At 60.7% G+C, this 55,451-nt stretch carries 56 protein-coding genes and 2 pseudogenes (2 of these 58 cut by a window edge); 34 read left to right on the top strand and 24 right to left on the bottom strand.

Features of this window, described 5'->3' with window-relative positions:
* The 5 genes from F2S13_RS22725 to F2S13_RS22705 all read left to right on the top strand — a co-directional run.
* On the top strand, positions 1–243 hold the 3' portion of the coding sequence (locus tag F2S13_RS22725) for an SRPBCC domain-containing protein (protein ID WP_166365027.1). Its footprint begins 225 nt before the window's first position; only the last 243 of its 468 coding nucleotides appear in the window; its start codon lies off the left edge, out of view; it ends in the stop codon at positions 241–243.
* The gene (cysD, locus tag F2S13_RS22720) at positions 185–1,261 is read left to right on the top strand and encodes a sulfate adenylyltransferase subunit CysD (RefSeq protein WP_166365025.1); all 1,077 of its coding nucleotides are present in this window, start codon (positions 185–187) and stop codon (positions 1,259–1,261) included. The genes F2S13_RS22725 and cysD overlap by 59 nt, the downstream gene beginning before the upstream one ends.
* Entirely contained in the window at positions 1,261–3,165 is a 1,905-nt protein-coding gene (gene cysN / locus F2S13_RS22715; RefSeq protein WP_166365023.1) for a sulfate adenylyltransferase subunit CysN, read from the top strand. The genes cysD and cysN overlap by 1 nt, the downstream gene beginning before the upstream one ends.
* Before the next feature lie 237 nt (positions 3,166–3,402).
* Positions 3,403–4,563 carry a helix-turn-helix transcriptional regulator gene (locus F2S13_RS22710; RefSeq protein WP_166365021.1) on the top strand — a complete coding sequence of 387 codons (1,161 nt, stop codon included), beginning with the start codon at positions 3,403–3,405 and terminating at the stop codon, positions 4,561–4,563.
* Between the two features lie 119 nt (positions 4,564–4,682).
* Positions 4,683–5,471, top strand: a complete 789-nt coding sequence (locus F2S13_RS22705; protein ID WP_166365019.1) for an SDR family NAD(P)-dependent oxidoreductase — start codon at positions 4,683–4,685, stop codon at positions 5,469–5,471.
* Positions 5,472–5,601: 130 nt separating this feature from the next.
* Here F2S13_RS22705 and F2S13_RS29505 read toward each other — a convergent pair whose 3' ends face one another.
* Positions 5,602–5,706, bottom strand: coding sequence for a helix-turn-helix domain-containing protein (locus tag F2S13_RS29505; RefSeq protein ID WP_246237973.1), 105 nt, complete (start codon positions 5,704–5,706; stop codon positions 5,602–5,604).
* 81 nt (positions 5,707–5,787) lie between these two features.
* Here F2S13_RS29505 and F2S13_RS22695 point away from each other — a divergent pair.
* From F2S13_RS22695 to F2S13_RS22685, 3 genes and pseudogenes are all read left to right on the top strand, one after another.
* A pseudogene (locus tag F2S13_RS22695) lies at positions 5,788–6,372 on the top strand (SphA family protein); the annotation flags it as partial.
* 357 nt (positions 6,373–6,729) lie between these two features.
* Positions 6,730–7,404: a lipopolysaccharide core heptose(II)-phosphate phosphatase PmrG gene (pmrG, locus tag F2S13_RS22690; RefSeq protein ID WP_166365017.1), complete on the top strand. Its 675-nt coding sequence runs from the start codon at positions 6,730–6,732 to the stop codon at positions 7,402–7,404.
* Between the two features lie 110 nt (positions 7,405–7,514).
* A complete protein-coding gene (locus F2S13_RS22685; RefSeq protein WP_166365015.1) occupies positions 7,515–7,763 on the top strand; it encodes a hypothetical protein in 249 nt (82 codons plus the stop codon).
* A gap of 403 nt (positions 7,764–8,166) precedes the next feature.
* Here the strand turns inward: F2S13_RS22685 and F2S13_RS22680 are convergent, their stop codons facing one another.
* Positions 8,167–8,643 (bottom strand): MarR family winged helix-turn-helix transcriptional regulator, encoded by a 477-nt coding sequence (locus tag F2S13_RS22680; protein ID WP_166365013.1) that lies wholly within the window; start codon positions 8,641–8,643, stop codon positions 8,167–8,169.
* A gap of 405 nt (positions 8,644–9,048) precedes the next feature.
* On the opposite strand from F2S13_RS22680, the gene F2S13_RS22675 reads away from it, so the two are divergent.
* The 11 genes from F2S13_RS22675 (at position 9,049) to F2S13_RS22625 (ending at position 17,554) form a co-directional block, all read left to right on the top strand.
* Entirely contained in the window at positions 9,049–10,182 is a 1,134-nt protein-coding gene (locus tag F2S13_RS22675; RefSeq protein ID WP_166365011.1) for an amidase, read from the top strand.
* On the top strand, positions 10,179–11,354 hold the full coding sequence (locus F2S13_RS22670; protein ID WP_166365009.1) for an acyl-CoA dehydrogenase family protein: 1,176 nt from the start codon (positions 10,179–10,181) through the stop codon (positions 11,352–11,354). Before F2S13_RS22675 ends, F2S13_RS22670 begins: the two co-directional genes overlap by 4 nt.
* A 33-nt stretch (positions 11,355–11,387) precedes the next feature.
* Entirely contained in the window at positions 11,388–11,747 is a 360-nt protein-coding gene (locus F2S13_RS22665; protein WP_166365007.1) for an IacB protein, read from the top strand.
* A gap of 14 nt (positions 11,748–11,761) precedes the next feature.
* Positions 11,762–12,283, top strand: a complete 522-nt coding sequence (locus tag F2S13_RS22660) for a nuclear transport factor 2 family protein (protein ID WP_166365005.1) — start codon at positions 11,762–11,764, stop codon at positions 12,281–12,283.
* Between the two features lie 50 nt (positions 12,284–12,333).
* Positions 12,334–13,629 carry a Rieske 2Fe-2S domain-containing protein gene (locus tag F2S13_RS22655; protein ID WP_166365003.1) on the top strand — a complete coding sequence of 432 codons (1,296 nt, stop codon included), beginning with the start codon at positions 12,334–12,336 and terminating at the stop codon, positions 13,627–13,629.
* 2 nt (positions 13,630–13,631) lie between these two features.
* Complete coding sequence (locus tag F2S13_RS22650; protein ID WP_166365001.1) at positions 13,632–14,111, top strand: aromatic-ring-hydroxylating dioxygenase subunit beta; 480 nt, start codon at positions 13,632–13,634, stop codon at positions 14,109–14,111.
* Between the two features lie 10 nt (positions 14,112–14,121).
* A complete protein-coding gene (locus tag F2S13_RS22645) occupies positions 14,122–14,862 on the top strand; it encodes an SDR family NAD(P)-dependent oxidoreductase (protein ID WP_166364999.1) in 741 nt (246 codons plus the stop codon).
* A gap of 56 nt (positions 14,863–14,918) precedes the next feature.
* Positions 14,919–15,878: a PDR/VanB family oxidoreductase gene (locus F2S13_RS22640; RefSeq protein ID WP_166364997.1), complete on the top strand. Its 960-nt coding sequence runs from the start codon at positions 14,919–14,921 to the stop codon at positions 15,876–15,878.
* 20 nt (positions 15,879–15,898) lie between these two features.
* Positions 15,899–16,387 (top strand): flavin reductase, encoded by a 489-nt coding sequence (locus F2S13_RS22635; RefSeq protein WP_166364995.1) that lies wholly within the window; start codon positions 15,899–15,901, stop codon positions 16,385–16,387.
* A gap of 104 nt (positions 16,388–16,491) precedes the next feature.
* Positions 16,492–17,115 carry an NIPSNAP family protein gene (locus F2S13_RS22630; RefSeq protein WP_166364993.1) on the top strand — a complete coding sequence of 208 codons (624 nt, stop codon included), beginning with the start codon at positions 16,492–16,494 and terminating at the stop codon, positions 17,113–17,115.
* Positions 17,116–17,257: 142 nt separating this feature from the next.
* Complete coding sequence (locus F2S13_RS22625; protein ID WP_166364991.1) at positions 17,258–17,554, top strand: hypothetical protein; 297 nt, start codon at positions 17,258–17,260, stop codon at positions 17,552–17,554.
* Between the two features lie 44 nt (positions 17,555–17,598).
* On the opposite strand, the gene F2S13_RS22620 is transcribed toward F2S13_RS22625, so the two are convergent.
* From F2S13_RS22620 to alkB, 8 genes are all read right to left on the bottom strand, one after another.
* The gene (locus F2S13_RS22620) at positions 17,599–18,000 is read right to left on the bottom strand and encodes a heme-binding protein (RefSeq protein ID WP_166364989.1); all 402 of its coding nucleotides are present in this window, start codon (positions 17,998–18,000) and stop codon (positions 17,599–17,601) included.
* Positions 17,997–19,229: a glycolate oxidase subunit GlcF gene (glcF, locus tag F2S13_RS22615; RefSeq protein ID WP_166364987.1), complete on the bottom strand. Its 1,233-nt coding sequence runs from the start codon at positions 19,227–19,229 to the stop codon at positions 17,997–17,999. The genes F2S13_RS22620 and glcF overlap by 4 nt, the downstream gene beginning before the upstream one ends.
* Before the next feature lie 2 nt (positions 19,230–19,231).
* Entirely contained in the window at positions 19,232–20,290 is a 1,059-nt protein-coding gene (gene glcE / locus F2S13_RS22610) for a glycolate oxidase subunit GlcE (protein WP_166364985.1), read from the bottom strand.
* The gene (gene glcD, locus F2S13_RS22605) at positions 20,290–21,789 is read right to left on the bottom strand and encodes a glycolate oxidase subunit GlcD (RefSeq protein WP_166364983.1); all 1,500 of its coding nucleotides are present in this window, start codon (positions 21,787–21,789) and stop codon (positions 20,290–20,292) included. The genes glcE and glcD overlap by 1 nt, the downstream gene beginning before the upstream one ends.
* Before the next feature lie 218 nt (positions 21,790–22,007).
* Entirely contained in the window at positions 22,008–22,802 is a 795-nt protein-coding gene (locus F2S13_RS22600; protein WP_166364981.1) for an exodeoxyribonuclease III, read from the bottom strand.
* A 285-nt stretch (positions 22,803–23,087) separates the two neighbouring features.
* Complete coding sequence (gene ada / locus F2S13_RS22595; RefSeq protein WP_166364979.1) at positions 23,088–24,164, bottom strand: bifunctional DNA-binding transcriptional regulator/O6-methylguanine-DNA methyltransferase Ada; 1,077 nt, start codon at positions 24,162–24,164, stop codon at positions 23,088–23,090.
* A gap of 77 nt (positions 24,165–24,241) precedes the next feature.
* The gene (locus F2S13_RS22590) at positions 24,242–24,868 is read right to left on the bottom strand and encodes a DNA-3-methyladenine glycosylase family protein (RefSeq protein ID WP_166364977.1); all 627 of its coding nucleotides are present in this window, start codon (positions 24,866–24,868) and stop codon (positions 24,242–24,244) included.
* Position 24,869: 1 nt separating this feature from the next.
* Positions 24,870–25,529, bottom strand: a complete 660-nt coding sequence (alkB, locus tag F2S13_RS22585; protein ID WP_166364975.1) for a DNA oxidative demethylase AlkB — start codon at positions 25,527–25,529, stop codon at positions 24,870–24,872.
* Positions 25,530–26,155: 626 nt separating this feature from the next.
* Between alkB and F2S13_RS22580 the strand changes: the two genes are divergently transcribed.
* The 4 genes and pseudogenes from F2S13_RS22580 to F2S13_RS29500 all read left to right on the top strand — a co-directional run.
* Complete coding sequence (locus F2S13_RS22580; RefSeq protein ID WP_178119044.1) at positions 26,156–28,801, top strand: hypothetical protein; 2,646 nt, start codon at positions 26,156–26,158, stop codon at positions 28,799–28,801.
* A gap of 540 nt (positions 28,802–29,341) precedes the next feature.
* Positions 29,342–29,596, top strand: a complete 255-nt coding sequence (locus tag F2S13_RS29270) for a hypothetical protein (protein WP_218584057.1) — start codon at positions 29,342–29,344, stop codon at positions 29,594–29,596.
* Positions 29,597–29,800: 204 nt separating this feature from the next.
* Positions 29,801–30,952 carry a hypothetical protein gene (locus tag F2S13_RS22575; RefSeq protein WP_343047582.1) on the top strand — a complete coding sequence of 384 codons (1,152 nt, stop codon included), beginning with the start codon at positions 29,801–29,803 and terminating at the stop codon, positions 30,950–30,952.
* Positions 30,953–30,996: 44 nt separating this feature from the next.
* Positions 30,997–31,320: pseudogene (locus F2S13_RS29500) on the top strand (hypothetical protein); the annotation flags it as partial.
* On the opposite strand, the gene F2S13_RS22570 reads toward F2S13_RS29500, so the two are convergent.
* Complete coding sequence (locus F2S13_RS22570; RefSeq protein ID WP_166364971.1) at positions 31,277–31,714, bottom strand: Lrp/AsnC family transcriptional regulator; 438 nt, start codon at positions 31,712–31,714, stop codon at positions 31,277–31,279. The pseudogene F2S13_RS29500 and the gene F2S13_RS22570 sit on opposite strands and share 44 nt — an antisense overlap.
* A 132-nt stretch (positions 31,715–31,846) precedes the next feature.
* Here F2S13_RS22570 and F2S13_RS22565 point away from each other — a divergent pair, with 132 nt between their 5' ends.
* Both F2S13_RS22565 and F2S13_RS22560 read left to right on the top strand, forming a co-directional pair.
* Positions 31,847–32,755 (top strand): DMT family transporter, encoded by a 909-nt coding sequence (locus tag F2S13_RS22565; RefSeq protein WP_166364969.1) that lies wholly within the window; start codon positions 31,847–31,849, stop codon positions 32,753–32,755.
* 327 nt (positions 32,756–33,082) lie between these two features.
* Complete coding sequence (locus F2S13_RS22560; RefSeq protein WP_166364967.1) at positions 33,083–34,549, top strand: high affinity choline transporter 1; 1,467 nt, start codon at positions 33,083–33,085, stop codon at positions 34,547–34,549.
* Between the two features lie 51 nt (positions 34,550–34,600).
* On the opposite strand, the gene F2S13_RS22555 is transcribed toward F2S13_RS22560, so the two are convergent.
* A complete protein-coding gene (locus F2S13_RS22555; protein ID WP_166364965.1) occupies positions 34,601–35,206 on the bottom strand; it encodes a DJ-1/PfpI family protein in 606 nt (201 codons plus the stop codon).
* 108 nt (positions 35,207–35,314) lie between these two features.
* Here F2S13_RS22555 and F2S13_RS22550 point away from each other — a divergent pair, with 108 nt between their 5' ends.
* Positions 35,315–36,649: an aminotransferase-like domain-containing protein gene (locus tag F2S13_RS22550; protein WP_166364963.1), complete on the top strand. Its 1,335-nt coding sequence runs from the start codon at positions 35,315–35,317 to the stop codon at positions 36,647–36,649.
* Between the two features lie 8 nt (positions 36,650–36,657).
* Here F2S13_RS22550 and yddG read toward each other — a convergent pair whose 3' ends face one another.
* The 4 genes from yddG to F2S13_RS22530 form a co-directional block, all read right to left on the bottom strand.
* Positions 36,658–37,560 (bottom strand): aromatic amino acid exporter YddG, encoded by a 903-nt coding sequence (yddG, locus tag F2S13_RS22545; RefSeq protein ID WP_425500241.1) that lies wholly within the window; start codon positions 37,558–37,560, stop codon positions 36,658–36,660.
* A gap of 87 nt (positions 37,561–37,647) precedes the next feature.
* Positions 37,648–38,397, bottom strand: a complete 750-nt coding sequence (locus F2S13_RS22540; RefSeq protein WP_166364961.1) for an AraC family transcriptional regulator — start codon at positions 38,395–38,397, stop codon at positions 37,648–37,650.
* Positions 38,398–38,464: 67 nt separating this feature from the next.
* Positions 38,465–38,809, bottom strand: coding sequence for a hypothetical protein (locus tag F2S13_RS22535; protein WP_166364959.1), 345 nt, complete (start codon positions 38,807–38,809; stop codon positions 38,465–38,467).
* Between the two features lie 53 nt (positions 38,810–38,862).
* On the bottom strand, positions 38,863–39,450 hold the full coding sequence (locus tag F2S13_RS22530) for an eCIS core domain-containing protein (protein ID WP_166364957.1): 588 nt from the start codon (positions 39,448–39,450) through the stop codon (positions 38,863–38,865).
* Between the two features lie 369 nt (positions 39,451–39,819).
* Here F2S13_RS22530 and F2S13_RS22525 point away from each other — a divergent pair, with 369 nt between their 5' ends.
* On the top strand, positions 39,820–40,875 hold the full coding sequence (locus tag F2S13_RS22525; RefSeq protein ID WP_166365081.1) for a DUF1615 domain-containing protein: 1,056 nt from the start codon (positions 39,820–39,822) through the stop codon (positions 40,873–40,875).
* Positions 40,876–40,892: 17 nt separating this feature from the next.
* Here F2S13_RS22525 and F2S13_RS22520 read toward each other — a convergent pair whose 3' ends face one another.
* Positions 40,893–42,434, bottom strand: coding sequence for an FAD-dependent monooxygenase (locus F2S13_RS22520; RefSeq protein WP_166364955.1), 1,542 nt, complete (start codon positions 42,432–42,434; stop codon positions 40,893–40,895).
* 63 nt (positions 42,435–42,497) lie between these two features.
* Between F2S13_RS22520 and F2S13_RS22515 the strand changes: the two genes are divergently transcribed.
* Positions 42,498–43,070 carry an antibiotic biosynthesis monooxygenase gene (locus F2S13_RS22515; protein ID WP_178119043.1) on the top strand — a complete coding sequence of 191 codons (573 nt, stop codon included), beginning with the start codon at positions 42,498–42,500 and terminating at the stop codon, positions 43,068–43,070.
* A 158-nt stretch (positions 43,071–43,228) separates the two neighbouring features.
* On the opposite strand, the gene F2S13_RS22510 is transcribed toward F2S13_RS22515, so the two are convergent.
* The 7 genes from F2S13_RS22510 to F2S13_RS22480 all read right to left on the bottom strand — a co-directional run bounded on the left by F2S13_RS22510 (position 43,229) and on the right by F2S13_RS22480 (position 49,425).
* Positions 43,229–43,843, bottom strand: a complete 615-nt coding sequence (locus F2S13_RS22510) for a LysE family translocator (protein ID WP_166364953.1) — start codon at positions 43,841–43,843, stop codon at positions 43,229–43,231.
* A 157-nt stretch (positions 43,844–44,000) separates the two neighbouring features.
* Positions 44,001–44,330: a hypothetical protein gene (locus F2S13_RS22505; RefSeq protein ID WP_166364951.1), complete on the bottom strand. Its 330-nt coding sequence runs from the start codon at positions 44,328–44,330 to the stop codon at positions 44,001–44,003.
* Between the two features lie 577 nt (positions 44,331–44,907).
* Positions 44,908–46,005, bottom strand: a complete 1,098-nt coding sequence (locus tag F2S13_RS22500) for a polyamine ABC transporter substrate-binding protein (protein WP_166364949.1) — start codon at positions 46,003–46,005, stop codon at positions 44,908–44,910.
* Between the two features lie 94 nt (positions 46,006–46,099).
* On the bottom strand, positions 46,100–46,984 hold the full coding sequence (locus tag F2S13_RS22495; RefSeq protein ID WP_166364947.1) for an ABC transporter permease subunit: 885 nt from the start codon (positions 46,982–46,984) through the stop codon (positions 46,100–46,102).
* A complete protein-coding gene (locus tag F2S13_RS22490) occupies positions 46,981–47,862 on the bottom strand; it encodes an ABC transporter permease subunit (protein ID WP_166365077.1) in 882 nt (293 codons plus the stop codon). Before F2S13_RS22490 ends, F2S13_RS22495 begins: the two co-directional genes overlap by 4 nt.
* Positions 47,863–47,891: 29 nt before the next feature.
* On the bottom strand, positions 47,892–49,034 hold the full coding sequence (gene potA, locus F2S13_RS22485; RefSeq protein WP_166364945.1) for a polyamine ABC transporter ATP-binding protein: 1,143 nt from the start codon (positions 49,032–49,034) through the stop codon (positions 47,892–47,894).
* A 214-nt stretch (positions 49,035–49,248) separates the two neighbouring features.
* Entirely contained in the window at positions 49,249–49,425 is a 177-nt protein-coding gene (locus F2S13_RS22480; protein WP_166364943.1) for a hypothetical protein, read from the bottom strand.
* Positions 49,426–49,705: 280 nt separating this feature from the next.
* Here F2S13_RS22480 and F2S13_RS22475 point away from each other — a divergent pair, with 280 nt between their 5' ends.
* The 6 genes from F2S13_RS22475 to F2S13_RS22450 form a co-directional block, all read left to right on the top strand.
* Positions 49,706–51,082, top strand: coding sequence for a glutamine synthetase family protein (locus F2S13_RS22475; RefSeq protein WP_166364941.1), 1,377 nt, complete (start codon positions 49,706–49,708; stop codon positions 51,080–51,082).
* 34 nt (positions 51,083–51,116) lie between these two features.
* The gene (locus F2S13_RS22470) at positions 51,117–52,607 is read left to right on the top strand and encodes an aldehyde dehydrogenase (protein WP_166364939.1); all 1,491 of its coding nucleotides are present in this window, start codon (positions 51,117–51,119) and stop codon (positions 52,605–52,607) included.
* 206 nt (positions 52,608–52,813) lie between these two features.
* Entirely contained in the window at positions 52,814–53,362 is a 549-nt protein-coding gene (locus F2S13_RS22465; RefSeq protein WP_166364937.1) for a cupin domain-containing protein, read from the top strand.
* Positions 53,363–53,611: 249 nt separating this feature from the next.
* Positions 53,612–54,388 (top strand): ABC transporter substrate-binding protein, encoded by a 777-nt coding sequence (locus F2S13_RS22460; RefSeq protein WP_166364934.1) that lies wholly within the window; start codon positions 53,612–53,614, stop codon positions 54,386–54,388.
* Positions 54,389–54,445: 57 nt separating this feature from the next.
* On the top strand, positions 54,446–55,135 hold the full coding sequence (locus tag F2S13_RS22455; protein ID WP_166364932.1) for an ABC transporter permease: 690 nt from the start codon (positions 54,446–54,448) through the stop codon (positions 55,133–55,135).
* Between the two features lie 14 nt (positions 55,136–55,149).
* Positions 55,150–55,451, top strand: partial view of an ABC transporter permease gene (locus F2S13_RS22450; protein WP_166364930.1) — the 5' portion only. Its footprint extends 397 nt past the window's final position; only the first 302 of its 699 coding nucleotides appear in the window; it begins with the start codon at positions 55,150–55,152; its stop codon lies beyond the right edge, outside the window.

Genomic DNA, 55,451 nt, shown 5'->3' with positions numbered 1-55,451 from the left:
CGGCCGAAACAGCTGTCCTGGGAGATGTACGCCACGGCCGACAAACCGGATGCGGCACGTCGCGACCAATACATCGAAGCGACCGGCGAGGCGAGCTGTCGCTATCACACCACCGACCTGTTCCTGGGCCCGACCGCGCAGACGGTGATGGAAAATCACGGTCCGTGGGTCAAGCAGGGCTTCGATGCGATCGCCCATAGCCTCAAGGCACGAGCAGAACAGCTATACCGCGAAGGCAGGTAAACCGCCCTGGAAAATTCTTAGTCTGGTTAGACGAAGAGCCGCGATCCTCGCTTTCAATACTGTGATCTCCAGCAGGGCCCGACCACTCCGGACGGGCCCGGCAACCTTGAGGAGATCAGAGATGTTGACTCATTTGCAATGGCTGGAGGCGCAGAGCATCCACATCATGCGCGAGGTGGTGGCCGAGTGTGAAAACCCGGTGATGCTCTATTCGGTGGGCAAGGACAGCGCCGTCATGCTGCACCTGGCGATGAAGGCGTTCTACCCGGCCAAGCCACCTTTTTCCCTGCTGCACGTGGATACCACCTGGAAGTTTCGCGAGATGATCAGCTTCCGCGATCAGACCGTCGAACGCCTGGGCCTGGATCTGAAAGTGCACATCAACCCCGAAGGGCTGGAGCGAAATATCAACCCCTTCACCCACGGTTCGGCGGTGCACACCGATATCTGGAAAACCCAGGGTCTCAAGCAGGCGCTGGACCTGTACGGCTTCGATGCGGCCTTTGGTGGCGCACGGCGCGACGAGGAGAAATCCCGGGCCAAGGAGCGGATCTTTTCCATTCGCTCCGAACAGCATCGCTGGGATCCGAAGATGCAGCGCCCTGAGTTGTGGCGCCTGTACAACACCCGCAAGCGCAAGGGCGAAAGCCTGCGGGTGTTCCCTATCTCGAACTGGACCGAACTGGACATCTGGGAATACATCCACCTGAACAATATCCCCATCGTGCCTTTGTACTTTGCCAAGGAGCGCCCGGTGGTCGAGCGCGACGGCACCCTGATCATGGTCGACGACGACCGCATGCAACTGCGACCCGGCGAGGTGCCGCAAATGCGCCAGGTGCGTTTCCGCACGCTCGGCTGCTACCCGCTCACCGGCGCCATCGAAAGCTCGGCCCGGAACCTCCCGCAGATCATCGACGAAATGCTGCTGAGCAAGACCTCGGAACGGCAGGGGCGGCTGATCGACAGCGATTCGGCCGGCTCCATGGAAAAGAAAAAACAAGAGGGGTACTTCTGATGAACCAGGTTACTGACCCGATCGCCGAGGACGTCCAGCATTATCTGCAATCGCAACAGTCCAAGGGGCTGCTGCGCTTCATCACCTGCGGCAGTGTCGACGATGGCAAGAGCACGCTGATCGGCCGGCTGTTGTATGAATCGAAAATGCTCTTCGAGGATCAACTCGGCCAGCTCGAAATCGACTCGAAAAAGATGGGCACCCAGGGCGGCGAGCTCGACTTCGCCTTGCTCGTCGATGGCCTGGCCGCCGAGCGCGAGCAGGGTATTACCATTGACGTGGCGTACCGCTTCTTTGCCACCGAAAAACGCAAGTTCATCGTCGCCGACACCCCGGGGCACGAGCAGTACACCCGCAACATGGTCACAGGGGCGTCAACCGCCGATGTGGCGGTGCTGTTGATCGATGCCCGCAAGGGCTTGCTGACCCAGACCCGTCGGCACAGCTACCTGGTGTCGCTGATCGGAATTCGCCAGGTTGTGGTGGCGGTGAACAAGCTGGACATGGTCGGCTATTCCCGCGAAGTGTTCGAGCAGATCGAGCGCGATTACCGTGCCTTCGCCGCGCAGCTCGGCCTGCAGAACATCGTCTGCATCCCCATGTCGGCGCTGGCGGGCGACAATGTCATCGAGCCCAGTGCCAACACGCCCTGGTACCAGGGCCCGACACTCATGCAGTATCTGGAGAGCGTCGAAGTGGAAGGCGAAGCCCTGGCTCAAGCGCCATTTCGCATGCCCGTGCAATGGGTCAACCGGCCCAACCTGCACTTCCGTGGCTACGCCGGCAGCGTGGTCGCCGGCTCCATTCGTTGCGGCGAGCGCATTCGCGTGCTGCCGTCGGGCAAGGAAAGTCGCATTGCCAGCATCATCACGCCGGCTGGCGAACAGGATCAGGCAATCTGTGGCCAGGCGATTACCCTGACCCTGGAAGATGAAATCGACATCAGCCGTGGCGACATCATTGCCCCGGTCGCGGCGCCCCTCGCGGTCGCCGATCAGTTCGAGGCGACCCTGGTGTGGATGGGCGAGGAGCCGATGTTGCCGGGGCGGCCTTACCTGTTGAAAATTGGCAGCCGCACCCTGGGCATGACCTGTGCGACGCTCAAGTACAAGGTCAACGTCAACACCCTCGAACAACTGGCGGCCAGGACGCTGGAACTGAACGAGATCGGCGTCGGCAATCTGAGCCTGGACGCGGCCATCCCCTTCGATGCCTACGGCGACAATCGCGATACCGGCGGCTTTATCGTGATCGATCGGCTGAGCAACAACACCGTCGGCGCCGGCATGCTGCATTTTGCCTTGCGCCGGTCGCAGAACGTGCACTGGCAGGCCATCGACGTCAACCGTCAGGCCCATGCGCTGCTCAAGGGCCAGACCCCTTGCATTCTCTGGTTCACCGGTTTGTCCGGGGCGGGCAAGTCGACCATCGCCAACCTGGTCGAGCGCAAGCTGCATGCACTGGGACGGCACACCTACCTGCTCGATGGCGACAATGTGCGTCACGGGTTGAACAAGGACCTGGGCTTCTCCGAGGCCGACCGGGTCGAGAATATTCGCCGGGTCGCAGAGGTGGCGCGACTGATGCTCGATGCGGGGCTGATCACCCTGGTTTCGTTTATCTCGCCGTTCCGCTCCGAGCGGGAGATGGCGCGCAAGCTGGCCAGTGACGGGGTGTTCATCGAGATCTACATCGATACCTCGATCGAAGTCGCCGAACAGCGCGATCCCAAGGGTTTGTACAAAAAGGCCAGGCTTGGTGAGCTGAAAAACTTCACCGGCATCGATTCGCCGTATGAACCGCCGGTGAGCCCGGATATCCGCATCGATACCTGCACGGACAGTGCCGAGGTGGCGGCGGAGCGTATTGTCGAGCATGTGTTGGCGGCCTTGCAGAGGGGCTGAATGCAGGCACCGCGGTCTGCCTGAATTACCGCGGTGTTCCGATCGCTGGCAAGCCAGCTCCCACAGAAATCAGTGTTGAATGATCATCCACGATCCCCTGTGGGAGCTGGCTTGCCAGCGATGCAGACGCCGCGGTCTGTCAGGCAATCCGCATAGGCCAAACGGACGATTCGCCCTCAGCGGTACTGTTCAACAATCGCGCAAGGCTCGATCAACCCATTGCGAATCCGTCAAAGCATGATCAGCGAAACGCTCTACCAAACCGCAGCACTCGACTCAGTCGGCCTGAGCGACTTTCTCGGTCGTATCTATCAGGGGCCAAAGGAATCCATCCCCTGGGCGGGTTTCCTGGAAGCGGCCCGTCAAAGGCTCGATGCCACCTTCGTCACCCTGGTGCTGCGAAATCCCGCAAGTGAACGACCAGGGTTGATCGTCAACGCGTCGCAGTTCGGTGCCCTGCTGCCGGGGGAGCCTTCCTACAGCGAACATTACTATGCGATCTGCCCCTTCATCGACTGGCCGGTAGACCGGGTCGCGACTGCCGACGAGGTATTCGGCCAGGCGAGCTGGTGCGAACATGACTTCTACCTCCAGTACCTGGCACCGTTGGACCTGCGCTACATCCTGGTCGCTAATATTCGCACGGAGGCCGGCGTGGACTGCGCCTTCTTCGTCTGTCGCAACCACCAGGGCCGTGACTTCGAAGACGCCGAGAAAGCCCTGGTGTCCGTACTGCTGCCGCATCTGAAAACGGCCGTCGACATGCACTCGACGCTCGACGAATTGAACTCCGAACGCCTGCTTTACGCCGCTACCATCGACCGCATGCTGGTGGGCACGGCGATCCTCGATGAACGCGGCAGGGTGATGAAGACCAACGAGGCCGCGAGTCGCCTGTTTGCCGCCAAAGACGGACTCTTCAGCCGGCAGGACAAACTCTGCGCCTGGTCGCCGACCGAAAATCGCACATTGCAGGAGGTGATTGGGCAAGCGCTGCAGCAACATCAGTGCGGCGATACCGAGTGCTTCGAAGTGATCGCCTTGTCCAGGCCCACCGGGGAGATGCCGTTGACCCTGCTGCTGCGGCCGATTGCACTCAACTATCAGGCCAACGACAGCAGCCGACGCCCCGCGGTCGCGGTGTTCATCCGCGACCCTGCCGATTCGCCCCAGGCTTCGCGGCAGCTGTTGCGCAAACTGTTCCAGCTCACCGCGACCGAAACCGAGGTGGCCTTGTCGATGATGGACGGGCTGACCCTCGACGAAACCGCCGATAAACTCGGCATCATGAAAAACACCGTGCGCGCCCACCTGCGCGGCGTGTTCGCCAAGACCGGCGCCACGCGCCAGGCGCTGTTGGTGAAAACACTGCTGAACAGCGTGGTGTCGCTGGCCTGATCCAGTTTGGGCGTTGTGACTGGGCGTTTGACGTCGGCGGCTATGCTTATCTCCTGATCACCGATGACCGGCAGGACGGTGGTCGACAACGCCCACCCCTGGAACAGGAGACAATTGCGATGGACTACCAACTCAACGATAAACTGGCCCTGGTATCGGGTTCGACCAAGGGCATCGGCTTTGCCATTGCGACGGGCCTTGCCCGTGAAGGTGCTCGCGTGATCCTCAACGGACGCACCGAGGCTTCGGTCGAACCCGCGCTGGCAAAATTGCGCGGTCAGGTACCCGGGGCCAAAGTCGAAGGCTTTGCCGGCGACCTGGCGGACCCCAGGCAGATTCAGGCGCTGGTCGCGAAATACCCGTCGGTCGATGTGCTGGTCAACAACCTGGGCATTTTCGATCCCAAACCCTTCGCCGAGATTCCCGATGAAGACTGGCAGCGCTTCTTTGACATCAATGTGATGTCGGGCGTGCGCCTGTCACGCGCCTACTTGCCGAAAATGAAGGAAAGGAACTGGGGCAGGGTGGTGTTCATCAGCAGTGAAAGCGGGATCCAGATTCCGGTCGAAATGATTCACTACGGCCTGACCAAAACCGCGCAACTGGCCTTGTCTCGCGGCCTGGCCGAGGATTGCGCGGGCACCGGCGTCACCGTCAATGCCGTGCTGCCTGGGCCGACCAGCTCCGAAGGCGTCAATGAATTCGTCGGCAAGTTGTCGGGTGGCAAGTCGTTTGCCGAGTTCGAAAAAGAGTTCTTCGAAAGTGCACGGCCGAGTTCGCTTCTCAAGCGCTTTACCACGCCGCAGGAGGTGGCGAACATGGTGGTGTATATCTGTTCGCCGGCGTCGTCGGCGACCAATGGTGCGGCGTTGCGGGTGGATGGCGGGGTGGTCAGGTCGGCATTTTAAGCGGGTTTTTCTCGTTTCCTCGTTCCCACGCTCCGCGTGGGAATGCCGTGCCAGACGCTCCGCGTCGACATGGCACGACGCGGAGCGTCTACGGATGCATTCCCACGCAGAGCGTGGGAACGAGAGTCGCTCAGGGTTGCTTCTTCAGCCGATACGCCAACGCCGGCCGCGTCATGCCAAGCAACCGCGCGGCCTCGGAAACGTTCTGTCGGGAGCGTTTGAGCGCCGCCTGCATCATTGCGTCCTCAACCGCATCCAGGCCGATACCCAGATCGATCAACTGGTCCACCCAGTCAGCGGCCGGGTCCGACGGCTGATCGACCCGTTGGTAGACCTGAAGGTCGAGGTCAACGGCCAGTCGCAAAGCAAGCAGGGGCTGGGCGACATCATTTTCGGGCCGGCATTGGGCTTTCATCACAGCGAAAAGCTGCACAGCATCCTGGCCCTGGACCTGATTGCCCCGACGGGTCGATACGATCGCGGCGACCTGGCCAATATCGGCCGCAACTACTGGGACATCGAACCGGTGCTGGCGATTTCGTACATTGATCCGGCGGGCCTGAATATCGACGTCAAGACCATGTACGATTTCAACCTGGAAAACCCCGCAACCGATTATCGCTCCGGCCAGGAGCTGCATATGGACTATGCCATCGGCTGGGGGCTGGGCAATGGCTGGGTGGTTGGCGTTGGCGGTTATGCCTATCGCCAGATCACCGATGACCGGCAGGACGGCGAGACCATCGAAGACAACAAGGGGCGAGCCTTTGCCATCGGCCCCTCGGTGAAATACACCAGCAAGGACGGCTGGTTCCTGACGGCCAAATGGGAACAGGAAACCCAGGTACGCAATCGTGCCGAAGGTGATGCCTACTGGTTGAAGCTGACCGTGCCGTTCTGAGCTGCAGGAATAACCATCGCTCGTCGCGCAATGGTCGTAATAACTCGCAACATAGTGGGCGACCCTGCCGTCGCCCAGTAAACCCATGATGGTCATAACCATTGCGTGGCATGATAAGGTGGCTGCCGGCTGGAGTATCGGCGGGCAATTGCATGATTGTCATGTTCATGGCGGATCCTGCCTCCTGTCTGTCGTAGTGGCACGGGCCACGGCGTCAAACAAGTTGGAACACCTGTTATGCCAGTTGCAAAAAGCTTTATAGAACAGATGCTTGGCAGCATCTGTGGAACTTAAGTTTGGCTCAAAGGATCGAACGGCCCAACTTCATGTGATGAAATGATCAACAGGGCGATTTCTGTGAACTCGAATAAAAACCATACCCGCCACAGTCGGCCTACATTCTCGCGTGCGATTTCACGCTCAAAACTCTGTGCAGCACTGTTGCTGGCAGTGCTGGTACCGGCATGGTTGCTGGCCGAATCATTCGGCACACCCATGGCAGCGGACCTCAATCGCAGCAGCCCGGCGCAAGTGAGCGCACTGGTATCCGATTGGCATCGCGGCAACGTCATCGTCCTGGTGCGCCACCTCGAGCGCTGCAGCCGGGTCGATGCGCCGTGTCTGGATGGGCGTGCAGGCATCACTGCCCGCTCCACGGCGATAGGCGAATACATGGGCAAGGAGTTTCGCCAACTCGGCCTGAGCAATTCCGATATCTACAACAGCCCGCTCAAGCGCACGGCCCAGACCGCACAGGTCATGTTCAACCAGACCACGGCCAAGCAGGATTGGCTGTACCAGTGCAACGGCACCTTCATGGGTGAAGCCTTGCAACGCAAGGTTCCTGGAAGAAACCTGATTCTGGTCACCCACAGCAGCTGCATCGATGAGTTCGAGGCGTCGCTGGGGCTTTCGGAGTCCGATCCCGACTACGGTGGCGCGCTGTTCATTTCCACCAGTGACGACAAGACGCAGAACAAGGTCCTCGGTTTCATTGATGCCGACGATTGGGACGATGTGTTTGGCGCCTGAATGGCGCAACCTTTTGCAGCCGACTCGACAGGAGGCGGTAATCAGGTGGTGTGGTTCCTTGCGTTGTCTGCCATGATCGGCTGACAACAACCTGGAAAAAGGACGTCGCTATGAGCAGCAGCCAATTGAATGTAGCGCGGGAAGATCTTGGCGAGGAGACAATTGCCGAGAACTTGGGGCTTAGTCCTGAAGAGGTTGCTAAATGGATGGTCCGTCAGGAGCTTGATCAAAGCGAAGAGGGCGTGCTTTTCGGTCACAGGATCGTGTTCGCCGATGATACGCCCAAGTCGATACTCGAAAAGGCCGGGGCGGAAGAAGGCGAGCTCTACGTCATCATCAGCAGCGGTCTGTACGCATAGGCCCACTTTTCGTTCCTGCACAGAGCGTCACTGTTACGCTCTGCGTGGGAATGCCTCCCGCGACACACAGCCTCATCCCCCTCGTTGTGACGTTTTGCAATACAGATTCGCTCAAAAAAGCCAGATTTCTGAATCGCACCGCTGACGTGGATCCATTCTGCAACTACGCTTGCGATTGTCTGCCTTGGTGCGATGACTCTTTACCCGTGCATGGAATGCCGAGGTCATTGCACTGGGCGGACATTTCCCTAGCTCTTGCGTTTCTCGTTCCCACGCTCTGCGTGGGAATGCATCCTGCGACGCTCCGCGTCACGTCCGGAAGTGTCGACGCGGAGCGTCTGGCACGGCATTCCCACGCAGAGCGTGGGAACGAGGAAGCCAGCTCCCACAGGGTTAGCTGTGCTCACGCCTCCGGCAAATTATTGAAAATCTTCTCCAGCGTCCCATTGAGCTTGTTGATCTGCGCCTCGGTCAGGCCCGTGAAGCTCTCGTTGAAGATATCGCTGGTGGCTTCCTGAACCTTGGTCACCATCTCGCGACCCGCATCGGTCAGTGACACCTGAGTCACCCGGCCATCGTTGCTGCAAGGCTGCGTATCGACCAAACCATCGCCTTTCATGCGGTAGACGATCTTGGTGATGGTCGACAGCTTGGCGATGGCGTGCTCCGAAATTTCCGAAATGCTCGACATGCCGTTGTCCACCAGGATGAACAGGATCCGATAGCGCGGGATGTCCATATCGATCTTTTTCAGGGCCTTTTCCATGGCCATGGCGTACCGCCCATTCACGCGTGCGAGCCAGTAAAAAGGAAATTCCTCTTTCTTGAAGTGCTCGCTGGCTGGGTTGTAACGGCTAAGGCGTTTTTTCGGGGTGGTCATGCGGTGGGTTCTGGGGCTGCCGGACAAGGGGGGATTTATAGGGGATTGCGTCGGTGCTGTCGACTGCTTGTCCCTCATGCAATCGATTCCCGTGGTTTGCCTGACTGGCACCTTTCGCGAGGCTGCGCTGCTTTTTGCTTCGTTTTCCTCTGCTAGTCATGATGAATTTCAAAAAAAATAATTGAAAATTCACGCTTTATTTTTGAGCGATTTTGGCCTTGTGACCCAGTAAATAGGCGCTAAAGGCAGGTTTTGCGAAAAAATATACGTGAATAATCGACAAAAAAAATAATTGACAATTCACGTAAAAATTACGATTTTAGATCCAAGCGTTCGACGGCCCCGACTCGTCGAGCAGACCAATAACAGGCGTGAAAAGCGCTGACGTACACATCAGGTGATGGCATGACGATCGTCGTCGAAGATTTGCAACTGGGGGGCACCGGGTTGACGGTGATGGTCAAAGACACCATCGACATCGCCGGTTACCCGACCCGCGCGTCCAGTGAGGCGTTGTCCGAAGCACCGAATGCCACCACGCACGCAGCCGTCGTGCAGTCGCTGCTCGATGCCGGTTGCCGTATTACCGGCAAGACCAGCCTGCATGAACTCGCCTTCGGCACCACAGGCCTGAACAACTGGGTGGGCACGGCCAACAATCCGCTGTACCCGGGTCGTATCCCCGGCGGTTCGTCCAGTGGTTCTGCGGCGGCCGTGGCCGCCGGCCTTGCCGATTTTGCCCTGGGCACCGACACCGGCGGCTCGGTACGCATTCCGGCAGCATGCTGCGGGGTGCTGGGGTTGAAGCCGACGTTCGGCCGGGTCAGCCGCGACGGCGTCATGCCGACTCACAGCAGCCTGGATTGCGTCGGCCCCTTCGCTGCTGACATAGCGCGCCTGATCGCCGCGATGCAGGCGATCGATCCAACCTTCAAGTCCTTGCCTGCGACCGTCAACGTTCAGATTGGCGTGGTGTCGGTGCAGGCCCATCCGGAAATTCTCGCGGCCGTCGATTCGGCGCTGATGGCCGGCGGCTTCCCGCTACAGGGCGTGCAACTGCCGGGTATGGCAGCGGCCTACGACGCCGGCCTTGTGGTCATCAATCGCGAAACCTGGAATGCCTGCGGGCATCTGCTCGAGACCGGCCGGGTAGGGGCGGATGTCGCCGCGCGCCTGCGTGCTGCCAGTGAGACCAGCGATGCCGCCCTGGCCGAAGCCGAGCAGGTGCGCCAAGCCTTCACCGCTGAAGTCGACGCCTTGCTGTCCCGGTACCCGATCCTGGCCCTGCCGACCATGCCCGACTACCCGCTGCTGGTCAGCGAAGCCGCCGATACCCGCGCCGCCATCGGCATGACCGCCCTGGTACGCGCCTTCAATCTTTCCGGTCATCCCGCATTGAGCATCCCCCTGGTAGGGCGCTCCGGGTTGCCGGTGGGTCTGCAACTGATCGCCGCCAAGGGCGCGGACGAACTGCTCTGTGCAGTCGCCCGCGATCTGCTGGGCAGCCTTGAACACAACCTGATTCGGAGAAACCCATGACAGTACTCAGCGCGTTGAATCCTCAAGCATCGGAGCCCATCACCGCGAGTGACGCATTCCAGCAGCTGTTGGGCGAGATTCGCCAGCGCGCCAGGACCGGCGAGTTCGACGATCAAAAGTTCATCAGCGCGGACATCATCGAGCGCTTCCGCGAGTTGGGTGTGTACCGCGCCCTGGTGCCCAAGCGCTTCGGCGGTGACGAGCGTTCGCCTGCCGAGTTCTGCCGGATGGTTGAAGACATTTCCCATGCCGACGGTTCGGCCGGTTGGGTCGCAAGCTTCGGCATGAGCCCGGTGTATCTGGCTTCCCTGCCGCTGGCCACGATCGAGAAGGTCTACGCCAACGGCCCGGACGTGGTCTTCGCCGGCGGCATTTTCCCGCCGCAACCGGCTTCGTTCGTTGAGGGTGGCCTTGAGGTTAACGGTCGCTGGAAGTTCTCCAGTGGCTGCATGGGCGCCTCGCTGATCGGTGTCGGCATTGCCCCGAAAAAGGAAGGCGACATGCTCGGCCTGCCGCGCCTGGCCGTGATGCCGGCGAGCAAGGTGCGCATCGAGCAGACCTGGGATGTGGTCGGCCTGATCGGCACCGGTAGCCACGACGTGGTGGTCGAAGGCGTGGTGGTGCCGGAGGAGTGGACCTTCGTGCGCGGCGGCCCGGCGAATCTGGACGAACCCTTCTTCCGTTACCCGTCGCTGTCGTTCGCCACCCAAGTGTTGTCGGTGGTCGGCCTGGGTGTGGCCCGTGCCGCCCTGGACGAATTGTGCGGGATGGCCAGCGGGCGCATTTCGGTGACCGGCGCGCCTTCGCTGTCCGACCGGCCGTTGGCGCAAGTGGAAATGGCCAAGGCCGAAGCCGAGCTGCGCGCCGCCCGTGCCTGGTTCTACCAGTCCATCGACGAAGCCTGGGCCAGCGTCCTGGCCGGGGAGCCGGTGTCGGTGGAGCAGACCAATATGCTGCGCCTGTCCTCGACTCACGCCACCCGCGTGGCCGCCGACGTCGCGCGCACCGCGCAGATGCTCTCGGGCATGACCGGTGTGTACCGCACCAGCCCGCTGTCGCGCTTCGTCAACGATGCGCAGGTGATTACCCAGCACGCCTTCATGGGCGACATGACTTACCAGAATGCCGGGGCGATTTTCTTCGGCAACAAGCCACTGCCTGGCTACCTCTGAATTTTTTCCACTTTGACGTAAAGGTGTACCGAGATGAGCGATAAAAAACCACTGCGCGTGTTGTTCTGCATGGGCATCAACCAGAACTTCTTCGACGCCCCGCGTGACGAGCAGCTGCAAGTCTGGGCGGCCTTCAGCGAAATGTGGAACGGCATCCACGACCTGCCAGGCGTGAAGGTATTCGGCAACATGGACGACGACCAGAGCATGGTCGGCCCATCCACCGGCTACCCGTGGACCACCTACCTGCTGGCCGACGTCCCGGACATCGAGACCGTGCACGCCGCCTGCAACCTGTTCCGTACCACCGCTGTTGGCGACGGCCCGTACAAATTGTGGAAGTACGCCAAGGTCGAGGCCCGTACCGGCCGCGAACTGATTATCCAGCGCTGAGCACAGGTGCCCCGATGACCGAACGACTGCAAGCCCTCGAACAACGCCTGGCGCTGCTGGAAAGCGAGAACGCCGTGCGCGCCTGCATGAACCGCTACATGGTGCTGTGCGATGACCTGGGCGTGGACTCGCCGCTGGACGAACTGGCCGGGTTGTTCACCGAGGACGCAGTCTGGGAAGGCAAGGGCGCCAAGTACCAGAACGCTTTCGGTGGCTACCGTGGTCGCGCGGCGATCAAGGCGATGTTCGCCACTTACATGGTCGAGCCTGCGCATTTCGCCCTCAACGTGCACTTCCTGACCTCGGAGTTGATTCAGGTGCGTGGTGAGGAAGCGTCGGCCAGTTGGGTGATGTTGCAGACCTCGACCTTCGCCAGCGGCGCTTCGCATCTCAACAGTGCGCGCCTGACGGTGCGGTTTCGCGAAGAGGAGGGGGTTTGGCGCATGGCGCACTTCCAGACCGAGAACCTCTTCAGCCGGCCGGTGAGTGGCTGGAACAGCAGTGCTGAATTACCGGTACCCCCGAAAGCTGAATAAAGAATTGCGTTTTTCCAAGAGTTGGCACCCGATGCCGACGAGGAGTGATCGTGACAAACCTGATTGAAACCGTACTGCTCGACACCTGCCCATCCGACCTGGTGCAGGCCGACCGCGTCCACACTTCGCTGTACACCGACGCGAAGCTCTTCGACGAAGAACTGGACAAGATTTTCTACAAGACCTGGATCTGGGTCGCCCACGCCAGCGAGATTCCGGACAACGGCAGCTACAAGAGCACCTACATCGGCAAGCAGCCCGTGATCGTCGTGCGCGACCGCAAGAAGGACGTGCATGTACTGCTCAACCGCTGCCGTCACCGTGGCGCCACCGTCTGCGAGCACAAGAAAGGCAAGACCAACAGCTTCGTCTGCCCCTACCACGGCTGGAGCTACGCCCTGGACGGCAGCTTGCGCGGCGTGCCGCACCCGGAAAGCTACGCCGATTGCCTGGACAAGGGCGATCTGCCGCTGGTGAGCCTGCGTGTCGAGCAGTACAACGGCATGATCTTCGCCACCTTCAATGACCAGATCGAACCGCTGGTGGACTTCCTCGGCCCAGCCAGGAAGTGGATCGACCTGTTCATGAAGCAAGGCGCTGGCTACCCGGTGAAAGTGTCCGGCGAACACCGTTTCCGCTTCCCCGGCAACTGGAAGATCCAGCTGGAAAACACCACCGACGCCTACCACTTCCCGCTGGTACACAAGTCGTTCTTGTCCTCGGTGGACGAGCAGACCCTGGAGCTGTTCGATTTCGTCCAGGGTCCGGGCTACGTCGAAGACCTGGGCAACGGTCACAGCGTGATGGTGATGATCCCCGACCTGGTCGACCTGGAAGCCAACCTCGACCTGCCGATCCCCGAGCGATTCGAAGCCCTGGCCCAGGAGCTGCGCAACGAAGGTCACGAGGAGCTGGAAGTACGCCGCATCGTCCGCGCCGTCGGTGGTTCGGGCTTCAACCTCAACCTGTTCCCCAACGTCGCCTGCTCCATGGCGTTCTTCCGGGTGCTGCAACCGATCGCTGTGGATGAGACCGAAATCCACCACGCGGTGATCACCATGGACGGCGGCCCGGCCGTGGCCAACCGCTACCGCCTGCGTCTGCACGAGCATTTCCAGGGCCCGATGGGCTTCGGCACCCCGGACGACTCCGAGGCCTGGGAACGGGTACAGAAGGGCGCCAACGCGGGTAAAGACCTGTGGATCATGCTCAACCGTGGCCTGGCCGGCGAGAAGCCGAGCGATGACGGGTTGATCAGCGACGTGAGTGCCGAAACCGGCATGCGTGCGGGTTACCAGCAGTGGAAAAAAATGATGGCCGTGCCAGCGGCGAAACAGGGGGAATAATCATGCTCAATCTGCAATTGCTCAACCAGGTCAGCGCCTTCATCTGGCAGGAAGCGGACATGCTCGACCACAGCGAATTCAACGAATGGCTTGAGCTGTGGACGTCGACCGCGACCTACATCATCCCGATCGATCCGCTGGAAACCGATTTCGAGAACACCCTGAACTACGCCTATGACGACCATCACATGCGTCAGTTGCGGGTCAAGCGCCTGACCAGCGGCGAGTCGATCTCCACCGCGCCACGGGCTCGCACCGTGCGTTCCCTGTCGCGCTTCCGGGTGCTCAAGGACGAAGGTGACGTGGTGACTGTGCGCTGCGCGCAGAACCTGCGCGAGTTCCGCAAGGACGTGCTCAAGCACTACACCGCCGACATCACCTTCGACCTGGTGCGCAGCGGCGACAGCTTCAAGATCCAGCGCAAGCTGATCCAGCTGATCAACTCCACCGACACCCTGGCCGGTATCGGCTACATCCTCTGAGGACAACGTCATGACGCATATCGCATTGGTGACCGGCGCAGGCCAGGGCCTGGGTTTGTGCATCGCCGGCCAGTTGTTCAAGGCCGGCTACAACGTGGTGCTCAGCGACCTGTCGCTGGACGCCGCTCAAACGGCAGCCGCCCAGCTCGATCCCAGCGGCGAGCGGGTGCTGGCGCTCAAGCTCGACGTGGCCAGCAAGGCCGATTTCGAAGCAGCCCTGGCCGCCGTGCTGGCCCGTTTCAAGGCCCTGCACGTGGTGGTCAACAATGCGGCCATGACCATGACTACGCCGGTGATGCAGATCAGTCCGGAGGAGTTCGACCGGGTAATGAGCGTCAATACCCGTAGCACCTTTGTCGGTTGTCAGGTGTTCGGTACCTATCTGGCCGAGCAGGGCTACGGGCGAATCATCAACATGGCATCCCTGGCCGGGCAGAACGGCGGCACCGCCACGGGCGCGCATTACGCCGCGTCCAAAGGCGCCATCGTCACCCTGACCAAGATCTTCGCCAAGGAACTGGCTTCCCGGGGTGTGACGGTCAACGCCATCGCCCCGGGTCCGATCGAGTCGCCGGCGGTGCGTGCCGCCGTGCCGGCCGAGCGCCTGGAGGGTCTGATCCAGAACATTCCGGTCAAGCGCCTGGGTGATGCCGATTTCCTCGGCAAGCTGGTGGTGCAACTGGCCGGCGAAGACGCCTACTTCACCACCGGGGCGACCTGGGACGTGAATGGCGGCCTGTTCATGCGCTGAGGCGCGCTCGATAAAAAACAACATAAAGCATTCATTGAAGTGCGGGATAACCCGATATGAGCGATCAAATTTTGAAAGTCGTGGTGCGCAAGCGCCAGGAGCAAGGCGAAGACGTGGTGGTCCTCGACCTGAGCGATCCCGCAGGCAAGCCGCTGCCAGCCTTCGAGGCCGGCGCCCACGTGGACATTCACCTTGCACCTGGGCTGGTGCGCCAGTACTCGCTGTGCGGTGACCCGGCGCAGAACGAAGTCTATCGCCTGGGCGTGCTGAAGGACCCAGCCTCTCGCGGCGGTTCGATCGCCGTGCACGAGCAACTGCTCGAAGGCCAGGAAGTCGAGATCAGCGTGCCGCGCAATCTGTTTCCCCTGGCCAGCGACGCGCGCCGTTCGATCCTGATCGGCGGCGGCATCGGCATCACGCCGATGGTGGCCATGGCCTATGCACTGCAGGCCCGCGACAGCCAGTTCGAACTGCATTACTGCGGCCGTTCGCGCAGCCGCAGCGCGTTCCTCGAAGAACTGCAGAACGCAGCGTTCGCACCGTGCGTATCGACCCACTTCGACGACGAGGCAGACGAGCAGAAACTGAACCTGCCAGCGGTGCTGGGCAAGCCGGGCGAGGGCGTACACGTCTATGTCTGCGGCCCGTCGGGCTTCATGGACTGGGTGATCAGCGAAGCGGTCAAGGCCGGCTACGCCGACGACCACATCCACCGCGAATACTTCCAGGTCGAAGTCGACAACAGCGGCGCCGGCTTTGAAGTGGTCGCTGCACGCAGCGGCAAGAGCGTGCAGGTTGCCGAAGGGCAGACCATTCTCGAGGCCCTGGCCGGGGTCGGCATCAAGATCGACATTTCGTGCGAACAGGGCGTTTGCGGCACCTGCCTGTGCGATGTGCTCGAAGGCGAGCCGGACCACCGCGACGTCTACCTCACCGACGACGAGAAAGCGGCCAACGACCAGATTCTGGTGTGTTGCTCGCGAGCCAAGTCGAACAAGCTGGTCCTGGATATCTGAACCACCGGAGAGCAATAAAAATGGTCGATACGACTGGATTTCGCAATGCAATGGCGCTGCTGGGCGGCGCCGTTTCGGTCATCACCACCGACGGTGCGGCAGGACGCTTCGGCTTTACCGCTTCGGCGGTCTGCAGCGTGACCGACCAGCCGCCGACGCTGCTGGTGTGCATGAACCGTTCTTCCCATTCCAACGTGCACTTCAAGAGCAACGGGGTGCTCAGCGTCAACGTGTTGACTGCCGGGCACCAGGAGATCTCAGGGGTATTCGCCAACCGCGAACTGACCATGGAGCAGCGTTTCGCCAGCGCCCATTGGCACACCCTGGAAAGCGGCGCGCCGTTGCTCGATGAGGCGCTGGTCAGCTTCGACTGTCGCATCGCCCAGGCCCATGAAGTGGGTTCGCACACGATTTTCTACTGCGAAATCCTCGACCTGAAAATAGGCGCCTCGCAAGAAGGCCTGGTGTATTTCAATCGTGCCTACCATCGATTGAGCAACGCCTCCTGATATAACCGCTGCAACTTTTACCCCAGTAACCTGTTTGTTCGACGCGCTCGGTCACAAGGGCGCGCGGTGTTCGGCTGCGCCCTTTTCACTGTCAGAGAGTTGCCATGAGACTGTATGAACTGATTACCTTCACTGTGCGCGTGCGCACGCCGGCCCAGGCGATGCAACGGCTACAGGAAACCCTGGCGCTGCCCGAAGTGGGCGGTACCCTGATTGGCTGCTGGGCTTCGGAAATCGGTCCGCTCAACGAGATCGCCGTGCTGCGCGGCTTTACCGACGAGAACGCACGACTGGCCGAGCGTGATCGCTATTTGCTGGGAAGTGATGTTTTCGGCATCGAGGAGTTCATGCTGGACATGAAGGTCGAGAACTACACCCTGTTCCCGTTCCTCGAAGCCCCCAAGCCCGGCGCCCATGGCCCGTTCTACGAGTTGCGGGTGTACAACCTGATCCCTTCAGGCCTGATGCCGACGCTCGAAGGCTGGAAAAACGCCATCGGCCCGCGTACAGCCGAGGGATACTCGGATGTCGCTGCAGCCTTCTATGCCACCGACGGCCGCACACCACGCTACCTGCACATCTGGCCCTACGCGAGCCTGGAACAACGCCTGGACGTGCGCACCCGTGCCGTGGCGGATGGCGTCTGGCCGCCGCTGAACTCCGGTCCGCAACTGCGCGAAATGCATTCCACGGTGTACTTGCCGGCGAGTTTTTCGCCGATGCAGTGAGGCGCGACCGCCCGGTCGTCTGATTCTGGATCCAGCTTCCAGTTGTCTGCTTGCTCTCTTGAGCGGAGAAATGCATCATTTTGCCATTAATTTCAAAGTGCTATTGGTTTGGGTCAATGGGATGCAGATGAGGCAAGGGATCATGCGCGATGGGTCGTTCAACCGCGAGGTCGTTCAGACGTTGCGGCCACGCACCAAGTGGGTCTGGCGGCTGTTGTTCATCAAGGTTTGGCTCAGTGCGTTTTTGCTGATCGCGGCAATGCTGGGCGCGGGGGCGCTCATGCTGGTGGCGGCCTTCGAAGATGAAGTGCCCTGGGATGAGCGCCTGCTGACCTTTGCCGGCGGGGTGTTGGTGCTGTTCGTGTGCCTGGGGGTTATCCGGATGGCGTTGCCGGAGCAGTGGCAGGGGGTAGCGCGCAAAAACGGCAGCCGCCACTAGCTTCCTTCCTCGTTCCCACGCCCCGCGTGGGAACGAGATGGGTTTCAATTCAAGGCTTGGCTGCCGGCCTTCGCAACCTGCGCATCCTGTTCAGCCTTGACGCCCGATACCCCGACCGCACCGACCACCTGACCATCGACGATGATCGGCACGCCGCCTTCAAGAGACGTCAGCAAGGGCGCCGAGAGGAAGGCACTGCGGCCACCGTTGACCATGTCTTCATAGCCTTTGGACTCGCGTCGGCCCAGCGCCGAGGTGCGGGCTTTTTCCGTGGCGATGTAGGCGCTGATCGGGGCGCAGCCATCCAGGCGCTCCAGGGCCAGCGGGTGACCGCCGTCGTCGACCACGGCAATGCTGACGTTCCACTGGTTACGCTGAGCTTCGCTACGGGCGGCAGCAAGGATCAGGCTGACTTCTTTCTGGCTCAGTACGGCTTTGCTGTTCATGGGCTTTCCTGTGGGTTCATTGATTCTTCGACCAGTTCGATCCAGTGCCGTACCGGGGTACGGCCGGCGCTGTCGAGGTGGGTCTGGCAACCGATATTGGCGGTCGCGATCACTTGTGGCTGACCGCTTTCCAGGGCGTTCATCCTGTTGTCGCGCAACTGCTGCGACAGTGCAGGCTGGGTAATCGAGTAGGTGCCTGCCGACCCGCAGCACAGATGGCTGTCGGGCACGGCCGTGAGGTGAAAGCCCAGGCGTGACAGCACGCTCTCGACCGCACCGCCAAGCTTCAAGGCATGCTGCAGGGTGCAAGGGCAATGGAAGGCCAGGCGCAGGTCGCTGTGGGCGCCGAGCTTTTCCAGTGGTTCGGCCAGCAGTATCTCCACCAAGTCCTTGCTCAAGGCGCTGACTCGCGCGGCCTTGGTAGCATAGGCCGCGTCGTCCTTGAGCAGGTGCCCGTAATCCTTGACGAAGGCGCCGCAGCCACTGGCGGTTTGCACGATCGCCTCGGCACCGCTTTCGATCGCCGGCCACCAGGCGTCGATATTGCGCCGGGCCCGTTCCAGGCCCGTCTGCTGAGCGTCCAGGTGGTAGTCGACGGCGCCGCAGCAACCGGCCTGGCTGATCGGGGTGATGCTGATGCCGAGCCGGTCCAGCACCCTTGCGGTGGCGGCATTGGTATTGGGCGACAGGGACGGTTGCACGCAGCCTTCAAGCATCAGCACGCGGCGGGCATGCTGGCGAGTCGGTCGGGGCTTGGCTGGAGTGATCCTGCGCGGCAGTTTCAGCTGCACGCTTTGCGGCAGCATGGGGCGCAGGCTTTCGCCGATCCTGAACAACGGCTTGAACACCACCGGATTCGGCACCAGTGCCCGCAAACCCTGGCGCAAAAGGCGCTGGCCGGCGCTGCGCGGCACGGCCTCGTCCACCACGGCGCGGCCGATGTCCAGCAGGTTGTGATAGTCGACCCCGGACGGGCAGGTGGTTTCGCAGTTGCGGCATGACAGGCAGCGGTCCAGGTGCTGCTGGGTCTTGGCAGTCACCTCATTGCCTTCCAGCACCTGTTTGATCAGGTAGATGCGTCCGCGCGGTCCGTCCAATTCGTCGCCCAGCAGTTGATAGGTCGGGCAGGTGGCATTGCAGAAACCGCAGTGCACGCAGGTGCGCAGGATGCTTTCGGCTTCCTCGGCGCGCGGCAGGCGTTTGGCGTTTTCGCTCAAGGTGGTTTGCATGATCAGAGCTCCGCGTACATCCGGCCCGGGTTGAAAATCCCTTGCGGGTCGAGTTGCGTCTTGAGCTGACGGTGGTAGCGCAACAGCGGCGCCGGCAACGGCTGGAAGGGACTGTCGCAGTTACCGTAGCAGGTGGCATGCCCGCCGGCCTGGGCGGCGATGGCACGAATGGCGTCTGCCTCGGCGCTGGACTTCAACCAGCGCTGGGCGCCGGCCCAATCGATCAGTTGCGCGCCGGGCAGGGCAAGCACGCCGGTGTTGTTGGGCAGCGACAGGCGCCACAGCGGGCGCTCGTCCTGGAAAAACGCCAGGCGCTGGGCATTCAGATCGTTCCAGTAACAGGAATCGAACCGTTCGCCACCCAGGCGGTCATGGGCCGCACACACTGAGCCTTCACCGCCTTCCAGGCGCAGGTGCAAGTGTTGCCCGTCGTGGCTGGCGGCGCTGATGGGGATGGGTTGCTGGCCCCATTCGGCCAATTTGCGCAGGGCCTGCTCGGCATTCATTTCCAGGGTGATGCTCAGGCAATGGCGCGGCTTGGGCAGGACCTTGAGCGACACTTCGGTCAGCAGTCCCAGGCAGCCGAAACTGCCGGTCAGCAAGCGCGACAGGTCGTAGCCGGCGACGTTCTTCATCACTTCACCGCCAAAGCGCAGGTGTTTGCCGTGGCCGGTAATGACCCGGGTGCCGAGGACGTAATCGCGCACCGAGCCGGCCCAGGGCCGGCGTGGCCCGGACAACCCGGCGGCGACCATGCCGCCCAGGGTGGCGCCGTCTTCGCCATGGGGCGGTTCGCACGGCAGCATCTGCCCGGCCGCCTCCAGTGCCGCGTTGATTTCGGCCAATGGCGTGCCGGCACGGGCGGTCAACACCAGTTCGGTCGGGTCATAGCTGACAATGCCGCGATGGGCGCGGGTGTCGAGCAGTTGACCTTGCACGGGGCGACCGAGATGGGCCTTGCTGTTGCCACCCTGAATGCGCAGCGCGGCTTTGTCGTGCAGGGCCTGTTCGACCTGCGCCAGCAGCTCGGTGCTGGCGTCGGTGGATTGTTCGCCATGCATCAGAAACGCTCCAGTTCAGGGAAGGGCAGCTTGCCCATGTGCACGTGCATGGCGCCGAATTCGGCGCAGCGATGCAGGGTCGGGATGTTCTTGCCGGGGTTGAGCAGGCCGCTGGGGTCGAAGGCGGCCTTGACCGCATGGAACAGGGTCAGCTCGTCACTGTTGAACTGGGCACACATCTGGTTGATCTTCTCGCGGCCCACGCCGTGTTCGCCGGTGATGCTGCCACCGACCTCCACGCACAGTTCGAGGATCTTGCCACCCAATGCCTCGGCACGGTCCAGCTCGCCGGGCTGGTTGGCATCGAACAGAATCAGCGGGTGCATGTTGCCGTCGCCGGCGTGGAACACGTTGGCCACCCGCAGGCCGAATTCGGCGGACAGCGCGCTGATGGCCTTGAGCACGCCCGGCAACTCGCGCCGGGGGATGGTGCCGTCCATGCAGTAATAGTCCGGCGACAGGCGCCCGACCGCCGGGAAGGCGTTCTTGCGTCCGGCCCAGAATTTCACCCGTTCGGCCTCGTCGCGAGCCTGGCGCACTTCGGTGGCGCCGGCCTTGACCAGCACCTCGCGCACCCGCTCACAATCGTCGTGCACATCGGCTTCGACGCCGTCGAGTTCGCACAGCAGGATGGCTTCGGCATCGACCGGGTAGCCGGCGTGAATAAAGTCTTCGGCGGCGCGGATGGCCAGGTTGTCCATCATTTCCAGGCCGCCGGGGATGATCCCGGCGGCGATGATATCGCCCACGGCGCGGCCGGCTTTCTCAACCGAGTCGAAGGCGGCCAGCAACACCTTGGCCATCTGCGGCTTGGGCAGCAGCTTGACCGTGACTTCGGTGATGACCCCGAGCATGCCTTCGGAGCCGGTGAACAGCGCCAGCAGGTCGAAGCCGGGCGAGTCCAGGGCGTCGCTGCCCAGGGTCAGGTGCTCGCCATCGACCGTGAGCATGTCCACCTTGAGCAGGTTGTGCACGGTCAGGCCGTACTTCAGGCAATGCACGCCGCCCGCGTTTTCGGCCACATTGCCGCCGATGGAGCAGGCGATTTGCGAGGAGGGGTCCGGGGCGTAGTACAAGCCGTAGGGCGCCGCCGCCTGGGAAATGGCCAGGTTGCGCACACCCGGCTGCACCCGGGCGAAGCGTCCGGCGGGATCGATTTCAAGGATCTGGTTGAAGCGTGCCATGACCAGCAGCACGCCTTTTTCCAATGGCAGGGCGCCGCCGGACAGACCCGTGCCGGCACCCCGCGCGACCACCGGGACGCGGCGCTGATGACACAGCTTGAGCAGCATCTGGACCTGTTCGAGCGTACGCGGCAAAACCACCAGCATGGGGGTGGTGCGGTAGGCCGAGAGGCCATCGCATTCATAGGGCCTGAGTTCTTCGGCGCGATCGAGGATCTCCAGGTCCGGCAGTTGCTCGCGCAGCGCCTTGAGTAGCGCGGCCTTGTCGGTGTCGGGCAGGGCGCCGTCGACGCGTTCGTCGTAGAGGATATTCATGGCGGGTGGACAACCCTTGTCTATTGGGCACGGCTTACTTGCATCATTGGCCCAAGGGGCAATGTTGTCCAATATAAAGCGAGCAACAGTGTTTAAGGTCTGCGCCGACCTTTGTGGGAGCTGGCTTGCCAGCGATACAGGCGACGCGGTTTGTCTGAAACACCGCGTTGACGCGATCGCTGCGGTCCGGCACGCCTGCTCCCACAATGGCTATCGCCTCAGGCATCGTTGGGCAGTTCAAGCTCGATCCAGGTCGGCGCATGGTCGCTGGCATGGGGCTCGTTGCGGACCCAGGCATCGACACCGGCGTTTTTCAGGTGCTGGGCCAGGGGCGGGTTGAGCAACAGGTGATCGATGCGCAGCCCTGAGTTTTTCTGCCAGTGCTGGCGGAAGTAATCCCAGAAGGTGTAGATACGCTCTGTGGGGTAGATGGCGCGCAGGGCGTCGGTCCAGCCCTGGGCCAGCAGGCGCTGGTAGCACTCGCGGCTTTCGGGCTGCAGCAGGGCGTCCTTGAGCCAGGACCGCGTGTTGTAGATGTCCTCGTCTGTGGGCACGACGTTGTAGTCGCCGGCCAGCACCACCGGATGTTCGCTGGCGTACAGACCCTGGGCGTGGCTGATGAGGCGTTCGAACCAGGCCAGCTTGTAATCGAACTTCGGACCCGGCTGCGGGTTGCCGTTGGGCAGGTACAGGCAACCGACCACCACGCCATGCACGGCAGCCTCCAGGTAGCGGCTGTGGCTGTCGTCCGGATCGCCGGGCAGGCCACGGCGGATTTCCAGAGGATGAGTGTCTCTCCCCAGGATCGCGACGCCATTCCAGGACGCCTGGCCGTGCCAGATTGCGCCATAACCGGCTGCTTCGATCTCGCCTACCGGGAAGGCCTTGTCCAGGGCCTTCAGTTCCTGCAGGCAGACGATGTCGGGGGGCTCGCGCGCAAGCCACGCCAGCAGATTGGGCAGGTGGGCGCGGATGCCGTTGACGTTGAAGGTCGCAATGCGTAGCGGGTGCATGGGTGATGCTCGCAGGGGCTTTCAGTATCTGACCGGGTATTGGCGGAAAAATCACCCGGTCGTTGCAGGTGATTGGGGCTGGTTTGCAGCCCATCGCCGGCAAGCCGGCTCCCACAGAGGTCGGCGTTGTACCAGATATCTGTGGGTTCCTGTGATCCCCCTGTGGGAGCTGGCTTGCCAACGATGCAGACGACGCAGTTTTCCGCCGAAATGTATCCGCAGGTTAAATCTCTTTCGCTCGTTCCCACGCGGAGCGTGGGAACGAGATCACACGGACCAACAGCCTCACTCCGCCTCCCGCTCCAACAACCGCCGCTTGCGCTCCACTCCCCAACGATACCCCGACAAATCCCCATCACTGCGCACCACCCGATGGCAGGGAATGGCCACTGCAATGCTGTTGGCCCCGCACGCCTGGGCGACCGCGCGAAACGATTTCGGCGCGCCGATCATGCGGGCAATCTCGGCGTAGCTCGCGGTCGTGCCCACCGGGATCGTGCTCAAGGCCTGCCACACCCGTTCCTGAAACGCTGTGCCACGCACATCCAGTGGCAGGTCCAGGCCAATGGCCGGTGCTTCGATGAACCCGACCACCTTGGCAATCAACTGCTCGAAGTCCTGGTCGCCGCCGATAAAGTTGGCCCGCGGGAATTTGTCCTGCAGGTCGTGCACCAGCGCATCGGGATCCTCACCCAACAGGATGGCGCAAATCCCGCGATCACTCTGGGCAACCAGAATCGCCCCCAGCGAACATTCCCCGACAGCGAAACGAATGTCGTTGTTGGCGCCGCCGGCACGGTAGTCGCCCGGCTTCATGCCCAACACGCCGGCGCTGGTTTCATAGAAGCGGCTGTTGGAATTGAAGCCTGCTTCGTACAGGGCATCGGTAACCGAGCTGGCACGGGCCAGTTGATCTCGCATCCGTCGGGCCCGGTGTGACGATGCGTAGGCCTTGGGGGTCAATCCGGTGGTGGCCTTGAACACCCGGTGGAAATGATAGGGGCTCATGCCGACCTGTTCGGCGAGGCTGTTCAGATTGGGCGATTCGTCGGCGTGCTCGATGATTTCACAGGCCCGCGTTACCAGCGCGGCATGCTGCCCGGCGACACTGGTCTGGTCGGCGGCGGCACGCTTGCTCGGCCGGTAGCCGGCGGCTTCGGCCTGTGCGGCGGTCTCGAAGAATTCGACGTTTTCGCGCTTGGGCAGGCGCGACGGGCTGCTGGCCCGGCAATACACGCCGGTGGTCTTGACCCCGTAGACGAAGGCAGCATCGGCCGCTGGGTCACGGGCGAGCACGGCTTGCCAACGTGGATCTGACTCACTGACGGTGTGTTTGCTCGTAGCAGGTGCTGGGGCTTTCATGGCGTTCTACCCTGTGGCGCGATCAGTTGGGCCCAGCTTAGGCCGACCTCTGGCCGAGAAAACTCCGGGTCTTGCGGTCAAATTCGATCATGCGCCGGCGCCCGCCACAAGTACCAGGCTGCCACCGTCCGCCAGGGACTCCAGGCCCGCGCCGTCTCGATCATCTGCTTGCGTGTCAATTGCGCCTCAAGCCCCTTGAAGCGCCGATAGCCTTCGCGCACGCCAAAGTCGTCGGCGGGGAAGATGTCCATGCGCTCGAGGGTGTAGATCAGGAACATTTCCACGGTCCAGCGGCCGACCCCGCGCAAGGTGATCAGGCGTTCGATCAAGGCCTCGTCGTCCATCTGGCTGGCCTGGGCATAGTCCGGGACCAACCCCGACATCGCGGCCTGGGCGATGCCTTGAATGGTCGCCAGTTTGGTCGCCGAGAAGCCGCAGGCGCGCAGGGCTTCGGGCTGGGTCACGACGATCTGTTCGGCGCTGGGAAAGCGCACGCCGGGGTAGAGCGCCAGCATCCGCCCAAGAATGGCATCGCCGGCACGGGCGTGCAGCTGCTGGTAGGCGATGGCGCGGATCAATGCTTCATAGGGTTCGCGCGCTGGTTTGGGTTCATGGGTGCAGGGTCCGACCTGTTCGACCAGTCGCGCCCAGTGTTCATCGAGAGAGGCCAGAAACTCGCTGGCGGCAGTGAAGGTTGCGGTCATTTCAGCCGGCCTTGCGCAGGGTGAAGTTGATGCGCTGGGCGCCCAGCAGCGGGTGCTCCGCGGGTTTGAGTGGCAGCACGCCGTGATAGCGCAGGCGGTCTTCGCCGCCCCAGACCACGATGTCGCCATGCATCAGGCCGATGCGCCGGGCCTTGTCGCCTCGAACATGACCACCGAACAGGAAGACCGCCGGGATGCCCAGCGATACTGAAACGATCGGGTGCTCATAGCTGCGTTCGTCCTTGTCCTGATGCAGGGACAGGCGTGCGCCCGGCACATAGCGGTTGATCAGGCAGGCATCCGGGACAAAGCCGGCAAAGCCTGCGGCGGCAGCGGCGGCGTCGGCCAGTTCCAGAAAGACTTTTGGCATCGCCGGCCAGGGTTGGCCGTTATCGGGGTCGAGGGGAGCATAGCGATACCCGCGACGGTCAGTGGTCCAGCCCAGGGCGCCGCAGTTGGTCAGGCCAACCGACATGGTGAAGCCGCCCGGCGTGATCATCTGCCGGAACGGCGCTTGCGCCTCGATGCTGGCCAGTGCCTGCAGCAAACGATCGACGTAGGGCAGGGCGAAGCCCTCGAGCACCCAGGCGTGGGTGCCGATCTGTACCGCCCGAGGGGGCTCGGGGGGGAGGGAGGCGAACAGATCGAGGGTGGTTTGCATGGTTTGGCTGTTACGTGACTGGTCCTTGCACAGCGTATCCGATTTTTCCTGGCCTTGGTGTGCTCTGCACGAGGCGCTTGGCTGATTTGCAATGGCTCTTGAACAATTAGTCGTAGGTTGTTTCTGAAGTTTTATCGGAACTTTCCTAAGTTCACATTGGGGGGTGGAATAACTGCTAGAAGCAATTCAGTATCGATAAAATCAGAAGATTTGCGTATCTCTTGTAAGTTAATTGTTCGTTTGTACCGAAATTAATTTTGTGCTGTGTCGGGCATGTTTGTACTGGTTTTTTTGTCGGCGTGAACGCTCAGATTTTTTGATTTCGTGAGCGTTGTTCTGAAGAAGTCGGCGGGTTATTGGCCCTGCGCAATCTGCTGCCGCAAATAATAACTATTGGATAACTCGACCTCGCACATCCCGTGGCCACGGAGGCCTGACCATGTTCGTCAAGGCAACGCTCGACGTCGTGGCGTCGAGGGCAAGGAACGCTTGAGTCAGCCGTTCAAATACAGCGTCGAATTCACCAGCACCGTATAGGACCTCGCGACACCCTTGAATGCGCATGACACCGAAACCCGGGGGCGTATGCAGATCTCTGGCTAATCCCTTTGCAAGGAGCAAATCCCATGGCTAGCTTAATTAGATGGCTGTTTGGCATGCCCAAGCACGAACGCGACGCTCGCTTCGACGTGCGCCATCCCCCGATCCTGCCAACGCCGGACACCGGTCCCGTTCGCTCATCCTCGCCGACTGAGGTCAACTCCAATTCACTGCCACCGGTCCAGAACTGGAGCCACCCGTTCAAGGACACCCGTGACCCGCTGCGTCAGCTGACCCATTTAGCCGACGCAAAAGCGGGCTTCTACCCCCTGGGGGTCAATGGCCTCTGGCACGGTGGCGTGCATTTCGACGAAGGCACCGCCAGCACCCTGGATCAATCCAGTGTTCACTGCCTGGCCGACGGTGAAGTGGTTGCCTACCGCATCGATCAGCGCTCGCCGACCACGACCTACATCGTCAACCAGCTACCGACACTGCGATCCTTCTCGCGCAACTTCGTGCTGGTACGCCACCGCCTGCAGGCCCCGAAAATCGAGGGCAGCGCGGACACGCCGCCCAGCCTGACGTTCTTCAGCCTGTACCTGCACCTGCAGGACTTGAAGGTCTATCAGATTGACGCGACCCTGGCCCGTCCGGACTTCTGGCCCGAGGGCGTGACGCGTCGGGTCAAGGAGACGGTCAACGATTTCCACCCGGGCTATCCCAATCAACCCGGTCTGAACGTGCGCAACAAGGCCTGGCAGGGCCAGGTCCTCGACCTCCTGCCCCGGGGCGCGCAGGTGACCGTCAGCGGCGAAGGTGACTATTGCAAGCTGGAGAATAGCCTCGGCCCGGCCAACCTGATCAGCGCTGAAGGTGCGTTGCGAGGCTACGTTGCCTTCAGCCTGCTGGAACACATTGACGCAGATCAGTATCGCGTCGCCACCAAGGAGGGCGGACTCAACGTACGCACCGAAGCGAAGCGTGATAGCGATAAGATTGGGGAACTGCCGAAAGGCACGGAGGTGACGATCAGCGGTGACGGCGAGTTCCGCAAGCTGGAGCGGGTCAACCAGTACGTGCACTACAAGTCGCTGCAAGGCGGGTTGGAACCCCTGGCCCATGATCGCGTGGTCGTGCTCGACCAGCCCGTTGCGATCAAGGCTGGCGACCTGATCGGCCACATCGGCCTGTACCAAGACAGTCACGCGGCCCCGGAAAAGAAACTGCACCTGGAGGTGTTCACCGAGGATGAGGTGGACCTGTTCATCGAAGCCAGTCGCGCCTGGGCACAACGCTTGCCAGCCAGCAGCAAGACTTGGCTGAAACTAGCCAAAGGCACGGTGGTGGCAACGCATCAGGACCACTTCAGCGCCAAGCGGCCACCTAATTTTTACGGGAATAACACCTCCAGCGACGCGGACCTGCTGGTCCCCAAGAGTCTGCTCGATGGTCTGTCTGCCGACAGCAAAATCACGGAGCCCGCCACGAGTGGTCGCAAGACCTATAACTGGTACCGCCTCGACGGATTGCTGCATGACGCCGACCATAAGCTGATCGATGGCTGGGTACGTGAAGAAGTGGGCGTTACCCCTTGGGTCAGTCCCTGGTCGTGGGAAGGCTATGAGCTCATCTACAACTACGACTATCCGCGAAAAATGCTGGCTTCCTTCCTGCGTGCTGTTGATCGCTTTAATGAACAACAGCTCGAACGCTTCGGCTCCATCGCCGACGTCGGAGACAAAGGGCCGATCAAGCAGCGCCTGTTCGACATCATCGACCGTGACCGCAATGGCAGGATAACGGCCGAGGAGCTGAAGGTTGCTCTCAAGCGGCCAGCCCATGCCCAGGCGATCGCTCGGTTGATCTTCGACAACCATAGCGAGTGGTGCTACAGGCCACAGCAATGGGACGCGCTGGATGAACTGCTCGGTCATAGTGGTTCGACGCCAAACTTGAACTGGTTGGCGGAGAAAAATCGGCTCAAGCAACTGAGCTGGTGGGATGAGGTGATGGTGAAAGTTGGGCTGTCAGGATACGGGAAGGTGGCTCACTTTCATCCTGTGGGGTTGGTGGGGCATTTCGATTTCGGAAGTGATGACAACGACCTGAAGTGGCTGAAAGTCCCTTACGGTCAACTGACCTTCGATGTGGAAGGTAACGATATAGAAGATGAGTCGCATCCGCTATACCGCTACTTCAGTCGGGTTGTGCACTGGCCGGGCGGTGCGTCGGGCATCACTATTGGTCGGGGTTACGACCTCGGTCAACGACCGGATCCGGGAAGTGATTTGCGTGCGGCCGGTGTAGAACAACCGTTATTGGCCTGGCTGATTGGGGCTAAAGGACTTCAGGGCGATAGCGCGAAGAACTATCTTGCCCAGGCTCCAGATGTGATTCGAAAGCACAAAATTACTAGAAAGCAGCAATATGATTTGTTCTTGCCTGTGTACGAATATATGAAAAAATCAGTTATTCGCATATCGGATGATCAGCTCAATGTTAGGAAGTATGGCGCGCTCAACTGGGGGGCAGTGGACAGCAAAATTCAGGATATTTTAATTGATCTGATCTATCGGGGTGATTACGGTCCACGCACGAGAATCTTCCTTCAAAAACCCTTTGTGGAAAATGACCTTGGAAAAATAAGAGAAATCATCTCCCGCAGGGATTATTGGATCGCTGTTCCGGAAGATAGGTTTCAAAGGCGAGCGAGGTATTTAAAAGTATGAGAATAACTATTTTTTTTTGCTTTGGCGCTTTGTACTGCCGGCTTGCTTGAGGCAAAGGAGTTTGATTACAAAAAAGTGCTAATGGCCGGGACAGGCCACGCAGGAGATTTGTTTATTCGATATCTATATCCGTCAGAGGAAGGTTGTATTGTTGTTCAGAACTTGGTGCCTGGAGGGGACGGCAAGGTGTCAGCCGAGAAAGAAATTTGCTCCTTGGGCGGGAAAAATTTTGATAATTATACACATGTAGGCCTGAAGAGTGGGGTATTTAACAATGGCAAACTTGTCTTCGAAGTTGAAGTTATTCCTTTACAGCCAGTAATTGACAAGCTGATGACTTGCGAGGTGGTGTTTCATAGTGGTTTAGCAGATCACCTCTCCTGCGAAGAAAAACTCATGAGGGGGAAGTGCACATGTGACTCCTAAGGGTCGCCAGTCACGCATTCGGATGATTTCAATTACAAGGATGTGTTTGGGGTAAATTCGCACCGGATAGGAAATGCCATAGTTCGACATATTAAATTACTCTCAGAGCCCTGTTTGACTATTCAGGCGCTAAGTCAAAAACCTGAATGGCAAGTGACCTCGTCCAAAAATATTTGCTCATTTGAAGGGCGGTCGTTTAAGGATGAGGTTGCGGATGCCCAATTTGAGGATATTTATTTTTCCGCAGATGGCGTTCATTTTACTTTGAGTATTACACCATTGCGCTTGGCTGCTGAGCAGCGAAGGGCGTGCATTGTTCCCGTTGAGAAGGGAGTTGTTGGAGAGCTTTTGTGCGCAGGTCCGACCTAACCCCGGAATCCTTCATTCACAATCAATTGCAGGAAAATATGATTTGCGAGGTCATATTTGAAAACGGTGTGGCAGATCACCTCTCTTGCAAAGAAAAAAAACTAACGAGAATTGCAACTAACCATGCCAGTCAGATTGGATCAAGTCCCTGCGCAGGCACCGCGACCTGCACCACCTCGTGCCTGGCTTTGGCTAGGCCTGCTTTTGCTTTTTCTGCTGCTGGGTGTGGGGTTGACATTGTTGTTCGACGACGAAGCGTTGAATCAGCAGCCCGTTGACTTCTGGGTTTCGGCGCTGGGCGTACCGTTGCTGGGTTGGTGCGCGCTGAGTTTCGGGCGCGCATTGCTGTACATCGGCCAACAGGGCGCAGCCGACGGTTGGGATAAGGCGCGCGAGGAGGATTTGATTTGCAGAATGCGTCGGGGGCGGCGTTCCCAGCAAGTGTTGGGTGCAAGCTTGTATACCGCTCTGCGTAAGCCCGGGGCACAGCCGGCAGCCCAACTGGGTGCCTTGCTCAACGGTGTCGAGGCGCTTGTGGCTCAGTCATCCAGGTCGAGTGGTGCCACATCGCGTCACAGCCGCTTACCCGGCGATATGGAGGACGATCCAGAGCTCATATTGCTGGGAGTCTTGAAGCAAGTGCTTGCTGATCTGGCACCACCCTTGGTGCATCTGCCTGAGAGTACGCCTTTGGCCTTATTGCTGGAGGTCGACAGCAGCTTGCCAGAGCACCGGTTGCGCCGGGTATGGCAACAGGCGTGGAGCAGCTCCGGGATCCGTCAGTCGACCGCACCGGTCGAAGGGAATGGCCTGGCCGCACTTGACCAGTGGCTCGACCAGCGCATCGACGATCAGGCGCTTTTGCTGGTGGTGGCGGTGCAGTTCGCTCCAGAGCAGCCCGAAGGCACAGCCGAGGCAGCGGTGGGGCTGCTGTTCGGTAACCGCCTGACCCAAACCATCTTGCCGGCGATTGCCTATCTCCACCGCCCGGAGCAAGTCAGGGTACCGACCACCGAGGCGACGCTTTATGCAGCGCGCCAAGCCCTGGACTGGGTGTCGTGGGACACGCCAGTCATCGAGCATGTCTGGCGAGCGGGGGTTGCTGCGCAACATGATGTGGCGATGAACACCGTACTGGCCGAACTGTTGCTGCCGACAAGGTCCCAGCAGGGCTTTTGCAACCTGGACGCATCGCTGGGTCATCCGGGCCAAGCCTCGCCGTGGCTGGCCATTGCCGCCGCGACCCAGACCATTGCGTCGGGTAATGGGCCGCAATTCATTTTCAGTGGGGGCAGCGCCGTCGAGAAGGGCCTCTGGAGCACTGTGATGACGCCGGTGCCATCGATTTCGAATTAGGAATCTCGCATGCAGTTCGGCGCTCGGTAGGCTACGGCGAGCAACCGGGCAACAGTCTGATCTGGAACCAGTGTGCGCACAGGCACGCGCCTGCTCGGCGACTACCAGGGCACCTAGGGCCTGATCCGCCTGCTGGAGCAAGCCCAGGTCACGTCCTTGGACGATGCCGACAGCTGCTACCGTCTGGTCCTCATACCCCGCATGGTCTGGGCATGACCTGGCATATCCGCACCGAACTGGGCGCGGGTCCACTGGCCCAGCTCAAGCTACGCGACTTCAAGCTGCCGTCGCAGATGTTCTCGCCAAGGGCAAGTAGAAAGCTCCTCACGCCATCGGCGGCAATCGCCGTTTCACCGAAGTCTTCTTGACGATCGCAGTATTGGTTTCAGCATGACTATTGAGCTTGTCCAGCAACGTATCCAGCTGCTCCATGGAACGGACATGGAGGCGGGCGATGAAACAGTCATCACCCGTCACCTTGTCACACTCGGTGAACTCCGGGATGGCCACGATCTGCCGCTCCACCTCGTGCAACTGGCCGGGCAGGGGGCGGATACGCACGATAGCCTGGAGCTGGTAGCCGAAGCTTTTCGCATCCACGTCCACGGTGTAGCCCTTGAGCACCCCGCGTTCCTCGAGCTTGCGCAGGCGTTCGGCGACGCTGGGCGCCGACAGGCCACTGATCTGCGCCAGTGCCTTGAGCGAGCGCCGGGAGTCTTCCATCAATGCGCTGATCAATAGCTGGTCTATTTCGTCAGTCATGTTGGCCTCGATAGGTGATTTGCCGGATTTACCTTGATCATAAAGGTAAGTTGGCTTTTTCGCCTTTTTCTCTGACTGGCGGAAACTACTTCGCGATTGCCATAATTTGTTCCTCAAAAGGAGGAACAGATCATGAACAACTCCCTTCGCCGCGGTTCGCTGGAAATGATTGCTGCCATGCTGATCTCCGGCACCATCGGCTGGTTCGTGCTGGTGTCCGGTCAGCCGGTGCTGGATGTGGTGTTCTGGCGCTGCCTGTTCGGTGCGGTGACTTTGCTGGTGATCTGTGCGGTGATGGGTTTCCTGCGTCCCGGTATCCTGACCCGTGCCACTTTTGGCCTGGCGGTGCTCAGCGGAGTGGCCATCGTCGGCAACTGGCTGCTGTTGTTCGCCTCGTATTCGCGAGCCTCGATCGCTATCGGCACGGCGGTCTACAACGTCCAGCCGTTCATGCTGGTGGTGCTGGCGGCGCTGTTTCTCGGCGAGAAGATTACCGTGCAGAAGCTGTTCTGGCTGGCCGTGGCCTTCGCCGGCATGCTGGCCATCGTCAGCGCCCATGGCGGGCAGAGTGAAAGCGGTGGCCAGTACCTGTTGGGTATCGCGTTGGCGGCCGGGGCTGCGTTGCTCTACGCCTTTGCCGCACTGATCATCAAACGCCTGACCGGCACACCGCCGCATCTGATCGCGTTGATCCAGGTATGGACCGGGGTATTGCTGCTGGCTCCCTTTGCCAATTTTTCCGCCTTGCCCGCGCAATCCGGCCCCTGGGCGTCCCTGCTGACCCTGGGCATCGTGCATACCGGCGTGATGTATGTGCTGCTGTACGGCGCGATCCAGAAGCTGCCGACGGCCATGACCGGCGCGTTGTCATTCATCTACCCGATTGCTGCGATCTTCGTGGACTGGTTCGCCTTCGGCCATCGCCTGGACATGGTGCAATGGCTGGGCGTGATCGCGATTCTGCTGGCGGCGGCGGGGATGCAGCAGGGCTGGTGGCTGCGCCCGCGGCGTGCCGCCGCGCCCACCGAGGTACACCGCTGACGCTGCGGTGCTCACTTGGCCGTCAAATATAATCAACCTGCAACCAACAGCTTTGTCGCTTTAGCCCTGATAAATCAGCCTGTTACTGCTGAAGCTGTACATTCCGTCATTTTTTTTACTTTTTTTGGCTGTAATCGTTTGACATATTTTACAAGCTTGGCAGACTGCCCGCCGTCGTTGTAAGTGGTGATGCTTCCTGCGTACTGGCCACAGCACGCTGACCGGACCCGCTTGCGACACGCAAAAAAAATAACATAGTCAGTCGCGATGCTGCGGTACGAGCCACGCTTGCCAGCCCTGTATCGGACGAGCCAACGGATAGTGCAAATGCTGATTTGGTTTGTAGCGTTTTACCTGCTGGTCACGGTAGGCGTCGGTTTCTACGCGTCCTCTCGCGTGAAAAACTCCAAGGACTTCGCATCCGGAGGCCGGAGCATGTCGTTCCCGCTGGTCGTGGCGATGGTCTTTTCCACCTGGTTCGGTTCCGAAGCCGTGTTGGGCATTCCTGCGACCTTCATCCAGGAAGGCTTCGCCGGCATCATCGAGGACCCGTTCGGCTCCTTCGGCTGCCTGATGCTGGTCGGCCTGGTCATTGCCCGCCCGCTGTACCGCATGAACCTGCTCACCATCGGTGACTTCTTCCGCAAGCGCTTCGGCCCGAAGGTGGAAATGATCACCAGTATCGTGATCATTGCGTCTTATCTGGGCTGGATCGCTGCCCAGTTCACGGCCCTTGGCGTTGTGTTCAACGTGCTGTCCGACGGCGCCGTCACCACCACCCAGGGCATGATGATCGGTGCCGTGATCGTGCTGCTGCACACCCTGTTCGGCGGTATGTGGTCGGTGGCAATGACCGACTCGCTGCAGATGACCATCATCGTGGCGGGCCTGTTCTACCTGACCTGGCTGATCGGCGACATGGCCGGCGGTCCCACCGCTGTCATCGACCACGCCGCCAGCTCAGGCAAGTTCGCTTTCATGCACGGCCATTCGCCCAAGGACGTCGTGACCTTCATCGGCGCTGCCGTGACCATGATGTTCGGCTCGATCCCGCAGCAGGACGTTTATGCCCGGGTAATGTCGGCCAAGACCGAGAAAATCGCCTCTCGCGCATCGATGGCCGGTGGTGCTCTTTACCTGACGTTCTGCATGCTGCCAATCTTCCTGACCTACGCAGCCTCCATGATCGATCCGCAGATGGTTCAGCGCTTCCTGGATACCGATGCGCAGATGATCCTGCCGACCCTGATTCTGGAACGTACGCCGCTGTTCGCCCAGATCTTGTTCTTCGGCGCGCTGTTGTCGGCGGTCATGTCCACCGCCTCCGGCACCCTGCTGGCGCCGTCGGTGACCTTCACCGAGAACGTGCTCAAGCGCTTCCTGCCGGACATGAACGACAAGCAGTTTCTGTTCGCCATGCGTGTGACGATTCTGGTTTACGCCATTGCCACCTGCGTGTTTGCGCTGTACTCCGACGCCAGCATCTATGAGATGGTGGGCAATGCCTACAAGGTGACCCTGGTCGCCGCTGCCGTGCCGCTGTTCGCCGGTCTGTTCTGGAAGCGCGCAACCACCCAGGGCGCCCTGGCCGCCATCGTGCTGGGCATGGGTTCGTGGCTGTGGCTGGAGTACACCCACACCGAGGCTGACTTCTGGCCACCGCAGTTGGCTGGCCTTCTGTTCAGCGTATTGGGCATGGTAGTCGGTTCGCTGCTGCCGCAGGTGATGACTTCCCACGGCCAAAGCCGTGACAAGCTGACCGCCGAAGCGGCCAGCATGGTTGCCACCGCGTAAGCACATCGAAAAAAACAGCCCCGCTAATGCGGGGCTTTTTTTGCGCGTAGTTCAGCAAGCAGGCAGGTAGTGCGTGATATGCCGCAACCCGCGCGCTACGTACTCTTCTTTCTCTCCCACCGGCGCGACGTAGTGCAGCGCACTTTCCGCCGCTTCGACACCCTCCAGACGGGCAATGACCCAGGCCGCAAGATAGTGAGAGGCAAGGCAGCCGCCGGCAGTGGCAACATTGCCCTTGGCAAAGAATGCCTGGTTGAGCACATCCACACCCGCTTCCTGCACCCAGGGCTTGGTCGTCAAGTCGGTACAGGCCGGTACGCCATCGAGCAGGCCCAGCTTTGCCAGGACCAGCGTCCCGGAACACTGTGCGCCCAACAGTTGCCTGGCGGGATCAAGCTGCAATTGTTCCATCAGTGCGGCGTCGGCCACCACATCACGTGTCAGCCTGCCGCTGCCGATGATGACGGCATCGGCTTCACTGGCTTCTTGCAGCGACGCCTGGGATTCGATGACGACTCCATTCATGGAACGAACACGGGCAGTGGGGCTGGCAATCGACACGCGCCAGCCGGGTTTCTGGACGCGATTGAGAACGCCCAACGCAATGAGGGAGTCGAGTTCGTTGAAGCCTTCGAAGGTCAAGATAGCGATGTGCATGTTCCCACCTGCCTGTGCATGTCTGATGAGCCATAAGTGCTCGTTGCGCAAGTCGATGCTAGGACCGACAATCATGACAATCAAATAATTGTAATGGATACATTGTCCATGGCTCGCTCACGCTACAAAGTGGTGGTCGATGCATTGGCTGCCGATATCCAGGCCGGGCGTCTGCAGCCCGGCACCCGGCTGCCGACGCACCGTGAACTCGCGGCAAGGGAGGGGCTGGCCCTGGTGACGGCTACGCGCGTTTACGCGGAACTCGAGGCCATGGGGCTGGTGAGCGGGGAGGTCGGGCGCGGTACTTTCGTGCGGGAAACGTCGTTGCCGCCAGGGCAGGGCATTGACCAGTATGCGTTTGCTGCAGGCGTGGTCGATCTCAACTTCAACTACCCCGCTGTGCCTGGCCAGGTCGAGCTGCTGCGAGGAGCATTGCGCCAACTGGCGATTTCCGGCGACATGGAGTCCATGCTGCGCTATCAGCCTCATGCAGGGCGCACCCATGAGCGGGCCATGGTGGCGCGTCATCTGCAATGTCGCGGCCTGGCCGTGGGCGAGGATCAGGTGTTGATCGTCAGTGGCGCCCAGCATGGGCTGGCTGCCACTGTCATGGCGCTGCTCAACCCCGGTGACGTGGTTGCGATCGATGCCTTGACCTACCCGGGATTCAAAGTGCTCTCCCAGGCGCACCGCCTCGAACTGGCGCCCATTCCTGCGGCAGGCCAGGAGCCCGACCTGAACGCGCTGGAGTCGCTGTGCGAGCGTCGGCGCGTACGCGCGGTGTACTCGATGCCAACGTTGCACAATCCGCTGGGCTGGGTTACAGGCTTGCAGTGGCGTCAGCGGCTGGTCGCCATCGCCCGCCAATACGGTCTGCTGATTATCGAAGATGCGGCCTATGCCTTTTTGGCAGAGGATCCACCGCCGCCATTGGCGGCACTTGCACCCGAAACGACTGTGTATGTTTCGGGCTTTTCCAAAAGCATTGCCACCGGGATTCGCGTTGGCTTCGTTGCAGCGCCCACGCAATGGGTGGGCGCGATAGAACGAATAATCAGGGCCACCACCTGGAACACCCCCGGCGTGATGACGGCCATCGCCTGTGGCTGGCTTGACGATGGCACGGTCACACGACTTGAAGAAGAGAAGCGTCGCGATGCCCGAACTCGTCAATCAATCGCCCATGAGGCGCTCTCGGGGCTGCCGTACATCAGCCATCCCGGCTCCTATTTTGTCTGGCTGCCGCTGGGCGAAGAGGTTCGAGCTGATCATGTCGCGGCGGCGCTGATGCGGGAAAACATCGCGGTATCGACGGCCGAACCCTTTGCGACGACAACCCATGTGCCCCATGCGATCCGCCTGGCGTTGGGCTCGGTATCGCTGGCTGCGCTCGGGGAAGCGCTCAAAAAGGTGAAGCAGGTTGTTGAGGCCTGCACCTATTAGCGAGTGCGTCAGCGCGATCGCGCCGTCGCAATGACCGCGCCGGCGATGATCAGCAAGGCCGGAACGATCAGCATCGGGCTCGCATGGCTTCTGCCGACGGCGATCAGCAACAGCGTGGAGATCAACGGCGCCAGGTACGACAAGGCGCCCAGCGTCGGCAGGCTGCCATGCTTGGTGGCATGGTCCCAGGCAAAGAACGCAAGGCCGACGGGCCCCAGGCCCAGGCCGACAATCGCAGCCCACTGGCTGAAATCCGGCCGTACCGTGGTTTCGAAGGCCAGATGGCACACCAGCCCGGCCAGGGCCACCAGGCCGCAAATGGCGCCGATGATGCTGCTGGGCACTTCACTGAAACGGCGATTGACGACCGAATAGCTTGACCAGACCAGCGCGCATCCCAGGGCGGCCAGGTAACCCGCCACCGGCATCGCCGCGACTGCATTGTGTTCCCGCTGCAGGAGAATGAATGCCGTGCCGGCCAGCCCCAGCAGCGCGCCCAGGACTTGCCGCCAGCGCAACCTGTTGCCGGCCAGCAGCGCCGCCAGCAGCACGATCAGCAACGGCCACAAATAGGCGATCAGGCTGGCTTCAGCCGCCGGGGCAGCCTTGAGGGCGAAGAAGTACAGGGCGTGATAGGCGAAAATGCCGACAAAGCCCACGATCCACACCGGCAACGGCTGGCGCCACGACGTGAACCCCGCCGTGCCCTGGCGTCCAAGCACCAGCAAGCTGGCGAGGAAGGCCACGCCGAAACTGAGAGCGAGCAGCTCGAAGGGGGGAATGCCATCGGTGAGCGTGGTCAGCAATGCCAGGCAGGACCAGAGCACGACGGCGATGACGCCGATGGCGGTGGCCGAAGCGGTGGTTCTGGTCGGGTAAAAAGCCTTGCTGGTCGGGGTCATCTCTGTCATTTGCACGGTGCCTGATCGAAGGTTTCTGTCAGGCAATGATAGGAAGGCTGACGCCGCCGGTATTGATGAACCCTGCCGGATATTTGTTCATTCCTGCGCGAGTGCTGCCTTGCGCAAGGACGCCGGTGTCACATTTCGGGATTTCTTCAGGGCGTGGGTGAGGGCGCTTTGATCGGCGTAGCCAACACATTGCGCGATATCGGCGATCGAACGGGTGGTGCCACGCAACAGGTCGACGGCTCGGTTCAGCCGTTGTTCGGTGATATAGGCGAAGGGCGAGCGCTGCAATTGCTGTTCGAACAACTGGTAAAGACGCCGTTCGCTGGTCGCACAGGTGCGCGCGATATCAGCCACGGTCATGGGCGCGTGCAGGTTCTGCTCGATGTATGCCAGAGCCCGGGCCAGGATCACTTGATGACGGCTTTCGCTCGGCTTCGTCGGGGGGGCGAAGCTGGAAAACAGCAGCGTGCTCCAGGAGTCGGCGAGTGCCGGGGTGTTCATCAAGGCGTGTGCGTTATGGGAGGCATAGTCGAGCAGATGCCGGATCGGCGGCGTGATGGCGAAGTAGGGTTTGTCACCCAGGGCCTGTGCCGCGTGAGGCGCGATATCGAGCACGATGAAGCTGTTGGCGGTGGGCGTCGAGAAGGTGTGACGCGCCCCGGAGGCAATGACTACGCCCTGGCTCCAGTCGACCCGGCCACCGCGACCCTCCACTTCGATCTCCATGACGCCGCTCTGCGGCAGCACGATTTGCTGGAAGTCATGATCATGCGGGGCGCATTCGCCGGCGTAGGACCGCAACGACAGTGATATCGGCGATAGTGGGTGAGCGCTCATCATGCTGTTCCTTTAATGCTGTCCCATTAAAAAGCATCGAGGCGATGCAAGCCCGGATAACGCTTCACTAATCGGACACCACCTCAGGTTTGCGAGGGTCGCGGATCACGGTATCGGTGTAAACCCCAAGCTCCGGGTTGTAAGTTCGAATCAATACCTGAGGCTTCACGTCACCGACTGAAGGCAGCCGGGAGTCGTAGAAGTTGTGTTGACCGGAAACGACGACAAAGGCTTGTGGCGAAGTCGATACATAGGCCCGTGGTGGCGGTGAGCTGTACGACATTGACTCGCCGATGTAGGCAGGATTTTTCTCGTAATAGTCCTGGCCAATGACGTTGATCATCGATTGCGCGCCCACCATGCCTGACAGGCCGCAGGTAATACCCAACACCATCCAATTGAGGCGCCCCATGGCGATACCTCCGACGTGACCCCCCGGATTGCCCCAAGCGATTAACTATAGCATTAGCGCGAAGCCCTGAGTGCGCTGGCGACCTGCGCCTGGATCGCGTAGGCAGGCGTTTCGACCTCATTGTAATTGCGGGTATAGCGAGCCGCGAACTCGTTGACACCCCATTCCTGGTACTGCTGCACATGCTTGAGTTCATGGGCCCAGAGCGCGACATTGTTCTCGGCATCGTCGGCGTCCTTGAACACGATGATGTCGATCAGCGTCACTGCAACGGTATCCTCGTTTTGCAACATGGCCCCGCCTGCGCTCATTTCCGCGTCATCGCCCACCTTGTACAGCGCTGCATCCAGAACCCGATCATCATAATAGGGCTGCAACTGCACCTTGATGTTCAGCGGAATGGGCTGGGCGCCGGGTTCGGCGGTTTTGCGCGACTGCACCAGCCATTGCGCGAGGGCCGGGGCGGCGATATCGGTGATTTGCTTGGTGATCGCTTGCGGGTCGGGTACGCAGAGGCAACCCGCCAGGCAGATCTCGATCTCGCCTTGCGGGCAGGAGGCAGCGTTGGCGTGGGACCAGGTGCCGAGCGCCAGAAGCAGTGCGGCAAATCGCAAGGGCGCAGGCAGCGAAACTGACAGCATTGAATACTCTCGGTAAAGGAAGGGGGCGGGGCACTACTGTGACAGCCAAACCGGCAAGTAGTTTGGTCTACGCAATTGCTTGTATTTGTATGGGCAGGCTCTGTGGGCTCTGTGGGCTCTGTGGGGGGGCTCTGTGGGAGCTGGCTTGCCAGCGATGGCTTCAACGCGGTGTCCTAGAAAAACCGCGGCGCCTGAATCGCGGGCAAGTCGAGTCGTCGCACCGCCGCTCCCACAGGGGGCCAATACAGGTCATTGATTGTTGGCAGCTGCAAAGGATCAGGCATAGTGTTGCCAAGGCCTGCGGGCACCATTGTTGGGGAACTCCTGTAATTGAATTCATTGACCTTCCGTGCCCTGTCGATCGGCGTAATGCTGGTGTTGGCCGGTTGCGGTACGCAACGCACGCAGGAAGTGCCGCCCAGTCCGGCGCAGATCCGGGCGAAGATCGTTCGGCTGATGCCGGCCAAAGCCACCGACCGTGAGGGCTGGGCAACCGATATCTACGCCGCGTTCGCCGCCCAGGATATTCCAGCGTTCAATGAGAATATCTGCTCGGTGCTGGCGGTTGCCGAGCAGGAGTCAACCTATCAGGTCGACCCGCCGGTGCCCGGGCTGGCCAGGATCGCGCGCGAAGAGATCGACCGGCGAGCGGCCAAAATGCACATTCCGCAGGTGCTGGTAAACGCCGCGCTGCAACTGCATTCGCCCACTGGCAAGACCTACGCCCAGCGCCTGGCTTCAGCGCGCACCGAGAAGGAACTCAGCGCCATCTTCGATGACTTCATCGGCATGGCCCCGCTGGGCAAGAGCCTGTTCGGCCAGCTCAACCCGGTGAAGACCGGTGGGCCGATGCAAGTCAGCATCGCCTTCGCCGAAAGCCACGCCAAGGGTTATCCGTATCCGGTCCCGAGCTCCATCCGCCGTGAAGTGTTCACCCGTCGTGGCGGCCTGTATTTCGGTATTGCCCATTTGCTGGGCTATCCCACCCATTACGACAAGTCGTTGTACCGCTTCGCCGATTTCAACGCGGGTTGGTATGCCAGTCGCAATGCCGCCTTCCAGAACGCGGTCAGCCTGGCCACCGGCATTACCCTGGCTCGCGATGGCGACCTGATCGACCCTGCCAGCTTCAGCGCCGGAGCCACCGAGCTGGCGGTGCGCACCCTGGGCAAAAAGATCGACATGAGCAACTCGGCGATCAGGCGCCAGCTGGAGCAAGGTGATCGCCTCGAGTTCGAAGACAGCGACCTGTATCACCGCGTGTTCGCCCTGGCCGAAAAGCTCGAGCGCAAGCCGCTGCCACGCGCCGTGTTGCCGGGCATCACCCTGGAAAGCCCGAAGATAACCCGTACGCTCACCACCGCCTGGTTTGCCCAGCGGGTCGACGAGCGACGCCAGCGCTGCATGGTCCGGGCGCAGAAGTAGGCCGGCGGCAGGAAGCTTCAAGCCCCTTGCAAACGGCTGTCGGGCACGATATTGCGACTGCTGAAGTAGTACTCCAGGGCCTCGGGCATGGCGGAGGGATCCGCCAGCGCCACATAGGTGTCGGGGCGCAGCAGGTAGCTGGCATCGTGTGCCAGCCCGGCCGCCTCATGGGCCGGTGTCCATTCGAACACGTGCAATGGCACGCCGTGTTCGCTGCACCACTGCACCAGCGAGACGCTTGGCGTGCCATACACATGGACCTGCCAGGTCATGGCTGACAGGCTCTTGAAATTGTCGATGTCGCCACTGGGTACCCAGGGCAAGCGGTCGCCGCCGTAGACATGCCCGGCACTGCCGCTATTGAGGCTTGTCCCGCGATAATTCAGGGTGATTTGCGAGACCGTGCGAAACATGAATTCGCGAACCCGTTCCACGGACGTGAGCTTGGGCAGCAGCAGGGGCGCGATGCGCGTGCGCACCAGGTTGGCAATTGGCCCGTCGGCGGTGACGAAGCTGAATACCCGGTCGGTGGTCGCCACCAGCCTGCGGGCAAAGCCGATGCGTTCGGGTTCATAGGTATCGAGCAGGCTGCCCTGGGCTGTGCCCTTGACCACGGCGGCCAGTTTCCAGGCCAGGTTGATCGCATCGCCAATGCCGGTATTCATGCCCTGGCCGCCCGCCGGGCTGTGGATGTGCGCGGCGTCGCCGAGCAAGAAGGCGCGACCGTTGCGAAAGGTCTCCGCGACTCGGTGATGCACGCGATAGCTGGAAAACCAGTTGACCTTGCGCACCTGGACCTTGAGGTGTTCGATCGCCCGGCGGCTGACATCTTCGAAGGTGAGGGATTCGGCCTGTTCGGCGCGCTCATCGCGCACCGTGCCGATCAGTCGGGCCCGGCCGGTGCCAGCAAGGGGGAAGACGGCCAGGAAATCGGCCTCGTCGAGATCCACGTGCAATTCCCCGTTGAAGGCCGCGCCTTCGGCGTCGACGTCGGCGACGTAGAACACCTGTTGATAGGTGCCACCAGGGAATTCGATACCGAGGGTCTTGCGCACCGTCGATCGGGCGCCGTCGCAGCCCGCGATGTACAGGGCTTCGCAGGTTTCCTGATGCCCGGCCGCGCTGAGCAGGCGTGCCGTGATGTGTTCGCCGTCATCGAGAAAGCCCAGCAACTCCGTGTCCCGTTCCACCGTGACATTGAACTGCGCCAGGCGCTCGATCAGTAGCTGCTCATGCTCGTCCTGCGGGAAAATCTCAAGGAATGGGTAGGGGGTCAGCCCTTTGCCGATGGCATCGAGCGAGAGGCGTGCGGTCTGTTCACCCTTGACCCAGAAGTTGGCCGCCGGCACCAGGTGGCCTTTTTCGACGATGGCATCGGTCAGGTCGAGCTGGCGGTACAGCTCAAGGGTACGTGCCTGAACGGCCAGGGCCCGCGAGGTCGTGCCCGGTTCGGTCGTCTTGTCGATGATTCGTACGTCGATCCTGAGCTTGCTCAGCCAGAGTGCCAGCACCAGCCCGGTCGGGCCGGCGCCTATGATCAGAACGTCGCAACGCTTCATGACGTGGTCTCCTCTGCTTAAATTAGCTCCAGCAACCAGCCGACCGATTGGAGAGGCGTGCAAATGACTAGTTTAGCTGATGGCATTGTGACTCTATTGGTGAGGCACCGGATCAGGCAGGGCAAGGAGCAGCAGTACGAGGAGTGGTTGCGGCGCACCATCGCCACGGCCAAGCAGTATCCGGGGCACCTGGGAATAGATGTGGTGCGCGGTGAAGACGCGGGCCTGGCACTCTTTACCTGCGTGTTGCGCTTTGCCTCGACCGAGCAGTTGCAACATTGGCTGGATTCCGACGAGCGCAAGGCGCTGGTGGGCGAAGTGCATCCGTGCCTGGCCGATGGCGATCAGATCGAGGTCAATACGGACCGGGAGTTCTGGTTTACGCCCTTGGGCGCCGATTCACCGGCGCAGCCCCCACGCTGGAAACAGGCTTGCGTGACCTTTCTGGTGATTCTGCCGTTGAGCTTTCTGGTGCCGATGCTCTGGCAACCGTTGTTCGGTCTATTGCCGTGGCTGGGAGGGTATGTGGCGGCCAATGTGCTGATTACCCTGAGCATCGTGTTGTTGGTGGTGTACATCTTCATGCCGAGGGTGACGCGGTTGTTCAGCAAGTGGTTGCAGCCTGCGGTTGACTAGTTTTACTCGCTTCGGGCAGGAGATGTTGTATTGCCTGCCAAGGCCCTATCGCTGGCAAGCCAGCTCCCACAGGGGATCAGATTCAGACCACAATTCTGTGGATGACAGCTATCTCTGTGGGAGCTGGCTTGCCAGCGATGCAGGCGACGCGGTTATTTTCAACTGCGCCGGGCAAGCATCGACGCCGCACCAGTCAACAACACCGCACAACCACGATTGAACAGGCGCTGCCCGCGAGGTTCCGAGAACCAGCGGCGCATGTGCACGCCCATGCCGGCGTAGGCGCAGATGGCGATCATTTCCAGGCCCAGGAACAGGGCTCCGAGCAGCAGGAATTGCCCGGCAATGGGCCGAGTCACGTCAACGAACTGCGGCAGGAAGGCGCTGAATATCAAGATTGCTTTGGGATTGCTCGCCGCAACAAGAAACTCCTGCCGCGCCAGGCACAGCATGCTGACCTCTTCGACACGGGCCTGCGTCCCGGCTTCAGGCTTGGCTCGCCAGAGTTGAATGGCCAGATAGATCAGGTAAGCGGCGCCAATGATCTTCAAGCCCTGAAACAGCATCGCCGACGTTTGCAGCACCGCGGCCAGGCCCGCCGAGGCCATGGCAATCATGATCGCGAAGGCCAGCAGGCGCCCCGTTCCGGCCAGGCTCGAGCGCTTGAAGCCATAACGCGTGGCATTGCTGACAGACAGCAGGTTGTTGGGGCCTGGCGCCATATTCAGGGCGAAGCAGGCGGGGATGAATAGCAGCAGTACGGAGAGTTCCATGTTCGATTACCTGGCGGGTTGGAGCTGGCGGCCAGTATTTTTTAGCATGGCGATCGGGGAAAAGGACCGTACAGTTGCGGTCTATTTTGACGTTACGGGGGAGGGAGCAGCGAGTCCGGGCGCCCCTGGCAGGTCCAGGGGCGTCCGTGATGCGGGATCAGCAATACCGGTCGACGACGCAGACGTCAGTCTGGTTCTGCAGCTGGTTCCATTGCTGGGTCAAGGTCTGCAGGACGCGCCCGATGAAGTCCTTGTCGGCGGCGGCTTTCTTGCCGACGTAGCCCTGGCCCCGGCGGTACATCTTGAAGCGTGCGAGCATGCTCGGGTGGCTTTGCTCGAATTCGTTTTCCGCCGAGTGGGGCGAGAGGCAATCGATACGGACTTCACCCGACTTGCAGACCCACAGTACGTGGCTGTCGTGGGTGTCCTTGTGTGCCGCGAACAATCGAGCCAATTTGTCGATGCAAGGTTGATCGTTCAGATTCATTTTCAAGCTCCTTAACCACTCGTTGATCTAGTTGTTTCGCCGAAATATGGCGCCAGTCAGGCAAACGTTGCCCGTCGAGTACCGGGAGAAAGTCCCGAACCCTGTTTATGTAGCGTTGACAGGTAGCTGCTACACAGTAGCGTCACAACGAGGAGAGGCAGCGAACGCCAGGATACGAACTGCCAACCGAAACCAGGTCAGCCACAAGCATCATGAGGACGTTTGGCCAGCGCTTCTCGCCCATCCGGGACGACAATGCGGGTCAGCTTCATCAATCTGCCTTGTGGGCAGTACACATCCGAAAAACAACTCGACGGCTTGTCGAGACTGCTTGAATCACTCTAATCAGCGCTCCCGATCGGGGAGACGTCTGCATCATGCAAGGGCGCGAAGAGGTCGTCAACAGTTTTGTAGTGGAATATATAATTCACTACATATTGACTCGATTGGGTTTTCTCGTTCCCACGCTCTGCGTGGGAATGCAGTGTCAGACGCTCCAGCGTCGATGCGACGCAGAGCGTCGCTGGATGCATTCCCACGCAGAGCGTGGGAACGAGAAGGAGGAGGCAGGAGGGATTTACTTACCCAGCTTCACCCGAGTCCAGTCGCGGGTCATGACCCGTGCGAAGCTGATTGGCTGGTCCGGAATGGCATAGAGCGTTGCCAGCACGGGCTCCGGCGGGTAGGAGCCCGGATCGTTGCGAATCGCTTCGTCAACCAATGGCGTGGCAGCAGCGTTGGCGTTGCTGTAGCCGACGTTGTTGGTGATCTCGGCCATGATGTCCGGGCGCAGCAGGAAGTTGATGAACTGGTGCGCGGCTTCGACGTGCTCGGCATCGTGGGGGATGGCGACCATGTCATAGAAACTGCCGGCGCCTTCCTTGGGAATGCTGTATTCGACCTTGACCATGCCACCGGCTTCCTCGGCACGGGCTTTTGCTTGCACCACGTCGCCGGAGTAACCCACGGCCACGCAAAGGTTGCCGTTGGCCAGGTCCGAGATGTACTTGGACGAATGGAAGTACGCCACCGAAGGGCGGATCTTCATGAACAGTTCTTGCGCCTTGGCCAGGTGCTGCGGGTCCTGGGAGTTGACCGGGTAGCCCAGGTAATGCAGCGCCAGTGGCAGCATCTCGGTGGCCGAATCCAGGAAGCTGATACCGCAGGATTTGAGCTTGGCCGCATTTTCCGGCTTGAACAGCAGGTCCCACGAGTTCACCGGGGCATCGGCCCCCAGTGCTTGCCTGACCTTGTCCGGGTTGAAGCCTATGCCGATCGAGCCCCACATGTAGGGCACGGCATGGGCGTTGCCAGGGTCGCTGGCCGCTACGTTGTTGAGCAGGGTGGTGTTGAGGTTTTTCCAGTTGGGCAGTTTGGATTTGTCCAGTGGCTGGTAGACCCCGGCCTTGATCTGCTTGGCCAGGAAACTGTTGGAAGGGACAACGATGTCATAGCCTGACTTGCCGGCAAGCAAGCGGGCTTCGAGGGTTTCATTGCTGTCGAACACGTCGTAGACGACGCTGATGCCGGTTTCGTCTTCGAATTTCCTGACCGTATCCGGAGCGATGTAGTCGGACCAGTTGTAGACACGCAGCACCTTGTCATTGGCCTGGGCGATTGTTCCAAACACGCCCAAAAAGGACACGGCAAGGAGGGTCCTGCCAAACGATTTCATTAAGTACAACTCCAGATTTACGAAAAATAGCGGACTGCAGACAGCAAAGCGGCTGCCGAAGCAGCCGCATTGTTTTGTTGCGAAGGGAGGCTGATCAGGCAGCCGCACCTGCCATTTGCGGAACAGGTTGCTTCCAGGATTCGGCAGCCGTTTGCTCCATGGCTTCCTGAATCGCACGCTTGCGGCTGGCTTCGGCGCGACGACCGACATACCAGACCAGGAAAGTGACGCACGAAACGGCAAGCAGGATCAGACTGGCAATCGCGTTGATTTCCGGCTTCACGCCCAGACGCACGGCAGAGAAGACTTCCATCGGCAGCGTGGTGGAGCCTGGGCCGGACACGAAGCTGGCCAGTACCAGGTCGTCCAGCGACAGGGCGAAGGACATCATGCCGCCCGCTGCCAGCGAAGGCGCGATCATCGGGATGGTGATCAGGAAGAACACCTTCCAGGGACGCGCCCCCAGGTCCATGGCCGCTTCTTCGATCGACAGGTCCAGCTCACGCAGACGCGCCGACACCACGACCGCCACATAGGCTGCGCAGAAGGTGGTGTGGGCGATCCAGATGGTCACGATGCCACGCTCTTGCGGCCAGCCCAGCAGCTGAGCCATGGCGATGAACAGCAACAGCAGGGACAGACCCGTGATCACCTCGGGCATCACCAGCGGCGCGGTCACCAGGCCACCGAACAGCGTGCGGCCCTTGAAGCGGGTGACCCGCGTCAGGACGAACGCTGCCAGGGTGCCCAGGGCCACGGCGGCAATGGCCGTGTAGCAGGCGATTTCCAGGGAGCGTACCACCGAGCCCATCAATTGCTTGTTGTCGAGCAGGCCGGTGTACCACTTGATCGACCAGCCACCCCAGACCGTTACCAGCTTGGAGGCGTTGAACGAGTAGATGACCAGAATCACCATCGGCAAGTAGATGAACACAAGGCCGAGGATCAGCATCAGTCGCGAAAAGCCGAAACGTTTCATGCCCGTCCCTCCATCTCTTTGGCTTGGCTGCGGTTGAAGAACAGGATTGGCACGATCAGGATCAGCAGCATCACCACCGCCAGCGCCGAAGCCACAGGCCAGTCGCGGTTGTTGAAGAACTCCTGCCACAACACACGGCCGATCATCAGGGTTTCCGGACCGCCCAGCAGTTCAGGAATGACGAACTCGCCCACCACCGGAATGAACACCAGCATGCAGCCGGCGATGATGCCGTTCCTGGCCAGTGGCACGGTGATTTTCCAGAAGCTGTTGAACTTGCTCGAACCCAGGTCCGATGCCGCTTCCAGCAGGCTTTCGTCATGCTTGACCAGGTTGGCGTACAGCGGCATCACCATGAATGGCAGGTACGCATAGACCACGCCGATATAGACAGCGACGTTGGTGTTGAGGATTTCCAGTGGCTGCGAAATCACACCGGTCCACATCAGGAAGCCGTTGAGCAGGCCGTTGTTGCTGAGGATGCCCATCCAGGCATAAACCCGGATCAGGATGGCCGTCCAGGTCGGCATCATGATCAGCAGCATCAGGACGTTCTGGGATTCCTTGTTCGCCTTGGAAATGGCGTAGGCCATGGGGAAGCCGACCAGCAGGCACGCCAGGGTGCTGAAGAAGGCGACCTTCAGGGAGCCCAGGTAGGCGGAGATGTAGAGTTCGTCGTCGCCCAGAATCGCGTAGTTGCTCAGGTTCAGCAGCAGCTGGAATTTCTGTTCGGCGTAGGTGTAGATCTCCGAATACGGCGGAATCGCCAGCGCCGCTTCCGTGAAGCTGATCTTCGTGACAATGAAGAACGGCAACAGGAAGAACAGGCACAGCCAGATGAAGGGAACACCGATGACCAATTGCCGACCGCTGGGGATCAGGCTCTGTAAGGTTCTATTGAGCTTTTTCATGCGCGCAGTACCACGCCGCTGTCATCCTCCCACCATACGTAGACGCTGTCGTCCCAGGTTGGGCGCGCGCCACGGCGTTCGGCGTTGGCCATGAACGATTGAACGATCTTGCCGCTCGGCAGTTGCACGTAGAACACCGAATGACCGCCCAGGTAGGCGATGTCGTGAACCTTGCCCTTGGACCAGTTGTAGCGGGTGTCCGGCTGTTCGGTGGCGACCAGCATTTTTTCCGGGCGAATGGCGTAGGTGACGGACTTGTCTTCGACCGAGGTGCTGACACCGTGGCCGACGTAAATGCGCTGGTCCAGGTCGTCGCAGTGAATGACCGCGTAGCCTTCCTGGTCTTCGGTGACCACGCCTTCGAAGGCGTTCACGTTGCCGATGAATTCGCAGACCATGCGGCTGGTCGGTGCTTCATAGATGTCGACCGGGCTGCCGGTCTGGGCGATCCAGCCCAGGTGCATGATGGCGATGCGCTGGGCCATGGTCATGGCCTCTTCCTGGTCGTGGGTCACCATGACGCAGGTCACGCCGACGCGCTCGATGATTTCCACCAGCTCGAGCTGCATCTGCGAACGCAGTTTCTTGTCCAGTGCACCCATGGGCTCGTCGAGCAGCAGCAGCTTCGGACGCTTGGCCAGGGAGCGGGCCAGGGCCACGCGCTGACGCTGGCCGCCGGACAACTGGTGCGGCTTGCGCTTGGCGTACTGGGTCATGTGCACCAGCTTGAGCATTTCCTCGACGCGGGCGTCGATTTCGCTGGCAGGCAAACGGTCCTGCTTGAGGCCGAAGGCGATGTTCTGAGCCACGGTCATATGCGGGAACAGGGCATAGGACTGGAACATCATATTGATCGGGCGCTCGTAGGGAGGCATGTCGGTGATGTCGACACCATCGAGCAGGATGCGGCCTTCGGTCGGGCGCTCGAAGCCTGCCAGCATGCGCAGCAGGGTGGACTTGCCGGAACCGGAACCACCGAGCAGGGCGAAAATCTCACCCTGATGGATTTCCAGGGACACATCGTCCACTGCAACGGTTTCATCAAACTTCTTGGTGACGCGATCGACCTTGACCAGAACCTTCTTCGGTTGCTGGTTGCCTTCAAGAGCCTTCCTGTAAGTGCTGGAGGCGTTTGCCATGTGAAACTCCCAACAGGTGTTAGCAGTCGGGCCAATACGGCCCGGACTAATAGATTATTTGCAAGTCGGCCTGGGCCTGACTCATTCAGCGCAGCTGTCCTTGCCGCCAAATGCTGCTTCTTGTTTTCTTCAATACCTATTTGCCGCTGTGCAGAGCGCGCACTGAGGCGCGGCCACGTCCAGGTGGCTGTGGAATCACTGGGTGTTGCCTTGACTATTGAGGGGGAGACAGGATTTCGTTGGCCGATTCAGGATCGGACAACCGGGGAAGAAGGGAGCGATCGCACAGGGAGGCGTGCGCATTGCCGGCGTGATTCGCCAGCGCTTGATAATGGAAGAACGCTACGTCGTTGACGCACGCCGACACACTGATCAATGGCTTGGTTGCCATTTTTATTCACCTCGAAAAGCACATCTTGAGCGAGTTTTTCCAGAGCTTAGCCTCGTTGATTTTAATTAACAACCGTCCTGTCAAAAATTCTACACGGAAGCAGTGCCACATTCGGCGTCTACAGGGTTTTTGGAGACCTTTCCGTTAAAAAAGAATGCTCAATTCGGACGAAAAATGCCGGTGAAGGGCGGTTTTGCCGCTCTTGACTTCCTTCAGGCTTTCGGATTGACTGAGCTCGTGAAAGCCCGTGCATATTATATTTAACAATAGGTGCTCAATCATGTCGGTACCCTTGCGTGCGGTTCAGCTTAACGAAGCGAACGCATTCCTTAAGAAACACCCCGAGGTTTTGTACGTCGACCTTCTGATTGCGGATATGAATGGTGTGGTGCGTGGCAAGCGCATCGAGCGCACCAGTCTGCACAAGGTCTACGAAAACGGAATCAACCTGCCAGCGTCGCTGTTTGCCCTGGACATCAACGGCTCCACCGTGGAAAGCACCGGCCTTGGCCTGGACATCGGCGACAGCGACCGCATCTGCTATCCGATCCCCGGCACGCTCAGCGTCGAACCCTGGCAAAAGCGCCCGACCGCGCAATTGCTGATGACCATGCACGAACTTGAAGGCGAGCCGTTCTTCGCCGATCCGCGGGAAGTGCTGCGTCAGGTGGTGAGCAAGTTCGACGATCTGGGCCTGACCATCTGTGCCGCGTTCGAGCTGGAGTTCTACCTGATCGACCAGGACAACGTGAACGGTCGGCCACAGTCGCCACGCTCGCCGATTTCCGGCAAACGTCCGCAATCGACCCAGGTCTACCTGATCGACGACCTGGACGAATACGTCGACTGCCTGCAGGACATCCTCGAAGGTGCGAAAGAGCAGGGAATCCCGGCCGACGCCATCGTCAAGGAAAGCGCCCCGGCGCAGTTCGAAGTGAACCTGCACCACGTTGCCGATCCGCTCAAGGCCTGCGATTACGCCGTGCTGCTCAAGCGCCTGATCAAGAACATCGCCTACGACCATGAGATGGACACCACCTTCATGGCCAAGCCTTACCCGGGCCAGGCGGGCAACGGTCTGCACGTGCACATTTCGATTCTCGACAAGCAAGGCAACAACATCTTCGCCAGCGAGGATCCCGAGCAGAACGCCGCACTGCGTCACGCGATCGGCGGTGTGCTCGAGACCCTGCCTGCGCAAATGGCTTTCCTGTGCCCGAACGTCAACTCGTACCGCCGCTTCGGCGTCCAGTTCTACGTGCCGAACTCGCCGAGCTGGGGCATCGACAACCGCACCGTGGCGGTCCGTGTGCCGACAGGTTCGGCCGATTCGGTGCGCATCGAACACCGCGTCGCCGGCGCCGATGCCAACCCGTATCTGCTGCTGGCTTCGGTGCTGGCGGGCGTGCACCACGGCCTGACCAACAAGGTCGAGCCAGGTGCGCCGGTCGAAGGCAACAGCTACGAGCAAAACGAGCAGAGCCTGCCGAACAACCTGCGCGATGCCCTGCGCGAGTTGGACGACAACGAAATCATGGCTCGCTACATCAGCCCCGAATACATCGATGTGTTCGTGGCGTGCAAGGAAAGTGAGCTCGCCGAGTTCGAAAACTCCATTTCGGACCTCGAGTACAACTGGTACCTGCACACGGTCTGAGGACCGACCCCTTTACCTGTGTTGAGTTTATTTAATGGCTAAAAATCGCAACGACTGGGAACAGTCTTTCCAGTCCCTCCAAATCGAAGGTCGGGCATTCATCGACGGTCAATACTGCGCGGCAGCCGACGGCGCCACCTTTGACTGCACCAGTCCGGTCGATGGTCGCTTCCTGGCCAAGGTCGCCAGCACCGATGCCGCCGACGCCGAACTGGCCGTCCAGGTCGCTCGCCGCACCTTTGAATCCGGTGTCTGGTCGGGTCTCGCTCCGGCCGAGCGCAAGCGCATCCTGATTGCCTTTGCCGACCTGATCCTGGTCCACAAGGAAGAGCTTGCACTGCTCGAAACCCTGGACATGGGCAAGCCGATCAGCGATTCGCTGTCCATCGACGTGCCGGCCACCGCCAATGCCATCCGCTGGACCGCCGAGGCGATCGACAAGGTCTACGACGAAGTCGCGGCTACCCCCCAGGATCAACTGGGCCTGGTGACCCGTGAAGCGGTGGGCGTGGTTGCGGCCATCGTGCCGTGGAACTTCCCAATGATCATGGCCAGCTGGAAATTCGCACCGGCGCTGGCAGTCGGTAACTCGTTCATTCTCAAGCCTTCGGAAAAATCGCCGCTGACGGCGATCCGCATGGCCCAGTTGGCACTGGAAGCCGGTATTCCGAAGGGCGTGTTCAACGTTCTGCCTGGCTACGGTCACACCGTCGGCAAGGCGCTGGCGCTGCACGCTGATGTGGATGTGCTGGCCTTCACCGGTTCCACCGCGATTGCCAAGCAGCTGATGGTCTATGCCGGCCAGAGCAACATGAAACGCGTGTGGGCCGAGGCGGGCGGCAAGAGCGCCAACGTCGTGTTCGCCGACGCGCCGGATCTGAAGGCTGCTGCCGAGGCGGCGGCCGGTGCCATCGCCTTCAACCAGGGTGAAGTCTGCACCGCAGGTTCGCGCCTGCTGATCGAGCGTTCGGTCAAGGATCAATTCATGCCGATGCTGGTCGAGGCGCTGAAGGCCTGGAAGCCAGGTCACGCGCTGGATCCTGCGACCACCGTGGGGGCCGTCGTCGACGCTCGCCAGCTCGAGAACGTGCTGCGTTACGTGCAGATCGGCCAGGACCAGGGCGCTGCCCTGATCGCCGGCGGCAGCCGCACCCTCGAAGAAACGGGTGGCCTGTACATCGAGCCAGCCATTTTCGACGGCGTGAACAATGCCATGACCATCGCCCAGGAAGAAATTTTCGGCCCGGTGCTGTCGGTCATCACCTTCGACACCGCTGAAGAGGCACTGAAAATTGCCAACGACAGCATCTTCGGCCTTGCCGCCGGCGTCTGGACCCGCGACCTGAGCAAGGCTCACACCTTTGCCCGTGGCCTGCGCGCCGGTAGCGTCTGGGTCAACCAGTACGATGGTGGCGACATGACCGCACCGTTCGGCGGCTTCAAGCAGTCGGGCAACGGTCGCGACAAGTCACTGCATGCGTTCGACAAATACACCGAGCTCAAGGCGACCTGGATCAAGCTTTAAATCGTTTCGTTTACTCACTTCTGCGCTTGAGCGGCCGTCGGCCTTGTACCGGCCGCCGCTCTTTTTTTGCAATTGGCGCAGCAGTGGAGGCAAACGTGATTTAATACTTGACGCCCACGCCACTGGGTCGGGGAAAATGGGGGCAATGACGTCATTGTCTGCGAACCACTCCCAATTCCTTCAAGTATCTTGCACATAAGGCTGCCATGGACACGGGGACTCGTCTCAAACTCGTACGCGAAAACTACAAGATGTCCCAGCGGGAGCTGGCCAGGCGTAGCGGTGTTACGAATGCCACTATCTCTTTGATAGAACAGAATCGCGTCAGCCCTTCAGTCAGTTCGCTGAAGAAGCTTCTCGAAGGCTTTCCGATGTCATTGTCGGATTTTTTCACCTTCGATGAACCGCCTCGGGAAGAACGCTACGTTTTCCGCGCCAATGAACAGCCCGACCTGGGTCGTCATGGCCTGCGCCTGTTGCTCGTGGGTGCACCCATACCGGGCCGGCAGATGCGCTTTTTGCGCGAGCAGTACGCCCCGGGCGCAAGCTCCGGTGAAGAACCGATCGTACACGCCGAAGGCGAGGAGTGCGGGTTGGTCACGCGCGGCACCATCGAAATGACGGTCGACGGCGAAGTGAGCATCCTCAGCGCCGGTGACGGTTACTACTTCCCGACCACCTTGCCCCATCGCTTCCGCAATATCGGCCAGGACGAGGCCGAGATCATCAGCGCCAACACCCCCGCGAACTTCTGATTCCTTCTCGTTCCCACGCTCCGCGTGGGAATGCATCCCTGGACGCTCTGCGTCACCCCTGAGTACACCGACGCTGGAGCGTCTGGACCTGCATTCCTTTGCTCCGCGTGGGAACGAGGGGGTGCTTTTGCACGTCCGTGAATGACACAAAAAATATCACAATGTTGCAAAGTGAAATAAAACGTGTCATTTATGGTCGCAACAAATCCAACAACACCCCGCCAGAGCGGAATCGAAGGAGTCCATAAAATGAACAAGATCGCACTTCTAGGGGCGCTCACCCTGAGCGTTTGCAGCTTTCTGGCCCACGCCGACGAAGACACCCTGCGCATCGGTATCGAGTCGGCCTACCCGCCGTTTTCCTTCAAGACGCCGGAAGGCAACCTCAGCGGCTTTGACTACGACATCGGCAACGCCCTGTGCGAAGAGATGAAGATCAAGTGCCAGTGGGTAGTCCAGGAATTCGACGGCATGATCCCGTCGCTCAAGGTGCGCAAGATCGATGCGGTGCTGTCGTCGATGTCGATCACCGATGATCGTCTGAAGTCCGTCGACTTCAGCAAGAAGTACTACCACACCCCCGGCAAGTTCGCGATGAAGGCGGGCAACGTCATCAACGACCCGGCGATTGACCTCAAGGGCAAGAAGCTCGGCGTGCAACGCTCTTCGACCTATGACCGCTATGCCTCCGAGAAGCTGGAAGCGCAGGGGGTCATCGTGGTGCGTTACGGCAGCCAGAACGAAGCCTTCCTCGACCTTGCCGCCGGCCGCCTGGATGCCACGCTGGCAGACATTATCAACACCGATGAAAGCTTTATCAAAACCCCGGCGGGCCAGGGGTTCGCCCTGACCGGACCGGACATCAACGACCCCCATTACTTCGGCCGCGGCGCCGGAATCGCCTTGCGCAAGGGTGACACTGCCAATGCCGAGCGCCTGAATGCCGCCATCGATGCCATCCGCGCCAACGGCAAGTACCAGCAGGTGCAGGCCAAGTACTTCAGCTTCGATATCTACGGCGAGTAAGCCTGCCTGTCACCCCGCGCCGCCTGGCTGGCGGCGCATCGCCTGAGGAATTCCATCATGTTGTACGGCTACGGACCGAGCATTCTCGAGGGTGCCTGGCTCACCATCAGCCTGGCCCTGACCGCCATGGCGCTGGCCATCGGGCTCGGCCTTCTGGGCGCAGCCTTTCGCCTGTCGCCGGTGAAGTGGCTGGCGCTACTGGGCGAAGGCTACACCACCCTGATCCGGGGCATCCCGGACCTGGTGCTGATCCTGCTGATCTTCTACGGCGGCCAGGATCTGGTGAACCGCATCGCCCAGTTGCTTGGCTACACCCACTACATCGACATCAACCCCTTTATCGCCGGCGTGTGCACCATGGGCTTCATCTTTGGTGCCTACCTCTCGGAAACCTTTCGCGGGGCCTTCATGGCCGTACCCAAGGGGCAGGGCGAAGCCGGGGTGGCCTATGGTTTGAGCGGTGCGCAGGTGTTCTGGCGGATCCTGGTGCCACAGATGATTCGCCTGGCCATCCCCGGGTTCACCAACAACTGGCTGGTGCTGACCAAGTCCACGGCGCTGATTTCGGTGATCGGCTTGCAGGACATGATGTTCAAGGCCAAGAACGCGGCCGACGCGACCCATCAGCCGTTTACCTTTTTCCTCGCGGTCGGGGCGCTCTACCTGGTGTTGACCAGTGTGTCGCTGCTGGCGCTGCGTTTCCTGGAAAAACACTACTCGGTCGGCATCAAAGCCGCCGTCCTGTGAGTGGGAGTGACCTCATGCTGCTCGACTATCACCTGATCTGGGAAAACCTGCCGCTGTACTTCAATGGCGCTCTGTTGACCCTGAAACTCCTGTTGTTGTCCCTGGCATTCGGCCTGGTCCTGGCGGTTCCCCTGGCATTGCTGCGGGTGTCCCGCTCGCCACTGCTCAATTTTCCGGCCTGGCTGTACACCTATGTGATTCGCGGCACGCCGATGCTGGTGCAGTTGTTCCTGATCTACTACGGCCTGGCACAGTTCGAAGCGGTGCGCCAAAGCGCATTCTGGCCTTACCTGTCCAGCGCGACGTTCTGCGCTTG

Source organism: Pseudomonas akapageensis (genome assembly GCF_011355085.1).
GTDB classification, from domain to species: Bacteria; Pseudomonadota; Gammaproteobacteria; order Pseudomonadales; family Pseudomonadaceae; genus Aquipseudomonas; species Aquipseudomonas akapageensis.
Note: the sequence above shows the minus strand (reverse complement) of the source record. Positions and strands in the feature narration are given on the sequence as shown.

Excerpts from the sequence above, each read along its gene's own strand:
- cysD (WP_166365025.1), top strand. The coding sequence starts at position 185 with ATGCGATCGCCCATAGCCTCAAGGCACGAGCAGAACAGCTATACCGCG.
- cysN (WP_166365023.1), top strand. The coding sequence starts at position 1,261 with ATGAACCAGGTTACTGACCCGATCGCCGAGGACGTCCAGCATTATCTG.
- F2S13_RS22710 (WP_166365021.1), top strand. The coding sequence starts at position 3,403 with ATGATCAGCGAAACGCTCTACCAAACCGCAGCACTCGACTCAGTCGGC.
- F2S13_RS22705 (WP_166365019.1), top strand. The coding sequence starts at position 4,683 with ATGGACTACCAACTCAACGATAAACTGGCCCTGGTATCGGGTTCGACC.
- F2S13_RS29505 (WP_246237973.1), bottom strand. The coding sequence starts at position 5,706 with ATGCAGGCGGCGCTCAAACGCTCCCGACAGAACGTTTCCGAGGCCGCG.
- F2S13_RS22685 (WP_166365015.1), top strand. The coding sequence starts at position 7,515 with ATGAGCAGCAGCCAATTGAATGTAGCGCGGGAAGATCTTGGCGAGGAG.
- F2S13_RS22680 (WP_166365013.1), bottom strand. The coding sequence starts at position 8,643 with ATGACCACCCCGAAAAAACGCCTTAGCCGTTACAACCCAGCCAGCGAG.
- F2S13_RS22675 (WP_166365011.1), top strand. The coding sequence starts at position 9,049 with ATGACGATCGTCGTCGAAGATTTGCAACTGGGGGGCACCGGGTTGACG.
- F2S13_RS22670 (WP_166365009.1), top strand. The coding sequence starts at position 10,179 with ATGACAGTACTCAGCGCGTTGAATCCTCAAGCATCGGAGCCCATCACC.
- F2S13_RS22665 (WP_166365007.1), top strand. The coding sequence starts at position 11,388 with ATGAGCGATAAAAAACCACTGCGCGTGTTGTTCTGCATGGGCATCAAC.
- F2S13_RS22660 (WP_166365005.1), top strand. The coding sequence starts at position 11,762 with ATGACCGAACGACTGCAAGCCCTCGAACAACGCCTGGCGCTGCTGGAA.
- F2S13_RS22650 (WP_166365001.1), top strand. The coding sequence starts at position 13,632 with ATGCTCAATCTGCAATTGCTCAACCAGGTCAGCGCCTTCATCTGGCAG.
- F2S13_RS22645 (WP_166364999.1), top strand. The coding sequence starts at position 14,122 with ATGACGCATATCGCATTGGTGACCGGCGCAGGCCAGGGCCTGGGTTTG.
- F2S13_RS22640 (WP_166364997.1), top strand. The coding sequence starts at position 14,919 with ATGAGCGATCAAATTTTGAAAGTCGTGGTGCGCAAGCGCCAGGAGCAA.
- F2S13_RS22635 (WP_166364995.1), top strand. The coding sequence starts at position 15,899 with ATGGTCGATACGACTGGATTTCGCAATGCAATGGCGCTGCTGGGCGGC.
- F2S13_RS22630 (WP_166364993.1), top strand. The coding sequence starts at position 16,492 with ATGAGACTGTATGAACTGATTACCTTCACTGTGCGCGTGCGCACGCCG.
- F2S13_RS22625 (WP_166364991.1), top strand. The coding sequence starts at position 17,258 with ATGCGCGATGGGTCGTTCAACCGCGAGGTCGTTCAGACGTTGCGGCCA.
- F2S13_RS22620 (WP_166364989.1), bottom strand. The coding sequence starts at position 18,000 with ATGAACAGCAAAGCCGTACTGAGCCAGAAAGAAGTCAGCCTGATCCTT.
- glcF (WP_166364987.1), bottom strand. The coding sequence starts at position 19,229 with ATGCAAACCACCTTGAGCGAAAACGCCAAACGCCTGCCGCGCGCCGAG.
- glcE (WP_166364985.1), bottom strand. The coding sequence starts at position 20,290 with ATGCATGGCGAACAATCCACCGACGCCAGCACCGAGCTGCTGGCGCAG.
- glcD (WP_166364983.1), bottom strand. The coding sequence starts at position 21,789 with ATGAATATCCTCTACGACGAACGCGTCGACGGCGCCCTGCCCGACACC.
- F2S13_RS22600 (WP_166364981.1), bottom strand. The coding sequence starts at position 22,802 with ATGCACCCGCTACGCATTGCGACCTTCAACGTCAACGGCATCCGCGCC.
- ada (WP_166364979.1), bottom strand. The coding sequence starts at position 24,164 with ATGAAAGCCCCAGCACCTGCTACGAGCAAACACACCGTCAGTGAGTCA.
- F2S13_RS22590 (WP_166364977.1), bottom strand. The coding sequence starts at position 24,868 with ATGACCGCAACCTTCACTGCCGCCAGCGAGTTTCTGGCCTCTCTCGAT.
- alkB (WP_166364975.1), bottom strand. The coding sequence starts at position 25,529 with ATGCAAACCACCCTCGATCTGTTCGCCTCCCTCCCCCCCGAGCCCCCT.
- F2S13_RS22580 (WP_178119044.1), top strand. The coding sequence starts at position 26,156 with ATGGCTAGCTTAATTAGATGGCTGTTTGGCATGCCCAAGCACGAACGC.
- F2S13_RS22570 (WP_166364971.1), bottom strand. The coding sequence starts at position 31,714 with ATGACTGACGAAATAGACCAGCTATTGATCAGCGCATTGATGGAAGAC.
- F2S13_RS22565 (WP_166364969.1), top strand. The coding sequence starts at position 31,847 with ATGAACAACTCCCTTCGCCGCGGTTCGCTGGAAATGATTGCTGCCATG.
- F2S13_RS22560 (WP_166364967.1), top strand. The coding sequence starts at position 33,083 with ATGCTGATTTGGTTTGTAGCGTTTTACCTGCTGGTCACGGTAGGCGTC.
- F2S13_RS22555 (WP_166364965.1), bottom strand. The coding sequence starts at position 35,206 with ATGCACATCGCTATCTTGACCTTCGAAGGCTTCAACGAACTCGACTCC.
- F2S13_RS22550 (WP_166364963.1), top strand. The coding sequence starts at position 35,315 with ATGGCTCGCTCACGCTACAAAGTGGTGGTCGATGCATTGGCTGCCGAT.
- yddG (WP_425500241.1), bottom strand. The coding sequence starts at position 37,560 with ATGACAGAGATGACCCCGACCAGCAAGGCTTTTTACCCGACCAGAACC.
- F2S13_RS22540 (WP_166364961.1), bottom strand. The coding sequence starts at position 38,397 with ATGAGCGCTCACCCACTATCGCCGATATCACTGTCGTTGCGGTCCTAC.
- F2S13_RS22535 (WP_166364959.1), bottom strand. The coding sequence starts at position 38,809 with ATGGGGCGCCTCAATTGGATGGTGTTGGGTATTACCTGCGGCCTGTCA.
- F2S13_RS22530 (WP_166364957.1), bottom strand. The coding sequence starts at position 39,450 with ATGCTGTCAGTTTCGCTGCCTGCGCCCTTGCGATTTGCCGCACTGCTT.
- F2S13_RS22525 (WP_166365081.1), top strand. The coding sequence starts at position 39,820 with ATGCTGGTGTTGGCCGGTTGCGGTACGCAACGCACGCAGGAAGTGCCG.
- F2S13_RS22520 (WP_166364955.1), bottom strand. The coding sequence starts at position 42,434 with ATGAAGCGTTGCGACGTTCTGATCATAGGCGCCGGCCCGACCGGGCTG.
- F2S13_RS22515 (WP_178119043.1), top strand. The coding sequence starts at position 42,498 with ATGACTAGTTTAGCTGATGGCATTGTGACTCTATTGGTGAGGCACCGG.
- F2S13_RS22510 (WP_166364953.1), bottom strand. The coding sequence starts at position 43,843 with ATGGAACTCTCCGTACTGCTGCTATTCATCCCCGCCTGCTTCGCCCTG.
- F2S13_RS22505 (WP_166364951.1), bottom strand. The coding sequence starts at position 44,330 with ATGAATCTGAACGATCAACCTTGCATCGACAAATTGGCTCGATTGTTC.
- F2S13_RS22500 (WP_166364949.1), bottom strand. The coding sequence starts at position 46,005 with ATGAAATCGTTTGGCAGGACCCTCCTTGCCGTGTCCTTTTTGGGCGTG.
- F2S13_RS22495 (WP_166364947.1), bottom strand. The coding sequence starts at position 46,984 with ATGAAACGTTTCGGCTTTTCGCGACTGATGCTGATCCTCGGCCTTGTG.
- potA (WP_166364945.1), bottom strand. The coding sequence starts at position 49,034 with ATGGCAAACGCCTCCAGCACTTACAGGAAGGCTCTTGAAGGCAACCAG.
- F2S13_RS22480 (WP_166364943.1), bottom strand. The coding sequence starts at position 49,425 with ATGGCAACCAAGCCATTGATCAGTGTGTCGGCGTGCGTCAACGACGTA.
- F2S13_RS22475 (WP_166364941.1), top strand. The coding sequence starts at position 49,706 with ATGTCGGTACCCTTGCGTGCGGTTCAGCTTAACGAAGCGAACGCATTC.
- F2S13_RS22470 (WP_166364939.1), top strand. The coding sequence starts at position 51,117 with ATGGCTAAAAATCGCAACGACTGGGAACAGTCTTTCCAGTCCCTCCAA.
- F2S13_RS22465 (WP_166364937.1), top strand. The coding sequence starts at position 52,814 with ATGGACACGGGGACTCGTCTCAAACTCGTACGCGAAAACTACAAGATG.
- F2S13_RS22460 (WP_166364934.1), top strand. The coding sequence starts at position 53,612 with ATGAACAAGATCGCACTTCTAGGGGCGCTCACCCTGAGCGTTTGCAGC.
- F2S13_RS22455 (WP_166364932.1), top strand. The coding sequence starts at position 54,446 with ATGTTGTACGGCTACGGACCGAGCATTCTCGAGGGTGCCTGGCTCACC.